Annotated in this window: 52 protein-coding genes and 2 pseudogenes; 23 read left to right on the top strand and 31 right to left on the bottom strand. The window is 73.0% G+C overall.

Annotated elements, in window-relative coordinates:
• Positions 1-97: 97 nt before the first annotated feature.
• Positions 98-655: pseudogene (locus ABZ490_RS45995) on the bottom strand (DUF3000 domain-containing protein); the annotation flags it as partial.
• 184 nt (positions 656-839) lie between these two features.
• Between ABZ490_RS45995 and hemE the strand changes: the two are divergent.
• Positions 840-1907: a uroporphyrinogen decarboxylase gene (hemE, locus tag ABZ490_RS45990; RefSeq protein WP_359004762.1), complete on the top strand. Its 1068-nt coding sequence runs from the start codon at positions 840-842 to the stop codon at positions 1905-1907.
• A 14-nt stretch (positions 1908-1921) separates the two neighbouring features.
• On the opposite strand, the gene ABZ490_RS45985 is transcribed toward hemE, so the two are convergent.
• On the bottom strand, positions 1922-2728 hold the full coding sequence (locus tag ABZ490_RS45985) for a rhomboid family intramembrane serine protease (RefSeq protein ID WP_359004759.1): 807 nt from the start codon (positions 2726-2728) through the stop codon (positions 1922-1924).
• A 125-nt stretch (positions 2729-2853) separates the two neighbouring features.
• On the opposite strand from ABZ490_RS45985, the gene ABZ490_RS45980 reads away from it, so the two are divergent.
• A complete protein-coding gene (locus ABZ490_RS45980) occupies positions 2854-3123 on the top strand; it encodes a hypothetical protein (protein WP_359004756.1) in 270 nt (89 codons plus the stop codon).
• An 81-nt stretch (positions 3124-3204) separates the two neighbouring features.
• Here the strand turns inward: ABZ490_RS45980 and ABZ490_RS45975 are convergent, their stop codons facing one another.
• Both ABZ490_RS45975 and ABZ490_RS45970 read right to left on the bottom strand, forming a co-directional pair.
• Entirely contained in the window at positions 3205-4590 is a 1386-nt protein-coding gene (locus tag ABZ490_RS45975) for an FAD-dependent oxidoreductase (protein WP_359004753.1), read from the bottom strand.
• A gap of 27 nt (positions 4591-4617) precedes the next feature.
• On the bottom strand, positions 4618-5511 hold the full coding sequence (locus ABZ490_RS45970; RefSeq protein ID WP_359004751.1) for a DUF4349 domain-containing protein: 894 nt from the start codon (positions 5509-5511) through the stop codon (positions 4618-4620).
• Positions 5512-5669: 158 nt separating this feature from the next.
• On the opposite strand from ABZ490_RS45970, the gene hemG reads away from it, so the two are divergent.
• Positions 5670-7124 (top strand): protoporphyrinogen oxidase, encoded by a 1455-nt coding sequence (gene hemG, locus ABZ490_RS45965; RefSeq protein ID WP_359004748.1) that lies wholly within the window; start codon positions 5670-5672, stop codon positions 7122-7124.
• A 5-nt stretch (positions 7125-7129) separates the two neighbouring features.
• The gene (hemQ, locus tag ABZ490_RS45960) at positions 7130-7861 is read left to right on the top strand and encodes a hydrogen peroxide-dependent heme synthase (RefSeq protein WP_359004745.1); all 732 of its coding nucleotides are present in this window, start codon (positions 7130-7132) and stop codon (positions 7859-7861) included.
• 58 nt (positions 7862-7919) lie between these two features.
• On the opposite strand, the gene ABZ490_RS45955 is transcribed toward hemQ, so the two are convergent.
• The 5 genes from ABZ490_RS45955 to ABZ490_RS45935 all read right to left on the bottom strand — a co-directional run bounded on the left by ABZ490_RS45955 (position 7920) and on the right by ABZ490_RS45935 (position 13657).
• Positions 7920-9530: an alpha/beta hydrolase gene (locus ABZ490_RS45955; RefSeq protein WP_359004742.1), complete on the bottom strand. Its 1611-nt coding sequence runs from the start codon at positions 9528-9530 to the stop codon at positions 7920-7922.
• Positions 9531-9661: 131 nt separating this feature from the next.
• Positions 9662-10456, bottom strand: coding sequence for a TIGR04222 domain-containing membrane protein (locus ABZ490_RS45950; protein WP_359004739.1), 795 nt, complete (start codon positions 10454-10456; stop codon positions 9662-9664).
• Positions 10457-10561: 105 nt separating this feature from the next.
• Positions 10562-11269 carry a DUF4142 domain-containing protein gene (locus ABZ490_RS45945; protein ID WP_359004736.1) on the bottom strand — a complete coding sequence of 236 codons (708 nt, stop codon included), beginning with the start codon at positions 11267-11269 and terminating at the stop codon, positions 10562-10564.
• 122 nt (positions 11270-11391) lie between these two features.
• Complete coding sequence (locus ABZ490_RS45940; protein WP_359004733.1) at positions 11392-12825, bottom strand: DUF692 domain-containing protein; 1434 nt, start codon at positions 12823-12825, stop codon at positions 11392-11394.
• Positions 12826-12913: 88 nt separating this feature from the next.
• Complete coding sequence (locus tag ABZ490_RS45935) at positions 12914-13657, bottom strand: aminoacyl-tRNA hydrolase (RefSeq protein ID WP_359004730.1); 744 nt, start codon at positions 13655-13657, stop codon at positions 12914-12916.
• 68 nt (positions 13658-13725) lie between these two features.
• Between ABZ490_RS45935 and ABZ490_RS45930 the strand changes: the two genes are divergently transcribed.
• Both ABZ490_RS45930 and ABZ490_RS45925 read left to right on the top strand, forming a co-directional pair.
• On the top strand, positions 13726-14604 hold the full coding sequence (locus ABZ490_RS45930; RefSeq protein WP_359004727.1) for an ATP-binding cassette domain-containing protein: 879 nt from the start codon (positions 13726-13728) through the stop codon (positions 14602-14604).
• Positions 14601-15272: an ABC transporter gene (locus tag ABZ490_RS45925; protein WP_359004724.1), complete on the top strand. Its 672-nt coding sequence runs from the start codon at positions 14601-14603 to the stop codon at positions 15270-15272. The genes ABZ490_RS45930 and ABZ490_RS45925 overlap by 4 nt, the downstream gene beginning before the upstream one ends.
• Before the next feature lie 31 nt (positions 15273-15303).
• Here ABZ490_RS45925 and ABZ490_RS45920 read toward each other — a convergent pair whose 3' ends face one another.
• From ABZ490_RS45920 to zapE, 6 genes are all read right to left on the bottom strand, one after another.
• Positions 15304-16197 carry a polysaccharide deacetylase family protein gene (locus tag ABZ490_RS45920; RefSeq protein WP_359004721.1) on the bottom strand — a complete coding sequence of 298 codons (894 nt, stop codon included), beginning with the start codon at positions 16195-16197 and terminating at the stop codon, positions 15304-15306.
• Between the two features lie 64 nt (positions 16198-16261).
• On the bottom strand, positions 16262-17110 hold the full coding sequence (locus ABZ490_RS45915; protein ID WP_359004718.1) for a slipin family protein: 849 nt from the start codon (positions 17108-17110) through the stop codon (positions 16262-16264).
• 134 nt (positions 17111-17244) lie between these two features.
• The gene (locus tag ABZ490_RS45910) at positions 17245-18741 is read right to left on the bottom strand and encodes a SulP family inorganic anion transporter (RefSeq protein ID WP_359004715.1); all 1497 of its coding nucleotides are present in this window, start codon (positions 18739-18741) and stop codon (positions 17245-17247) included.
• An 8-nt stretch (positions 18742-18749) separates the two neighbouring features.
• Positions 18750-19331 (bottom strand): carbonic anhydrase, encoded by a 582-nt coding sequence (locus ABZ490_RS45905; protein ID WP_359004712.1) that lies wholly within the window; start codon positions 19329-19331, stop codon positions 18750-18752.
• A 93-nt stretch (positions 19332-19424) separates the two neighbouring features.
• Positions 19425-19829 (bottom strand): hypothetical protein, encoded by a 405-nt coding sequence (locus ABZ490_RS45900; RefSeq protein ID WP_359004709.1) that lies wholly within the window; start codon positions 19827-19829, stop codon positions 19425-19427.
• A 174-nt stretch (positions 19830-20003) separates the two neighbouring features.
• Entirely contained in the window at positions 20004-21110 is a 1107-nt protein-coding gene (gene zapE / locus ABZ490_RS45895) for a cell division protein ZapE (protein WP_359004706.1), read from the bottom strand.
• A gap of 37 nt (positions 21111-21147) precedes the next feature.
• Between zapE and ABZ490_RS45890 the strand changes: the two genes are divergently transcribed.
• The 4 genes from ABZ490_RS45890 to msrB all read left to right on the top strand — a co-directional run bounded on the left by ABZ490_RS45890 (position 21148) and on the right by msrB (position 24514).
• Complete coding sequence (locus ABZ490_RS45890) at positions 21148-21942, top strand: pyrimidine reductase family protein (protein WP_359004703.1); 795 nt, start codon at positions 21148-21150, stop codon at positions 21940-21942.
• A gap of 135 nt (positions 21943-22077) precedes the next feature.
• Positions 22078-22551, top strand: a complete 474-nt coding sequence (locus ABZ490_RS45885) for an indole-3-glycerol phosphate synthase (RefSeq protein ID WP_359004700.1) — start codon at positions 22078-22080, stop codon at positions 22549-22551.
• Between the two features lie 156 nt (positions 22552-22707).
• The gene (gene murC, locus ABZ490_RS45880) at positions 22708-24093 is read left to right on the top strand and encodes a UDP-N-acetylmuramate--L-alanine ligase (RefSeq protein WP_359004697.1); all 1386 of its coding nucleotides are present in this window, start codon (positions 22708-22710) and stop codon (positions 24091-24093) included.
• Between the two features lie 13 nt (positions 24094-24106).
• Positions 24107-24514, top strand: a complete 408-nt coding sequence (gene msrB, locus ABZ490_RS45875) for a peptide-methionine (R)-S-oxide reductase MsrB (RefSeq protein WP_359004694.1) — start codon at positions 24107-24109, stop codon at positions 24512-24514.
• A 20-nt stretch (positions 24515-24534) separates the two neighbouring features.
• Here msrB and ABZ490_RS45870 read toward each other — a convergent pair whose 3' ends face one another.
• The 3 genes from ABZ490_RS45870 to ABZ490_RS45860 all read right to left on the bottom strand — a co-directional run bounded on the left by ABZ490_RS45870 (position 24535) and on the right by ABZ490_RS45860 (position 27975).
• Positions 24535-25629 (bottom strand): lysylphosphatidylglycerol synthase transmembrane domain-containing protein, encoded by a 1095-nt coding sequence (locus ABZ490_RS45870; protein ID WP_359004691.1) that lies wholly within the window; start codon positions 25627-25629, stop codon positions 24535-24537.
• Positions 25630-25831: 202 nt separating this feature from the next.
• Entirely contained in the window at positions 25832-27241 is a 1410-nt protein-coding gene (locus ABZ490_RS45865; RefSeq protein ID WP_359004771.1) for a HAMP domain-containing sensor histidine kinase, read from the bottom strand.
• 38 nt (positions 27242-27279) lie between these two features.
• Entirely contained in the window at positions 27280-27975 is a 696-nt protein-coding gene (locus tag ABZ490_RS45860) for a response regulator transcription factor (protein WP_359004688.1), read from the bottom strand.
• Positions 27976-28127: 152 nt separating this feature from the next.
• Between ABZ490_RS45860 and ABZ490_RS45855 the strand changes: the two genes are divergently transcribed.
• The 4 genes from ABZ490_RS45855 (at position 28128) to ABZ490_RS45840 (ending at position 31192) form a co-directional block, all read left to right on the top strand.
• A complete protein-coding gene (locus ABZ490_RS45855; RefSeq protein WP_359004684.1) occupies positions 28128-29465 on the top strand; it encodes a ferredoxin reductase family protein in 1338 nt (445 codons plus the stop codon).
• A gap of 10 nt (positions 29466-29475) precedes the next feature.
• Positions 29476-30135, top strand: a complete 660-nt coding sequence (locus ABZ490_RS45850) for an FMN-binding protein (protein WP_359004681.1) — start codon at positions 29476-29478, stop codon at positions 30133-30135.
• A gap of 1 nt (position 30136) precedes the next feature.
• Positions 30137-30874 (top strand): FAD:protein FMN transferase, encoded by a 738-nt coding sequence (locus ABZ490_RS45845; protein ID WP_359004678.1) that lies wholly within the window; start codon positions 30137-30139, stop codon positions 30872-30874.
• A gap of 114 nt (positions 30875-30988) precedes the next feature.
• Complete coding sequence (locus ABZ490_RS45840; protein WP_359004675.1) at positions 30989-31192, top strand: hypothetical protein; 204 nt, start codon at positions 30989-30991, stop codon at positions 31190-31192.
• Positions 31193-31259: 67 nt separating this feature from the next.
• On the opposite strand, the gene ABZ490_RS45835 is transcribed toward ABZ490_RS45840, so the two are convergent.
• Together ABZ490_RS45835 and ABZ490_RS45830 are read right to left on the bottom strand one after the other, a co-directional pair.
• Positions 31260-33344, bottom strand: a complete 2085-nt coding sequence (locus tag ABZ490_RS45835; RefSeq protein ID WP_359004672.1) for a glycosyltransferase family 39 protein — start codon at positions 33342-33344, stop codon at positions 31260-31262.
• Positions 33341-34201 (bottom strand): dolichyl-phosphate beta-glucosyltransferase, encoded by an 861-nt coding sequence (locus tag ABZ490_RS45830; RefSeq protein ID WP_359004669.1) that lies wholly within the window; start codon positions 34199-34201, stop codon positions 33341-33343. Before ABZ490_RS45830 ends, ABZ490_RS45835 begins: the two co-directional genes overlap by 4 nt.
• 224 nt (positions 34202-34425) lie before the next feature.
• Between ABZ490_RS45830 and ABZ490_RS45825 the strand changes: the two genes are divergently transcribed.
• Genes ABZ490_RS45825 through ABZ490_RS45815 form a run of 3 tightly spaced genes read left to right on the top strand, consistent with a single transcriptional unit; the run spans position 34426 to position 36889 of the window.
• Positions 34426-35547, top strand: a complete 1122-nt coding sequence (locus tag ABZ490_RS45825) for an ABC transporter ATP-binding protein (RefSeq protein ID WP_359004768.1) — start codon at positions 34426-34428, stop codon at positions 35545-35547.
• Positions 35544-36224 (top strand): ABC transporter permease subunit, encoded by a 681-nt coding sequence (locus ABZ490_RS45820; protein ID WP_359004666.1) that lies wholly within the window; start codon positions 35544-35546, stop codon positions 36222-36224. Before ABZ490_RS45825 ends, ABZ490_RS45820 begins: the two co-directional genes overlap by 4 nt.
• On the top strand, positions 36221-36889 hold the full coding sequence (locus tag ABZ490_RS45815; RefSeq protein ID WP_359004663.1) for an ABC transporter permease: 669 nt from the start codon (positions 36221-36223) through the stop codon (positions 36887-36889). Before ABZ490_RS45820 ends, ABZ490_RS45815 begins: the two co-directional genes overlap by 4 nt.
• A gap of 99 nt (positions 36890-36988) precedes the next feature.
• On the opposite strand, the gene ABZ490_RS45810 is transcribed toward ABZ490_RS45815, so the two are convergent.
• From ABZ490_RS45810 to ABZ490_RS45795, 4 genes are read right to left on the bottom strand one after another with little or no spacing between them, the layout of a single operon-like run.
• A complete protein-coding gene (locus tag ABZ490_RS45810; RefSeq protein ID WP_359004660.1) occupies positions 36989-37588 on the bottom strand; it encodes an ATP/GTP-binding protein in 600 nt (199 codons plus the stop codon).
• Positions 37575-38024: a DUF742 domain-containing protein gene (locus ABZ490_RS45805; protein ID WP_359004657.1), complete on the bottom strand. Its 450-nt coding sequence runs from the start codon at positions 38022-38024 to the stop codon at positions 37575-37577. The genes ABZ490_RS45810 and ABZ490_RS45805 overlap by 14 nt, the downstream gene beginning before the upstream one ends.
• A gap of 31 nt (positions 38025-38055) precedes the next feature.
• Entirely contained in the window at positions 38056-38532 is a 477-nt protein-coding gene (locus ABZ490_RS45800) for a roadblock/LC7 domain-containing protein (RefSeq protein WP_059202334.1), read from the bottom strand.
• Positions 38529-41306, bottom strand: a complete 2778-nt coding sequence (locus tag ABZ490_RS45795; protein WP_359004652.1) for a sensor histidine kinase — start codon at positions 41304-41306, stop codon at positions 38529-38531. The genes ABZ490_RS45800 and ABZ490_RS45795 overlap by 4 nt, the downstream gene beginning before the upstream one ends.
• A 346-nt stretch (positions 41307-41652) precedes the next feature.
• On the opposite strand from ABZ490_RS45795, the gene ABZ490_RS45790 reads away from it, so the two are divergent.
• Together ABZ490_RS45790 and ABZ490_RS45785 are read left to right on the top strand one after the other, a co-directional pair.
• Positions 41653-42612 (top strand): ABC transporter substrate-binding protein, encoded by a 960-nt coding sequence (locus ABZ490_RS45790; RefSeq protein ID WP_359004649.1) that lies wholly within the window; start codon positions 41653-41655, stop codon positions 42610-42612.
• Positions 42609-44369, top strand: a complete 1761-nt coding sequence (locus ABZ490_RS45785) for an aromatic amino acid lyase (RefSeq protein WP_359004765.1) — start codon at positions 42609-42611, stop codon at positions 44367-44369. The genes ABZ490_RS45790 and ABZ490_RS45785 overlap by 4 nt, the downstream gene beginning before the upstream one ends.
• 33 nt (positions 44370-44402) lie before the next feature.
• Here the strand turns inward: ABZ490_RS45785 and ABZ490_RS45780 are convergent, their stop codons facing one another.
• The gene (locus ABZ490_RS45780; RefSeq protein ID WP_359004646.1) at positions 44403-45773 is read right to left on the bottom strand and encodes a glycoside hydrolase family 43 protein; all 1371 of its coding nucleotides are present in this window, start codon (positions 45771-45773) and stop codon (positions 44403-44405) included.
• A gap of 185 nt (positions 45774-45958) precedes the next feature.
• On the opposite strand from ABZ490_RS45780, the pseudogene ABZ490_RS45775 reads away from it, so the two are divergent.
• Positions 45959-46372: pseudogene (locus ABZ490_RS45775) on the top strand (ankyrin repeat domain-containing protein); the annotation flags it as partial.
• Between the two features lie 199 nt (positions 46373-46571).
• Here ABZ490_RS45775 and ABZ490_RS45770 read toward each other — a convergent pair.
• The 6 genes from ABZ490_RS45770 to ABZ490_RS45745 form a co-directional block, all read right to left on the bottom strand.
• Entirely contained in the window at positions 46572-47171 is a 600-nt protein-coding gene (locus ABZ490_RS45770; RefSeq protein WP_359004643.1) for an ATP/GTP-binding protein, read from the bottom strand.
• Entirely contained in the window at positions 47158-47514 is a 357-nt protein-coding gene (locus ABZ490_RS45765) for a DUF742 domain-containing protein (RefSeq protein WP_055638740.1), read from the bottom strand. The genes ABZ490_RS45770 and ABZ490_RS45765 overlap by 14 nt, the downstream gene beginning before the upstream one ends.
• Position 47515: 1 nt before the next feature.
• Positions 47516-47950, bottom strand: coding sequence for a roadblock/LC7 domain-containing protein (locus ABZ490_RS45760; RefSeq protein WP_359004640.1), 435 nt, complete (start codon positions 47948-47950; stop codon positions 47516-47518).
• A gap of 11 nt (positions 47951-47961) precedes the next feature.
• Positions 47962-50583, bottom strand: coding sequence for a nitrate- and nitrite sensing domain-containing protein (locus ABZ490_RS45755; protein ID WP_359004637.1), 2622 nt, complete (start codon positions 50581-50583; stop codon positions 47962-47964).
• Between the two features lie 72 nt (positions 50584-50655).
• Positions 50656-51672, bottom strand: coding sequence for a substrate-binding domain-containing protein (locus ABZ490_RS45750; protein WP_359004634.1), 1017 nt, complete (start codon positions 51670-51672; stop codon positions 50656-50658).
• 262 nt (positions 51673-51934) lie between these two features.
• Entirely contained in the window at positions 51935-52735 is an 801-nt protein-coding gene (locus ABZ490_RS45745; RefSeq protein WP_359004631.1) for an SAM-dependent methyltransferase, read from the bottom strand.
• Between the two features lie 107 nt (positions 52736-52842).
• On the opposite strand from ABZ490_RS45745, the gene ABZ490_RS45740 reads away from it, so the two are divergent.
• From ABZ490_RS45740 to tatA, 3 genes are read left to right on the top strand one after another with little or no spacing between them, the layout of a single operon-like run.
• On the top strand, positions 52843-53202 hold the full coding sequence (locus ABZ490_RS45740) for a metalloregulator ArsR/SmtB family transcription factor (protein ID WP_359004628.1): 360 nt from the start codon (positions 52843-52845) through the stop codon (positions 53200-53202).
• A complete protein-coding gene (mgtA, locus tag ABZ490_RS45735; RefSeq protein ID WP_359004625.1) occupies positions 53192-55768 on the top strand; it encodes a magnesium-translocating P-type ATPase in 2577 nt (858 codons plus the stop codon). The genes ABZ490_RS45740 and mgtA overlap by 11 nt, the downstream gene beginning before the upstream one ends.
• A gap of 16 nt (positions 55769-55784) precedes the next feature.
• Complete coding sequence (gene tatA / locus ABZ490_RS45730) at positions 55785-56018, top strand: Sec-independent protein translocase subunit TatA (protein WP_359004622.1); 234 nt, start codon at positions 55785-55787, stop codon at positions 56016-56018.
• Positions 56019-56089 lie beyond the last annotated feature (71 nt).

Below are 56089 nucleotides of genomic sequence, written 5' to 3'. Positions count from 1 at the left end.
CGGGGCGGGGAGATCCGCGGCCTTCACCTCCGACCTGGCGCCCCACTGGGCCCCGCCGGGCTTCCTCGCGTGGGACTGCTATCCGGTGCTGTGGGTGGTGGGCCGCCGTGTCCGGGACCCCGCCCAGACCCTCGCGCGGGGTCCAGGAGGCGCGGATCTCGATCTGCGAGTTCGCCGGCCGCTCCGCGAGACCGCCGAAGTAGTGCGAGCTCGCCCGGGTGACCGTCCCGCTCGGCTCGCCGTACGCGAGACCGCGCGCCTGGAGCGCACCGGTCAGCCAGGACCAGCACACCTCCGGCAGCAGCGGGTCGGCCGCCATCTCCGGCTCCAGCTCGGCCCGCACCAGCGTCACCAGCCGGAACGTCCCGCGCCAGGCGTCGTGCCCGTCCGGGTCGTGCAGCAGCACCAGCCGCCCGTCGGCGAGATCCTGCTCGCCGTCCACGACGGTCGCCTCCAGGGCGTACGCGTACGGGGCGAGCCGCTTGGGCGCCGGGGTCGGGTCGACCTCGATCTGCGGCCGCAGCCGCGCCGCCCTCAGCGCGTCGACGGCGGCCCGGAACGGCAGCGGTGCCGACCTGCTCCCATCGCGCTCCCCCTCGTTCGCCTCGTCCATCCCGCCAGCGCCGTCCGACAGTCGTCCCTGAGCCGCAGCCATGCGGGGAAGATTAAGGGGAACGACGGCCTCGCGCAGGGCAAGACACCCGCGCGGGACGCGCGGGCGGCTGCGCGCTGGGCGAACACGCCCCCCGCCCGCAAGGGCCGAACGGGTGTCTCGGAGGCACGGCGGGCGGCGGTGGGGGCGGCGCCACCCGCTCCGGCGCCGTGCGAGACTTGCCGTCGTGAGCGCGAACGAGAGCCCCGCGGGCCGGCAGCCGACAGCGACGTACGACAGCCCCTTCCTGAAGGCGTGCAGGCGCGAGCCCGTGCCGCACACCCCCGTGTGGTTCATGCGCCAGGCGGGCCGCTCGCTGCCGGAGTACCGCAAGGTCCGCGAGGGCGTCCCGATGCTCGAGTCCTGCATGCGGCCCGACCTGGTCACCGAGATCACCCTCCAGCCGGTCCGCCGGCACGACGTGGACGCGGCGATCTACTTCAGCGACATCGTGATCCCGCTCAAGGCCATCGGCATCGACCTCGACATCAAGCCCGGTGTCGGCCCGGTCGTCGAGCGCCCGATCCGCACCCGCGCCGACCTCGCCCAGCTCCGTGACCTCACCCCCGACGACGTCTCCTACGTCACCGAGGCCATCGGGCTGCTCACCGCCGAACTCGGCGCCACCCCGCTGATCGGTTTCGCGGGCGCGCCGTTCACCCTCGCTAGCTACCTCGTCGAGGGCGGCCCGTCGCGCACGTACGAGAACGCCAAGGCGATGATGTACGGCGACCCGGAGCTCTGGGCCGACCTGCTCGACCGTCTCGCCGAGATCACGTCGGCGTTCCTGAAGGTCCAGATCGAGGCGGGCGCGAGCGCCGTCCAGCTCTTCGACTCCTGGGCCGGCGCCCTCGCCCCCGCCGACTACCGCCGCTCCGTGCTGCCCGCCTCCGCGAAGGTCTTCCGCGCCGTCGAGTCCTACGGCGTCCCGCGCATCCACTTCGGCGTCGGCACCGGTGAGCTGCTGAACCTCATGGGCGAGGCCGGCGCGGACGTCGTCGGCGTCGACTGGCGCGTCCCGCTGGACGAGGCCGTCCGCCGGGTCGGCCCCGGCAAGGCGCTCCAGGGCAACCTCGACCCGACCGTCCTGTTCGCCGGCACCGAGGCCGTCGAGACCAAGGCCCGCGAGGTCCTCGACTCGGCCGCCGGCCTGGAGGGCCATGTCTTCAACCTCGGCCACGGTGTGATGCCGTCCACCGACCCGGACGCGCTCACCCGGCTCGTGGAGTACGTCCACACCCAGACGGCCCGCTGAGCCGCGTACGCACCTCACCACCCGGGCCGCGCCCGCCGTCCGAACAGCAGTCCGCGCGGCTCCGGGGGCGGCGGGGTGCCCGGCTTGAGCGGCCAGGCCAGCAGCATGCCCGTCAGGAAGCCGACGACATGCGCCGCGTACGCCACCGTGCCCGCCTCGGAGACCCCCTCGCCTGAGGAGTACACCGCCTGGAGCCCGAACCAGAAGCCCAGCACCAGCCAGGCCGGCAGCCGCAGCGGCAGGAAGACCAGGAACGGCACCAGCACCCACACCCTGGCCCTCGGATACAGCACCAGATACGCGCCGAGCACCCCCGCGATCGCCCCGGACGCGCCGATCAGCGGATCGGTGGAGTCCGCGTTCAGCAGCGCGAAGCCGTACGACGCCGCATAGCCGCACGCGACGTAGAACAGCGCGAAGCGGACGTGGCCCATGCGGTCCTCGATGTTGTTCCCGAAGATCAGCAGGAACAGCATGTTGCCCAGCAGATGCAGCCAGCCGCCGTGCAGGAACATCGCCGTGAACACGCTCAGCACCGGCGACTTGACGTAGTCCGGCGGGCCCAGCGCGCAGCCGCCGCCGCGGACGCCGCCCGTCGGGACGAGCTGCGGGAGCTGATCGTGGATCAACTCGCGCGGCACGGCCGCGTAGTGCTCCAGGAAGGCGTGCAGATGGCAGGTCTGCGCCAGGGCGCTGTCGCCGGCCACGGAGCCCGACAGGCCCGGCATGAACCAGAAGACCAGCACGTTCGCCGCGATCAACGCGTACGTCACCACGGGCGTGCGGCGCACCGGATTCACGTCATGGACGGGGATGACCACAAGGAAGTACTGCCCCCGATCCGTTCGCCGAATCGGTGAACGCGGTCCGCGGTGGCCGCGTATGAACCGGCAACCGCCCGCGGCCCGGGGAAGGCGGACCGCGGGGACGACGTGAGGAACAGACGATGAACGACCGAGTTACCCCCGCGATGCACGCCACGCCCGACGGTGAGGCGGAGATCGCCCTGGTCATCCGGCTGCCCTGGGAGGACGTGGCCCGGCTCGGCCAGGAGGCCGGGCGGCTCGCCTCGCAGATGCAGCGGCCGGTGACGCTTGACGAGGCCGTGTCGCATCGGCTGCGGTCGCGGCCTGCGGCGGCTGCGCATGCGAAGCCGGCGGAGCAGGTGGCTGCGGCGGCGCCGGTTTCCGCGTTGCCGCGGCTCGGTACCGCGTAAGCGGGAGCGTTTTCGGGTGCGGGTGCGTGGGGGCTGGTCGCGCCCGCGGCGGAGCCGCAAATCGACAGGGCCCCCGCGCCCCTAGGGAGTTGTTCTCACCTTCGTCGCAGCCTTGCGGGCCGCCACCAGGACCGGGTCCCACACCGGTGAGAACGGTGGGGCGTAGCCCAGGTCCAGGGCCGTCATCTGTTCCACCGTCATCCCGGCCGTCAGAGCCACCGCCGCGATGTCGACCCGCTTGGCCGCGCCCTCCCTGCCGACGATCTGGACGCCGAGGAGGCGGCCGGTGCGGCGTTCCGCCAGCATCTTGACCGTCATGGGGGAGGCGCCGGGGTAGTAGCCGGCGCGGCTGGTGGACTCGATGGTGACCGTCTCGTACTGGAGGCCCACCCTGCGCGCGTCCTTCTCGCGCAGGCCCGTGCGGGCGATCTCCAGGTCGCAGACCTTGCTGACGGCGGTGCCGACGACACCGGGGAAGGTGGCGTAGCCGCCACCCGCGTTGGTGCCGATGATCTGGCCGTGCTTGTTGGCGTGGGTGCCGAGGGCGATGTGCCGCTCCTGCCCGGAGACCAGGTCGAGGACCTCCACGCAGTCACCGCCCGCCCAGATGCCGGCGTGGCCGCGCACCCGCATCGCCAGGTCGGTGAGCAGACCGCCGTGGACGCCCAGCGGCAGGCCGGCGGCTTCGGCGAGGGTGGTCTCGGGGCGGACGCCGATGCCGAGGACGACCACGTCCGCCGGGTACTCGGCGTCCTTCGTGACCACCGCCCGCACCCGGCCGTCCCCGCCGGTGGGCAGGTCGGTGACCTCGGCGTCGTTGACCATGGTGATGCCGAGGCCCTCCATGGCCCGGTGGACCAGCCGGCCCATGTCCGGGTCCAGGGTGGACATCGGCTCGCTGCCGCGGTTGACGACGGTCACCTCGTAGCCGCGGTTGATGAGCGCCTCGGCCATCTCGACGCCGATGTAGCCCGCGCCGACGACCACGGCCCGCCGCCCCCGCGCGCGGGCCAGCGTGTCCAGCAGCGCCTGGCCGTCGTCCAGCGTCTGCACACCGTGCACGCCCGGGGCGTCCACCCCCGGCAGGTCCGGCCGGACCGGGCGCGCCCCGGTCGCGATCACGAGCTTGTCGTACGACGTCCAGGACGCGTCCCCGGAATCGACGTCACGCGCGCGTACCCGCCGCCCGGGCACGTCGATCTCCGTGACCTCGGTGCGCAGCCGCAGGTCGATCCCGCGCGCGCGGTGCTCCTCGGGGGTGCGGGCGATCAGGTCGTCCCGGTCGGTGACATCACCGCCCACCCAGTACGGGATCCCGCACGCGGAGTACGAGGTGAAGTGGCCGCGCTCGAAGGCGACGATCTCCAGCTCCTCCGGCCCCTTGAGACGGCGGGCCTGGGACGCCGCGGACATGCCCGCCGCGTCCCCGCCGATCACGACCAGTCGTTCCCGCGCAGGCATGCTCATACGAACACGCTACGGGGGCGGCGGACTTCAGTCCCCCTCGGGCCCGCCCGGCCTCCGGCGGCGCGGCAGCCGCAGCCAGGCCAGGACGAGCAGCAGGGCCACCACGAGGAACGGCAGCACCGCGCCGAAGACCACGGTGATCCAGCGCAGCACGCTCACGAACGCGTCCCAGCCGCCCGCCAGCGCGTCCAGGAAGCCCGGGTCGTCGTCCTCGGCCGCCTTCGGGGCCGGCTTCTCCGACAGGCTCAGCGTGATCGTCGCCAGGCTGGTGCGGTCCTTCAGGGACGCCTGCTGGGCGAGCAGCGCCTCCAGGTCGGCCTCCCGGCTGCTCAGTTCACCCTCCAGGGTGACCACATCGCTCAGTTTGGTGGCCCGGTCCATGAGGGCGCGGACCCGGGCGACGCTGGCCCGCTGGGACGCGATGCGGCTGTCGACGTCGACGACCTGGTCGGTGACGTCCTGGGCCTTCGCCGTGCGCTCCAGCAGCTCGCCCCCGCCCTGGAGGTCGGCGAGGACCTCGTCGTACCGCTCGACGGGCACGCGCAGCACGACCCGGGTGCGCTCGGCGCCGTCCCCGTCCCGGTTCGTGGTCTCGTCGCCGACGTAACCGCCCGCGTTCTCGGTGGTCGTCCGGGCCGCGTCGAGGGCCTTCGGGACGTCCTTGACCCGCACGCTCAGCGAGGCGGTGCGGATGATCCGGTTCGCGGTGAGCTTCGGCGCGGAAGAGGCCTGGGAGCCGCTCGACCCGGCGCCCGGCTTGGCGTCGGACCGGCCGACCTCGCCGGCGGCCGCCTTGTCGGCGAGGCTCGCGCTGTCGCCCCCCGAGTCGCTCGCGCCGCTGCACCCGGTGAGCGCGAGCGCGGCGGCGAGCAGGACGCCGGCCAGGGCGTGGACGGGCCGTACGGATCGTCGTGCGTGCATGTGGACGTACCCCCGGGGTTTTGACGACTGACGCTCCTTCGACGCCGGGGCGGCCCGGGACGTTGGACGGAATCGGTTCCGAAGCGGTCACGGTCGGGACTCGGAGGGGCCACACGGCCCTGGCGGCGGTGTCGGTGGGGTCTGAGAGAGTGGGGGACATGAGCGCAACGGGTACGCGTGCGGGGCAGCACGTCGTCGTCATCGGAGCCGGCATCGCAGGCCTGGCCGCCGCCCACCGGCTGCTGGCGCGCGGGGCGAAGGTGACCGTGCTGGAGGCCTCCGGGCGGGTCGGCGGCAAGCTGCTGCCCGGCGAGATCGCCGGCGTCCGCGTGGACCTCGGCGCCGAGTCGCTGCTCGCCCGCCGCCCCGAGGCCGTCGCCCTCGCCCGCGAGGCGGGACTGACGGACCTGTTGCAGCCGCCCGCCACCGCCACCGCCTCGATCTGGACCCGCGGCGCGCTGCGCCCCATGCCCAAGGGCCATGTCATGGGCGTCCCCGGCACCGCGGCGGCCCTGTCCGGCGTGCTGTCCGACGAGGGACTCGCCCGCATCGAACGCGATGCGGACCTGCCGCGCACGGAGGTCGGCGAGGACGTCGCGGTCGGGGAGTACGTGGCGGCCCGGCTGGGCCGCGAGGTCGTCGACCGCCTGATCGAACCCCTCCTCGGCGGGGTGTACGCCGGGGACGCCTACCGCATCTCGATGCGCTCGGCCGTACCCCAGCTCTACCAGGCCGCGCTCACCCACACCTCGCTCACCGAGGCCGTCCGCGAGATCCAGGCCAGGGCCGCCGCGCAGCAGCAGACCGGCCCGGTGTTCACCGGCATCGAGGGCGGAGTGGGCCGGCTGCCCCTCGCGGTCGCGGAGTCGGTCCGGGCGCGGGGCGGCGAGATCCACACGCGCGTGCCCGTCACCGGCCTGCGCCGCGAGCCGGACGGCTGGCGGGTCACCACCGGCGAGCGCGCGCTGCACGCGGACGCCGTGGTCCTCGCCGTGCCCGCGCCCGCCGCCGCCGCGCTGCTGGCCGCCGAGTCCCCGGCCGCCGCCGCCGAACTGCGCACCGTCGAGTACGCCTCGATGGCCCTGGTCACCCTCGCCTACCGCCGCTCCGAGGCCGCCCTGCCCGAGGGCAGCGGCTTCCTCGTCCCGCCGGTCGACGGCCGCACCATCAAGGCGTCGACGTTCGCCTCGCAGAAGTGGGGCTGGATCGCCGACGAGGACCCGGACGTGCTGGTGCTGCGCACCTCCGTCGGGCGGTACGGCGAGACGGAGATCCTCGGCCGCGACGACGCCGGCCTGGTGGAGGTCTCCCGCCACGACCTGCGCGAGGCCACCGGCCTGACCGCCACGCCCCTTCGGACCCGGGTCACCCGCTGGACGGACGGCCTGCCCCAGTACCCCGTCGGCCACCACGCGCGCGTGGCCCGCATCCGCGAGCACGTGGCGAAGCTCCCGGGCCTCGCGGTGTGCGGCGCGCAGTACGACGGCGTCGGCGTCCCCGCGTGCATCGCGAGCGCCCACGCGGCCGTCGACCAGATCCACGGCGATCCGAGCGCCGTACAGGAGCTCACCGCCCACCCCGTGCAAAGTCTGCACGGCGGAGCAGGAGAATGAGAACCATGAGTGACGACGCCCCCACCACCGAGTCCTGCAGGATCCCGAACAAGGGCAAGCTGGCCAAGGACCTCAACGAGGTCATCCGCTACACGCTGTGGTCGGTCTTCAAGCTGAAGGACGTGCTGCCCGAGGACCGTACGGGATACGCCGACGAGGTCCAGGAGCTGTTCGACCAGCTCGCCGCGAAGGACGTGACGATCCGCGGCACGTACGACGTGTCCGGCCTGCGCGCCGACGCCGACGTCATGATCTGGTGGCACGCCGAGACCAGCGACCAGCTCCAGGAGGCGTACAACCTGTTCCGCCGCACCCGGCTGGGCCGCGCCCTGGAGCCGGTCTGGTCGAACATGGCGCTGCACCGCCCCGCCGAGTTCAACCGCTCCCACATCCCGGCGTTCCTCGCCGACGAGACGCCCCGTGACTATGTGAGCGTCTACCCCTTCGTCCGCAGCTACGACTGGTACCTGCTGCCCGACGAGGACCGCCGCCGGATGCTCGCCGACCACGGCAAGATGGCCCGCGGCTACCCGGACGTCCGCGCCAACACGGTCGCGTCCTTCTCCCTCGGCGACTACGAGTGGATCCTCGCCTTCGAGGCCGACGAGCTGTACCGCATCGTCGACCTCATGCGCCACCTGCGCGCCTCGGAGGCCCGGATGCACGTCCGCGAGGAGGTCCCGTTCTACACGGGCCGCCGCAAGTCGGTGGCGGACCTGGTGGCGGAACTGGCGTAACGCGAGGGGGCGGGGAACTGCGCGACCGGCCACGACCGGCCCGCAGTTCCCCACGACCTCACTTCTTCTCAGGAGTGACCGGAGCCGGCTCCACGTGCCCCGCACAGGCGGCCCGCCGCGAAGGCACCCGGTCCTGAAGCAGATACGCGTCGAGATGCCCGTTGACGCACTGGTTCGGCCCCCCGGCGATCCCGTGCGTCCCGGAGTCCCGCTCGGTCACCAGCACCGACCCCGACAGCCGCCGGTGCATCTCCAACGCCCCGTCGTACGGCGCCGCGGCATCCCGTTCGGCGGCGAGGATCAGCGTGGGCGGCAGCTCACCGGGCCCGGTCCGCACGTCCACCGGCTTCTGGCGGGCCGCCGGCCAGTACGCGCAGGGCAGGTTGGCCCACACGTTGTCCCAGGTCTCGAACGGCGCCACGCGCGCCAGCCGGGTGTTGTCGCGGTCCCACACCTTCCAGTCCGTCGGCCAGGGCCCGTCGTTGCACTCCACGGCCGTGTAGACGGCGGCGGAGTTCTCCGACTCGGCCGCGGCCTCGGTCACCGGCCCGGCCTGCGCGATCAGCTCCTTCGGGTCTCCCCTCAGATAGTCCGACAGGGCCTGCGCCCGGTGCGGCCAGTAGTCGTCGTAGTACCCGGCCTGGAGGAACGCGCTCTGGAGCTGCGCCGGTCCGACCTTCCCGCCGGCCGGCTCCGCGGCCAGCCGGGCCCGGGCCCGCTCATAGCCGGCCAGCACCTTCTCGGGCGTGTCGCCCAGCCGGTACACCTTGTCGTGCCTCGCGACCCACTCCCGGAAGTCGGTCCAGCGGCTCTCGAACGCCATCGACTGGTCGAGGTTGTTGCGGTACCAGATCCGCTCCGGGTCCGGGTTGACCGCCGCGTCGAACACCATCCGCCGTACGTGCGAGGGGAACAGGGTGGCGTACACCGCCCCGAAGTAGCTGCCGTACGACGCCCCCATGAAGTTCAGCTGCTTCTCGCCCAGCGCGGCCCGCAGCACGTCCAGGTCGCGGGCGTTGTTGATCGAGTTGTAGTGCCGCAGCCCGCTGCCGGACCGCTCGGCGCAGCCGCGCGCGTACGCCTTGGCCTCGGCGATCCGCTCCCGCTTGTACGACTCGGAGGGGTGGACGGGCGCCTGGGAGGGGCCCTTGAAGAACGTCTTGGGGTCCTGGCAGGACACCGGGGCGGAGCGGCCGACACCGCGCGGGTCGTAGCCGACGAGGTCGTACGCCGCGCCGATGCGCTTCCACTCCGGGAGCAGGCCGGCCAGCGGGAAGTACAGCCCGGAGCCGCCCGGGCCGCCGGGGTTGAAGACCAGCGCGCCCTTGCGGGGCACCCGGTGCTTGCTGTTGTGCGGGTCCCGCTGGGTGGCCCTGACCCGGCTGACGGTCAGTTCGATCTGCTTGCCGTTCGGCCGCGCGTAGTCGAGCGGGACGCCGACCGTGCCGCACTCCATGCTGCCGGGCAGATCCTGGGCGTCGGAGCACGTACCGAAGGCGATGCCCCGTGCGGCGGCCCGGGCGGCGGCGAGCGCGACACCGGCGGGAGCGGCGCCGGCCCGCGCGGAGCCGCGGGCGTCCGGGGTGGTGGGAAGGCCGCCTGCGGGGGCGGCGGAGAGGGTGGTCAGGAGCAGGGCTCCCATGGCCGAGTAGAGCGCGGCGGCTCTCATTCGCGTGTCCCTTCGGTGCGCGGCGGCAACAGAAGGGATGTTTCGTACGGCTGTGAGGCAAGGCAAGCACCGCCCCCGGGTGTCGGCGCCAATGCTCCAAGTGCGCCCCCGGGAAGGGGGACGCGCGCGGGTCAGGGCTCGCGGTGGGCGAACGCGGCGCGCAGATCGGGCTCGTCGACCGCGCGGATGCCGAGAACGGCCACGGACGTCAGATACGAACGGTCGTCGCCCCCGGTGCCGCCGGGGTCGCCGGCCCGCCGGGCCAGGGTGCCCAGCAGGCGCTGCCCGGCGGGCGAGGCCCAGCGCGCGTAGGGATGCACCTCCACCCGCGCTATCGCCAGACAGCTCAGGGTGAGGGCCAGGGGCAGCGCGAACCACAGGGCGATCAGGCCCCGCGGCATCCCCGTACCGTCGGAGGGCACCGGAATGAGCAGCGCGACCGCGCCCACGGCCGGCACGAACCCGGCCGCCAGCCGCACCTGACGCACCCCGGCCTCCACCGTCGTACGGGCCCCGTCGGGCACCGCGAGCCCCGCGCTGACCAGCCGGTCGGCGAGACCGCGCACCGCGTCGGCGGACGCCGCCCCGGCCCGCGCCGGCGCGATCCGGGACTGCCCCTCGGGCCCGATGGCGCCGATCACCGACCGCTCCATCTCGTCGCGCCCGCGCGGGTCCACGACGGTGGCCCAGCCGGTGCGGGCGAGCAGCAGCCGCCGCTGCCGGGCCATCGACACCATCGTCAGATCGGCGACCCGGCCGGGTCCGCCGGACAGGAAGGCCGCCTCGTAGAGCGTCAGATCGTGTCCCCGGCCCGCGCCCGCGTCCCCGGTGTCCACGGCCGCCGCACGGACGGCGGCCAGGCACAGCCGGGTGCACGCCGTGCCCGCGGCCGCCCAGGCCAGCAACAGGAGAAGGACCCAGAACATGTCACGTTTCTATGCCGTGTACACGGGAAAACGCCATGGCCTGTTCATCATCCGGACGGAGCGTTGTGGGTACGTGACGTTCCGCTTGGCTCAGGACGGCGACGGCTACGGCGACGGCGTGAGCGGCACCACGACCCCGGGGGTGGCCGTGGGCGAGGGCGTGCCGGTCGCCGTCAGGTCCCGGGCCAGGGCCTCGAAGTCGACGTACCCGGTGGCCTCCAGGATCTCGATGTGGTCCAGGACGGTCGTGTTGGCGTCGTCGGCGAGCGCCCGCACCAGCGAGTTCTGGGTACCGGCCCGCACCTGCGCGACGACGGTGAACACCCGGCCGTGCGCCAGCCGCAGGATGTTGGCGAACTTCCGGTCGAAGTCCACGCCCTGGGCCGCGTTCAGCTCCGCCAGCCAGGCCTTCTGCTGGTCGTTGGGCTCGTTCGGCAGACCCATCCCCAGCTTCGCGGCCACGTCCCGCACCCGCTCGTCCAGGAACGTGTGCCCTTCGACGAGATGCTGCCCGGCGGTCCGTACGGCCTCCGTCGTGCCCTTGCGCTGCGCCAGCTGCCCTGCGGGCAGCTCCCACAGCCCGGCCAGCCGGACCTTGGTGACGAACTCCCGGTCCAGCTCGGACAGCGGACCGTACTGCGTGAGCACGGTCTGCGCGTTCAGTACGTCCGCCCCGGCCGACCCGGTCGACGACTGGTTCGAGTACGACGCGACGGGGATGAACAACGCCACGCAGGTCGCGGCCAGGCCGGTCACGATGATCCCGGTCCCGCTGAAGATGCCTCTGCCCTTGACGGGGGGTCGCGGTCGCATGGGGGCCTCCTGCTCACGGCACCGCACGCCAGTGCGTTTCGGGTGCGAAAAGGCATATTACTGCCCCGGCAACTTGGGCTCCCCGCAGGGGTGAAGGAACGGTGAACGCCCCCGCCGGCGCGCTAGCGCCGGATCAGCGCCCGGCCCACCCGCGCCAGCCGCGATCCCGGCCGCGGGGCCGGCCCCGACCGGTCCAGCCACCAGGTACGCAGCTCCCGCCGGACCCGCCCCTGGGCCGGCGGCCCGTCGAGCAGCACCCGCTCGACGAAGTCCAGGGCGTCCTGCCGGTAGCCGCCGCGCATCGGATGGCTCTGGGCGTACGCGAGGAACGCCGCCCGGTACCCGTCGCCGAGGATGACCGGCAGCTCCGGCGCCACCTTGGCCACCACCCCGGCCCGCTTCGCCGCCAGCGCCCGCGCCTGCACCCCGATCCGCACCCGGTCGAAGCCCTCCGGCACCGGGGTCCCCGCGACGAGCGCGGACAACAGCGCGGCCAGGGCGAGCCCGAGGCGCTGCCGCGTCACGTCACTGACGCCGGTGCCGGGGACGGGTGGAGGTGCCTGTGCGGAAGTGGGGGCGGGGACTACCGCGACGGCGGACGCGAGGGGAGGAGCGAGCGCGGTTCCCGTCCCGCCGCGTTCCCCCGGCGCGCCCCGTGCGCCCCGTCCCGCCCCCGCCGCCGCCCGCGCGTCCCGGCCGAGCCGGACCAGTTCCCGCTTGACCGCGAGCCGTTCCCCGTCCCGCACCGCGTCCCGGATCGACTCCAGCTCCAGCTCCAGTACGGCGGGTTCGGGGAAGTTCTCGTCGCGCTCCAGCAGCACCCCGGGCGGCGAGACCCGGGACGCGAGGTCGGTCAGGATGTCGAGGACCGGACGCGGCACGGGATGGGCGTGGCTGTCGTGCCAGACGCCGTCCCGGACGAATCCGCCCGCGACATGGACGTAGGCGAGGGCCTCCAGGGGCAGTTCGTCGAGCGCCCGGGCGGGGTCCTCGCCGCGGTTGACATGATTGGTGTACAGGTTCGCCACGTCGACGAGCAGCCGTACGCCCGTCCGGTCGGCCAGCTCGTACAGGAACTGCCCCTCCGTCATCTCCTCGCCCGGCCAGGCGATCAGCGCGGCGATGTTCTCGACGGCCAGCGGCACCGGCAGCGCGTCCTGCGCGATACGGACGTTCTCGCACAGCACGTCGAGGGCGTCCCGGGTGCGCGGCACCGGCAGCAGATGACCGGCCTCCAGCCGCGGGGTCGCGGTCAGCGGGCCGCCCGCGCGGACGAACGCGATGTGCTCGGTGACCAGCGGCGACCCCAGGACCGAGGCACGCTCGGCGAGGGCCGAGAGCCGTCCCTCGTCGGGCCGTTCGGCGCCGCCGAGCCCCAGGCCGACGCCGTGCGGCACGACGGTGACCCCGCGCTCGCGCAGCCGCGTCAGCGACGCGGGGAGGTGTCCGGGGCAGGTGTTCTCCGCCACGACCTCGACCCAGTCGATGCCCGGCATCCGCTCCACCGCGTCCGCGATCTCCGGCCGCCAGCCTATGCCCGTTCCCAGTCGTGCCATGGTCACCGCCTCCTTGGTCCCCCCTCGGTGGTGACGGTGGTATGACCCCGCCGCCAGCCGCCGAACCACCCGGCGCCCACCTTCAGAGCTACATTTGAGGTTCGGCCGGGCGCTCCCGGCGCAGGGCCGGATGATCCGCCACGACGGTGCAGCTGCCCGGCGCGATCTCGGTGAAGCCCGCGTCCCGCACCAGCGGCAGCCCGCTCGTCGTCAGCTCCCGCCACCGTCCGGGGGCGGCGGTCCGCACGGCGAGCGCGAAACCGGACGCGCGCCAGGCGTCCCGCTCCTCCTCCGTCAGCTCCCACCAGGCGAGCTGGGCCCCGTGCCCGGTCTGCGCCATCGCCTTGCCGGCGGACATGTCGAGCTCCGGGTTCAGCCAGATGACCGGGACCCCGGGGTCGGCGTCGGCCGGGGGCTCCGGGTCGTCGAGATCGGTCCCGGAGACCTGGAGCCGGGCGAGGTCCTTCGGCCACCCGTCCAGCGGCACCGGCGGAAACACCCGCACCTCGGCGGTCTTCCCGGCGACGGTGACCCCGTCCAGCGCCTCCGCCCGCCGCCACTCGGCCCCACGGGCCCGCCGCACGACCTTGCGGATCCGGGCGTCCTGCCAGTCCCGCACGGCCTGCGCCCATTCCCCGTCGCCCAGCGACCTGTCGTCGCTGAGCAGGACGAGCACGGCCCGAGCGGCGGTCTCGAGCGCGTCGGTACGCCCGGGGGGCGCCGCCTTCTCCATCCGCACGACGAGGGGAAGCACGTACTGCGGCGCGGAATCACGAGAACTGACCGAGGTCTGGAAGGGGCTGTCGCCGGGGGACAGGGAATCGTCGCTCACACCAGCACCCTAAGGGGCGCGATCAGCGACAACGCACCCGCGGACGCCGTACGACAGCATGGACCCCCATGGAACGCGTTCTCCGTCTCACCGACGCCGGCCGCCGCTACGGCTTACGCGGCCCCTGGGTCCTCCGCAACATCGACCTGCACATCGCCCCCGCCACCCTCACCCGCGTAGAAGGCCCCAACGGCACCGGCAAATCCACCCTTCTCCGCCTCCTCGCCCGCATCGACGCCCCGACGGAGGGCCGGGTGAGCGGCCGCCCCCGCACGGCCTACGTCCCCGAACGCTTCCCGGCGGCCCTGCCCTTCACCGCCCTCGGCTACCTCACCCACCTCGGCGCCGTCCACGGCCTGTCCCGCCCGGCCGCCACCCGCGCCGCGGGCGACTGGCTGGAGCGCTTCGGCGCCTCCGCGCACGCCCGCACCCCGATGTCCCAGCTGTCCAAGGGCAGCAGCCAGAAGGTCGCCGTGGCCCAGGCCCTCCTCGCCGAACCGGAGTTGCTGATCCTGGACGAGGCATGGACCGGACTGGACACCGAGGCGCGCGCCGAACTGGAGCGGGCGGTCGCCGAACGCACGGCCGCCGGTGCCGCCGTCGTCTTCGTCGACCACGACCCCCGCCGCCTCTCCGGCACCACGGACGCCGTCCACACGGTCCGCGACGGCACCCTGCACCGCCGTACCGGAGAAGGGGAAGGCGCGGGCGACGGACCGGCCGCCGCCCCCGAGGGACCGCGCACCACGATCGAGGTGCGGGGCCCCGCGTCCCTCCCGCCGGAGGCGGTGGGCAGGGCCACCGTGGCCGAGGAGACGGCCGACCGCACCCACCGCCTCACCGTTCCCGCCTCCCACTCCGACGTCGTCCTGCGCGCCCTGCTGACCGCCCGCCCGCCGTACCACGTGGTGAGCGTGCGTCCGTCCGACCCCGAAGGCCCCCGATGACCGCCCTGCTGCGCTACCAGACCGCCCTGCTCCTGCGCTCCCAGCGCTGGCTGCCGCCGTTCCTGCTGTACGTCGTCTTCCTGGGCATCGGGGTGCAGGGCGGCCAGCCGCTGCTGGACTCGCTCGGCTGGACGGCCGCCGTGCTGCTGCCCACCGCCGCCTGGCTGGTGCGGATCTGCGTCCTGGGCGAGCCCCCGGCCGCCCGGACCGTCGTCGCGGCGGCGGCCGGACCCGCGCGGGCGCACCTCGCCGCCGTGCTGACCGCGCTGGGCGCGGCCGTGCTCCTCGGCACGGTCGCCACGGCGGCGGTCGTGTACATCAGCGACCCGGTCGGCGCGGACCACCAGCACCGCATCCCCGTCCCCGAGGCCGGCGCGGCCGGCCTCCTCGCCGCCCTGACCTGCGCCCTGCTAGGCACGGCCGTCGGCGCGCTCACCGCCCCGCCCGTCCTGCGCTCCACGGGCCGGGCCGTCCCGGCGCTGCTGCTGGCGGCCCTGCTGGCGCTGGTGGTGAGCGGCTCCCCGGCCCACGCGGCGGTCACCGGCCTGGTCACCGGCTCCCGCTCGGCGACGGTCAGCCTTCCGCTGCTCCCGCTCGCCGCCGCCGTACTCGTCACGGCCGCGGCGATCGCGGCGGCCTGCGCGCTCACCTCCCGCAGATCACCCTGACCAGGCGGTCCGCTCCTCCGACGTACGAGGCTCACGACTCCTTCCGTACGGCCCCGATCAGCTCGGACACCTTCACGAACCGGTACCCCCGCCTCCGCAGCTCGGGCACGATCGCCCGCACCGCCCGCTCGGTCACCGGCGCGGCGCTGCGGGTGCAGTGCATGACGACCACGGACCCCGGCCGCACCCCGTCCAGCACCTCCCGGGCCACCGCGTCGGCGTCCGTCGCGAAGGCGTCCCCGCTGACCACGTCCCACTGCACCGCGGTCACCCCGAGCCCGCTGACCGCGCGCAGCGCCCGCTGGTCGTAACAGCCGCCGGGGAACCGGAAGTACGGCATCGCGTCCGGCACCCCCGCCTTGCGGAAGGCGGTGTACGCCCGCTCCACGTCCGCCCGCATCCGGTCCTCGGAGACGGTCGGCAGGCCGTAGCAGTCGCCGGTGAACGCGTAGTGGCTGTAGGAGTGGTTGGCGACCTCGAACAGCGGGTCCCGCCCGATGGAGCGGGCCTCGGCCGGGTACTCCTCGGCCCACCGCCCGGTCATGAACACGGTGGCCGGCACCTTCAGTCCGCGCAGCGCCGAGATCAGCCCCGGGTTGTCGAAGCGCTCCCCGTCCGCCGCCCGCGGTCCCTGATCGGCGGTCATGTCGGCGTCGAAGGTGAGGGCGACGGTCTTGCCGAGCGTGCGCGGACCGTTCTTGAAGACAGGCGTGAGCCCGGCCGGCCCGGGCGCCAGCGTCGGCGCCCGGGAGGGCTCGGCGGAGGCGGAGGCGGAGGCGGAGGGCGAGCCCGGGGCGGACGGGGAGGCGGAAACCGTCGGGCGGTCGGCGGCCCGGGGGGCCTGGGGGGCCGGGGAGGTGCCGCAGGCGGTGAGCGCGGCGCCGAGGGCACAGACGGCGGCCAGACGACGTACAGGAATGATCACCGTACGAACATACGAGAGACCAAGCCTTAGTTATGACCATAGGACTTCGACACTTCCGTCGGCGTCACTCGTCCGCCGCCGGAGGAAGGGGCGGGGGAGAAGGCGGCGGCGGGGGAGAAGGCTGCGGCGGGGGTTCCGTCGGGGGGCCCGGCGGCTGCGGGGCCCGCTCCAGGAAGCGCAGCAGCTCGACCGGGATGGGCAGCACCAGCGTGGAGTTCTTCTCCGCCGCCACCGCCATCACCGTCTGGAGCAGCCGCAGCTGGAGCGCGGACGGGGTGTCGGCCATCTGCTGGGCCGCCTCGGCGAGCTTCCTCGACGCCTGGAGCTCCGCGTCCGCGTTGATGATCCGGGCCCGGCGCTCCCGGTCGGCCTCGGCCTGGCGGGCCATGGAGCGCTTCATGGCGTCCGGCAGGGACACGTCCTTGATCTCGACCCGGTCGATCTGCACACCCCAGCCGATGGCCGGACTGTCGATCATCAGCTCCAGGCCCTCGTTGAGCTTCTCCCGGTTCGAGAGCAGATCGTCCAGCTCGCTCTTGCCGATGATCGAACGCAGCGAGGTCTGCGCCATCTGGGAGACGGCGAACCGGTAGTCCTCGACGTTGATGACCGCCGCCGCCGCGTCCACGACCCGGAAGTAGACCACCGCGTCGACCCGCACCGTCACGTTGTCGCGGGTGATGCCCTCCTGCGCCGGAATGGGCATGGTCACGATCTGCATATTGACCTTGTGCAGCCGGTCCACGGCGGGGATCACCAGGGTGAACCCCGGCGGGCGGGTCTCCCCGCGCAGCCGGCCCAGCCGGAGCACGACCCCGCGCTCGTACTGCTTGACGACCCGCGCGGCCGCCCCGAAATAGACGAGGCTCGCCGCACCGGCCGCCAGGACCGCGCCGAGTACTTCCTCGAGCATGACGACCTCCTCGACAGAGGGCCGTTCTGTCTGCATATGCAACGATATGCCCGCCGCCCGGTCCGGGGCCACGCCCCGGGCCACGGACCGGACGACGGCCCCGCACAGCCCTCGGGCGGTGCGGGGCGGGCCCCTCAGACCGCCGAGGCCCGGACCGGCTCCATCACCCTGACGGGCTCCGTGCCGGCCGCGCTGTGCTGCCGGGCCCAGGACTCCAGGGCCGTGCGGCAGGCGTGGTCGAGGTGGTGCAGACCGGTGAGGTTCAGCTCGACGGGGCGGTCCTGCGGGAGGGCCTCCAGGCTGTCGAGGATCTTTGGCAGCCGTAGGAAGGTCGCGTTGCCCGACAGATGCGCCTGGACCGGCCCGGCGCCCTTGTCGACCACCTCCAGCCGCAGGTGCGAGGCCTCCCAGGCCGTCTTCGCCACGGCGAGCGCCAGACCGATGAGGACCCCCTCGAACATGCTGACCGCGACGATCGACACGGCCGTGACGACCAGGATCAGTGCCTCCCCGCGGTGCTCGCGCCACAGGGACGCGATCGCGCGGAGCGGGACCAGCTTGGCGCCGGCGTGGACGAGGATGCCGGCCAGTGCCGGGATCGGGATGTAGGCCAGCGCCCCCGGCAGCAGGGCCGCGAACAGCAGCAGCCACACGCCGTGCAGCACCCGGGACGCCTTGGTGCGGGCGCCCGCCTGGACGTTGGCCGCGCTGCGCACGATCACCGCGGTCATCGGCAGCGCGCCGAGCAGCCCGCAGAGCACGTTGCCCGCGCCCTGCGCGACCAGTTCCCGGTCGTACTCGGTGCGCGGCCCGTCGTGCAGCCGGTCCACGGCCGCCGCGCTGAACAGCGACTCGGCGGACGCGATCAGGGTGAACGCGACGATCGTGCCGAGCAGTCCGACGCCCGCGAGGTCGCCGAAGGCGGAGAGCGGCGGCGGCTGGATCGAGCCGAGCAGGCCGTGCACCTCCACGGTGGCCACCGGCAGGTCGAGCAGCAGGGCGGCCAGGGTCGCCAGGCCCACCGCGGCGAGCGGTCCCGGCACGGTGCGCACCGTCGCCGGCAGCCGCTTCCACAGCACGAGGACGGCGACGGTCCCCGCGCCGAGCGCGAGCGAGGCCGAGGCGCCGGGGCTGCCGAGCGCGGCCACGAGCGCCGCGGGCAGCCCGGCGATCTTCTCCGGGCCGGAGTCCGGGGCCTTGGCGCCGACCAGCGCGTACAGCTGGCCGGCGATCAGCACCAGACCGATTCCGGCGAGCATGCCCTCGACGACGGAGACCGAGATGGCCCGGAAGTACCGGCCCAGCCCGAGGGCGCCCATGGCGATCTGGAGGGCGCCCGTGGCGAGGACGATCACTCCGAGGGCGGGCAGGCCGAACTCCCGCATCGCCTCGAAGACCAGCACGGTCAGCCCGGCCGCCGGTCCCGAGACCTGGAGGGAGCTGCCGCGCATCAGACCGGTGACGATGCCGCCGACGATGCCGGTGACGAGCCCGAGCTCGGCCGGCACGCCGGAGGCCACGGCCACGCCCACGCAGAGCGGGAGCGCGACCAGGAAGACGACGAGCGAGGCGGCGAAGTCCTGCCGCAGATGGGGGAACCTGGCTATTCGGGTGTTCTTCGGCGGGGTCATCGCGGCGCTCACAGGGCTTCGAAGCCGTCGGTGTCCACGTGGTGTTCGAGCACCGCGCCGGTGTGCACCTCGTAGTACCAGCCGCGCACCCGCAGCCGGCCGTCGGCGAGCCGCTTCTCCACACAGGGGTAGGAGCGCAGCCGCAGCAGCTGGGCGAGGACGTGGTTCTGGACGGCGAGGGCGACCGTCGGGTCGCCGGGGTCGGCGGCCGAGGGCTCGTCGGCGGCGTGCGCGAGCCAGTCGCGGACGGCGGGGACGGCGTCGAGGTCGTCCCCGCGCACCAGCGCGCCGACCGCGCCGCAGTGGGAGTGGCCGCAGACGACGACGTCCTGGACGCCGAGGACCTCCACCGCGTACTCGATGGTGGCGGCCTCGCCGGTGGGGCGCTCGGAGCCGTACGGCGGGACGATGTTGCCCGCGGTGCGCAGCTCGAAGAGCTCGCCGGGACGGGCGCCCGTGATCAGAGCGGGGACGACCCGCGAATCGGAGCAGGTGATGAACAGGACCTGCGGGGACTGGCCTTCGGCGAGCTTGGCGAACTCCTCAGGGCGCTGTCCGAACGTACGGGCGTTGTCGATGAGGGGCTGCATGACGTGGTGACTCCTCCTGGCGCGCTGTGGGGGCGCGTCGGATGTGCAGAACAGGACAGGTGGGGGAACCGCGGTGCTGTGCGGGAGTCGTCGTCAGCAGCGGAAGACCTGGAGCGCCGCCGGGGAGTGGCCCGCCGAGGATCTCGACGAGCGGTGATGGGGGTCGGCCGGGCGGGCCGGCGGATGTTCGGCCGCCGGGTCCAGCGCCAGCAGGGTGCGCTCGGGCTCCTGGGGGGCCGGGGCGGCGCCGACGGTGGCGCGGTGCCGGTCGCGGGGGCGCAGGGGGTCCGCGGGGCCGCCGTGACCGCAGCCGCGGACCACGACGAGTGCGTCGCGCAGCGGCTTGCCGGCGGGTGTGATTCCGGTCTTGGTCTTGGCCTCGGCCTGACGCACCGTGTGCGCGTGTGCGAAGGATGACGCGGGTGCGAAGAACGGGAGGGCGAGCAGGACGGCGGCGAGGAGCGCGAGTGCGGTCCGGGCCGTCGCACCTCGGAACATGTACCCCCCTCCCCGTCGCGCGCACGTCTAGTACAGACCAATGACTGGTCAATGGTTGGTCAAGAAACACGTTAACCCTGCAAAGTTGTTTGCAGGGTTAACTCCGCGTTTCGAGAAGAAGTGCGCCTCAAAAGCGAGGGTGATGTGGCGTGATTTCCCTCTGGACGGACTCCCCTAGACGGCCTCGGCGAGCCGCTTCCCGTCCCGGGCCAGTGCGGTGAGCCGGGAGATCGCCCGGAAGTACTTCTTGCGGTAGCCGCCGTTCAGCATCTCCTCGCTGAACAGCCGGTCGAAGGGGAGCCCGGAGGCCAGTACCGGGACCTCGCGGTCGTAGAGCCGGTCGGCCAGGACGACCAGCCGCAGCGCCGTCGACTGGTCGGGCACGGGCTGGACGTCCGTGAGGCACACCACCTTCAGGCCATCGGTGAGCGCTCCGTAACGGCTGGGGTGGACCCGGGAGAGATGGTCGAGGAGGTGCGGGAAGTCGTCGAGCGAGGAGCCCGGGGTGGCGTACGCCGTCTTCGCCACCTGTTCGTCGGAGTACGGCGCCGGAGCCTCGGGCAGACCGCGGTGGCGGTAGTCCTCGCCGTCGATGCGCAGGGTGCGGAAGTGCGCCGACAGGCCCTGGATCTCGCGCAGGAAGTCGACGGCCGCGAACCGCCCCTCGCCGAGCTTGCCGGGCAGGGTGTTGGAGGTCGCGGCCAGCGCCACCCCCGCCTCGACCAGCTTGCCGAGCAGGGACGACACGAGCACAGTGTCGCCCGGGTCGTCCAGCTCGAACTCGTCGATGCACAGCAGCCGGTGCCCGGAGAGCGTGCGGACCGTCTGCTGGAAGCCGAGGGCGCCGACCAGGTTGGTCAGCTCCACGAAGGTGCCGAACGCCTTCAGCGCGGGCTCGGCCGGGGTGGCGTGCCACAGGGAGGCGAGCAGGTGGGTCTTGCCGACGCCGTAGCCGCCGTCGAGGTAGACCCCGCGCGGACCGGCGGGCGCCTTGGGCGCCTTCGCCCTGCCGAAGCCGAGGAACCCGCGCCGGGCGCCGCCCACGGCGTGCGCCCCGCCGAGCCCGCCCGCGAAGCCCTCCAGGACCGACACGGCCTCGGTCTGGCTGGGCTGGTTCGGGTCCGGGAGGTAGGTGCTGAAGCGCACCGAGTCGAAGCGGGGCGGCGGCACCATCTCGGCGACCAGCCGGTCCGCCGGGACGTACGGTTCGAGGGCGCACAGGGACAGCGGGGCCGCGTCGGCTATCTCGTCGACAGGGGCGGAAGGGGTGGAGGACGACACGGTTCCCCATGCTAATCCGCGTGCCAGACTGCGAGGCATGCGACGGCTGTTCCCTGTGACCGACCAGACACCCGCCCCGACACCCGGCCCCGTGTCCGAGGACCGGGAGTGGAGTCTCGACGAGCTCGCCGAGGCCTACGCCTATCCCGAGCCCGTGCCGGGGGAGCCGCGGCCCTGGCTGCGGGCCAACATGGTCTCCACGCTCGACGGCGCCGCCCAGCACGACGGGCGCTCCCAGCCCATCTCCACCGCGGCCGACATGCGGATCTTCGGCACGCTGAGGGGGCTCGCGGACGTGGTGGTCGTGGGTGCGGAAACGGTACGGCAGGAGGGGTACCGGCCGGCCCGCGCGCGGGCGGAGTTCGCCGGGCGGCGGGAGGCGGCCGGACAGGCGTCCGCCGCCGCGATCGCCGTGGTCACCGCCAGTCTGGACCTGGACCTCTCGCTGCCGCTGTTCACCTCGCCGCTGGTGCCGACCCTGCTGCTGACCGGTGCCGCGGCCGCCCCCGACAAGGTGGCCGCGGCCGAGAAGGCCGGGGCACGGGTGCTGATCGCCGGTGACGGAATGGGCGTGGACCCCGCGCGGGCCGTCGCGGCCCTCGCCGAGCTGGGGCACACCCGGCTGCTGACCGAGGGCGGGCCCCGGATGCTGGGCCAGTTCATCGCCGCCGGGGTGCTGGACGAACTGTGCCTGACCGTCTCCCCGATGCTCACCGCGGGAGGCGCGCAGCGCATCGCGGGCGGGCCCTCGATCCCGGTGCCGCAGCGATTCGCACTGGTGTCCCTCCTGGAGGAGGGAGGTTTCCTGTTCGGCCGCTATCGGCGGTCCTGAAATCGTTCAGTAGTACCGGTGGTCCCGAAAATGGCGGAATAGATCGTTCCGGTTAGCTTCGGGTGGGCACACTAAAACTCGCAGTCCCCGTGAGATCACGGGGCAGGATGGTTTCCGCAGAAGGGGCGGCGTCCGGTGTTCACAAGCGTTCTGATGATCGAGAAAGCACTGACCTCAGCCGACGTGGAGTTCGTCACCACCCTGCACGGGGACGAGGACGTCGCCTTCCACGTCCTGCTCCAGCCGCGCGGCGACCAGGCGGACCGCCTGCTGCGGGCCATCGACGACGTCGCCCTCGGCGAGCTGGACGAGGCGGCGCGGGAGCGGGAGACGCCGGAGGGGGAGGAGGCGAAGGGGTTCGGGGAGCGGGCGCTGGAGGTGTCCCTCCAGGCGCTGCATGCCTCCGGCAGTCCGGCGGAGGGGCGGTTGGTCGAGGACCACCCGCTGGACGCGCTGAAGTCGCTGGTGGAGGAGGTGGAGGCGGACGAGGTGATCGTGCTGACCGATCCTCACTATGTGGAGGAGTTCTTCCACCGGGACTGGGCTTCGCGGGCCCGGCACAAGGTGGGGGTGCCGGTGCTGAAGTTGTTCTCGCACAGCAAGGCGTAAAGGTGTGGTTGTCCGGGTGCAAGTGCGTGGGGGCTTGTCGCGCCCACGCGGCGGAGCCGCAGATCGATACGGTCCCGCGCCCCCAGGGGGGTGCACGGGGCGTGACCCAATAGGCTGGAGCGGATTCACCGTCGTACGCACCCCTGGAGATCACGCATGGCAGCCGCCCTTCCCCCCGCCATGGACCGACCGCACTTCATCGGCATCGGCGGGGCCGGGATGTCGGGGATCGCGAAGATCCTCGCCCAGCGCGGGGCGAAGGTGGCCGGCAGTGACGCCAAGGAGTCCGGGACCGCGGCGGCGCTGCGGGCGCTCGGGGCCACCGTGCACATCGGGCACGCGGCGGAGCACCTCGCGGACGACGCGAGCTGTGTCGTCGTGTCCTCGGCCATCCGCAAGGACAACCCGGAGCTGGCCCGCGCGGCCGAGCTGGGCATCCCGGTCGTGCACCGTTCCGACGCGCTCGCCGCGCTGATGGACGGGCTGCGCCCGATCGCGGTCGCCGGCACCCACGGCAAGACCACCACGACGTCCATGCTGGCGGTCTCGCTCTCCGAGCTGGGACTGAAGCCGTCGTACGCGATCGGCGGCGACCTGGACGCCCCCGGCTCCAACGCCCTGCACGGCGACGGCGAGATCTTCGTCGCCGAGGCGGATGAATCGGACCGCAGCTTCCACAAGTACGCCCCCGAGGTCGCGATCGTCCTCAACGTGGAGCTGGACCACCACGCCAACTACGCCTCGATGGACGAGATCTACGAGTCCTTCGAGACCTTCGCCGGGAAGATCGTGCCCGGCGGCACGCTGGTGGTCTCCGCCGACCAGGCGGGCGCCCGTGAGCTGACCCGGCGGGTCGAGGGCGTGCGGGTGGTGACGTACGGCGAGGCCGAGGACGCCGACGTCCGGGTGCTGTCGGTCGTACCGCAGGGGCTGAAGAGCCTGGTGACGGTGGTGCTGGACGGGCGGGAGCTCACCTTCACGGTGTCCGTGCCCGGCCGGCACTACGCGCTCAACGCCGTCGCCGCGCTGACCGCGGGGGCCGCCCTCGGTGTCCCCGCCGCCGAGCTGGCGCCCGCGATCGCCGCGTACACGGGCGTCAAGCGGCGCCTCCAGCTCAAGGGCGAGGCGGCCGGCGTCCAGGTGATCGACTCCTACGCCCACCACCCCACCGAGATGACCGCCGACCTCGAGGCGATGCGCTCCGCGGCCGGTGACGCCCGCATCCTGGTCGTGTTCCAGCCGCACCTGTTCTCCCGCACGCAGGAGCTCGGCACCGAGATGGGACAGTCGCTGGCCCTGGCCGACGCCTCCGTCGTCCTCGACATCTACCCGGCCCGTGAGGACCCGGTCCCGGGGGTGACGAGCGCCCTGATCATCGACGCGGCCCGGGCGGCCGGCGCGGACGTGACGGCCGTGCACGACAAGGACGAGGTGCCCTCCGTGATCGCGGGAATGGCGAAGCCCGGTGATCTCGTTCTCACCATGGGCGCGGGCGACGTGACCGACCTGGGCCCGCGCATTCTGGACCGTCTTTCGAACTGAGGGGCTGAGAATCGTGTCGTACGACGTCGAGAAGCCGGACGAGCAGTGGCGGGCGGAGCTGACGCCGGGCGAGTACGCCGTGCTGCGCCAGGCCGCGACGGAGCCCGCCTTCACCGGTGAGTACACCGACACCAAGACCGAGGGCGTCTACTCCTGTCGCGCCTGCGGCGCCGAACTGTTCACCTCCGGCACCAAGTTCGACTCGCACTGCGGCTGGCCGTCCTTCTTCGACCCGAAGGACACCGACGCGGTCGAGCTGATCGAGGACCGCTCGCACGGGATGCTCCGCACCGAGGTGCGCTGCGCCCGCTGCGGCTCCCACCTCGGGCATGTGTTCGAGGGTGAGGGGTATGCGACCCCGACGGACCAGCGCTACTGCATCAACAGCATCTCGCTGCGGCTGGCGCCGGACGCGGGCTGAGGCCGCGGCCCCGACGCCGGTCACAGCAGCTTGCGCTGCACCATCGCCGACAGCACCAGCATTCCCGGCAGCAGCGGCAGCCAGACGGTGAGGGTGCGGTAGCCGATCACGGTGGCGGTGGCCAGGGCGAGCGGGGTGCCGTAGCCGGCCAGGGTGAGGATCAGGGCCGCGTCCACCGGGCCGATGCCACCCGGGGCGGGGACGGCCCCCGCGGCGGTGCTGGCGGCGAGGAACGCGAACAGCAACTGGGGCCAGGACAGGGGCAGGTCGAGCGCCTTGCCCACCGAGGCCACCACGCTCGCCTGGATCAGCGGGGCGGCGGCGGCCCCGCCCCACAGGGGCAGGAAACGGCCCGGACGCGTGTGCAGGTGGCGCGCGTCCGTGAGCGCCGTGCGGACGAACTCCATGACCGGGCCGCGCACCGCCCGCACCAGGGCCAGCACCACCGCGGCCCCGGCGGGCACCAGGAGCAGTCCGGCCACCGCGCCCAGCAGGGTCCGGCCGTCCGGGACGAGTGCGGCGGGGCGTACCGCAGTGGGGGCGAGCAGCAGGAAGGCGAGCACCACCGGGGTCTTCGCCACCGCTCTGACCAGTGAGTACAGCGCGATGGAGGCGGTCGCCCGGGGGAGCGGCACGCCCTGGCGCTGGAGGAAGCGGACGGTCACCGCGTGGGCGCCGATGCTCGCGGGCAGGACATGGTTCGCGGCGCCCGCGGCGATCTGGGAGGCCACCAGCGGACCCGGCGGCAACCGGTCCGGGACTGCTCCCTGGCGGACGCAGGCGGCGGCGACCGAGCCGAGGTAGGTGAAGACCAGACCGGCCAGCAGCCACCACGGGTCGGCCCCGGCCAGCCGGGCGGTGCCGTCGCGCACGGCGTGCCAGTCGACGGCCGCCCACACCCCCAGATACAGCACGGGCAGCAGACTCACGGCGTGCCGGGCGGCCGGGCGGAGGCGGCGGGGGACCGCGCTCGCCGGCGGGGGCGGGGTGGCGGGGCACTCGGAGGAGGCGGTGCCGCAGAGCGCGGGGAGCCGGGGCGTGCCTTCGGGGTGGTCCGGCGCGGCGGGGAGCGGGGGTGTGGTGGCGGGGCTGGTGGGGAGCGGCAGCAGGGTCACGGCGCACGTCGTCCTTCCGCGGCGCCACGGCGGCGCCGTACAGGCCCTGGGTGGGGAGGGGACGGGGGAGAAGTTTCCCCTCCGGTGTGACGGCGTGGTGTCCGGGAGCCGACGAGGTGCGGGCGGAGGGGCGACCGGGGTGCGGTGCGGTTGGGGGAGTTCTGCCCTGGCCGGGTACGGGTCATCCCGTCGGCGCCGGGGTTCAGGCGCGTCCCAGGGGCAGGGTCAGCAGGAACGCGGTGGGCTCCGGGGGCTCGGCGAGTTCCAGCGTGCCGCCGTGGGCGCGGACCAGGGAACGGGCCACGGACAGACCGAGTCCGCTGCCGCCGCGGTCGCGGCTGCGGGCCTTGTCGACCCGGTAGAAGCGGTCGAAGACCCGGTCCCGGTCGCCGGGCGGTATGCCGGGGCCCCGGTCGGAGACCCGGACGCGGGCCGTGCCGGGGGAGGCCGAGACCTCGATGCGCACCGGGGTGCCGGGCGGGGTGTGCACGGCCGCGTTGGTGAGGAGGTTGTCCAGGACCTGGCGGATGCGGTGCGGGTCCATGCGCAGAGGGAGGTCGGCGGGGCCCGGGGCGAGCGTCAGGGGGTGGCCGGGGTGGCTCGCGCGGAACGCGTCGGCCGCCTGGGCGACCAGGTCCACCAGGTCGGCGTCCTCCATCCTGAGCGGGGTCTCCACCTCCGCCGCGTCGAGGCGGGCGAGCAGCAGCAGGTCGTCGAGGAGGAAGCCCATCCGGGCCGCCTCGGCGCGCAGCCGGGCCAGGTGCCGGTCGCGCTCCTCGGGGGCGTTGGCGGCCGCGTACTGGAAGAGGTCCGCGTAGCCGCGCACCGACATCAGCGGGGTGCGCAGTTCGTGGGAGGCGTCCGCGACGAACCGGCGCAGCCGCTGCTCGGCCTGCGCCCGCACGGCGAGCGAGTCGTCGATGTGCTCCAGCATGGTGTTGAAGGCGGTGCGCAGCTCCTCCACCTCCGGGCCGCCGCCCGGGCGGTCGGCACGCAGCGGCAGCCGGGACGCCGACTCGGTCAGGTCGTGGGAGGCGATGCCGTGTGCGGTGTGCGCCATGTCGCTGAGCGGCTGGAGCCCGCGCCGCAGCATGGCCCGCCCGCACACCACCAGGGCCGCGAGCGCGAGCACGAACGTGACGACCTGGATGGTGATCAGGTGCTGGACGGTGTTGTCGATGTCCTCCATCGGCGCCCCGCTGACCAGGATCACCCCCGGCTCCACCTCGCAGGCGCGCAGCCGGTACACGCCGTCGCCCCGCAGGTGCGCGGTGCTCACCACCTCGTGGTCGGTGACGGCCTGCTCCCGGGCCAGCGTGGTGAGGTCGGCGGCGTCCTCGGGCACGTCGCCCGGGTCCTCCGGCTCGCGCAGCACGGGTGTGCCGTCGCGCACGTCGTACACGGCGTAGTACCAGCCCCAGTACTTCTTCCCGGTCAGGCTTCCGGAGTCGACGATGCTCTTGGTCTGGGCGGCCTGGGCGATCGCGAGCTGCTCGTTGAGCTGGGCCGACAGGTAGTCCCGCATATAGGTGGTCAGGGCCGTGCCGACGACGGCGAACACCACCAGGGCCAGCGCGCCGAGGCTCAGCGCCAGCCGGGTGCCGAGCCGCATCCCGCGGTACGTCCGCCGCAGTCGGCCGAGCGCTCGGCTCACTCGGCCGCCGCCTGCCGGATGACGTACCCGAAGCCCCGTACCGTCTGGATCAGCGGATCGTCGCCGGTCGCGTCCAGCTTGCGGCGCAGCCGGCTCACCACCAGCTCCACCACGTTGGACCGGCCGCCGAAGCCGTACTCCCACACATGGTCGAGGATCTGCGCCTTGGTCAGCACGGTCGGCGACTTGCGCATGAGGTAGCGCAGCACCTCGTACTCGGTGGGGGTGAGCGTCAGCAGCTTCCCGGTGCGGCGGACCTCGCGGGTGTCCTCGTCCATGGTCAGGTCGGCGACCCGCAGCACCGAGCGCTGGAAGCCGGGCCCGGAGCTGCGCCGCAGCACGGTCCGCAGCCGGGCCATCAGCTCCTCCACGGCGAACGGTTTCACCAGGTAGTCGTCCCCGCCCCGGGTCAGCCCGGCGACCCGGTCGGCGACCCCGTCCCGGGCCGTGAGGAACACCACCGGCACCATGGTCCCGGACCGCCGCAGCCGGTCCAGGACGCCGAAGCCGTCGATGTCGGGCAGCATCAGGTCGAGCACCACGATGTCGGGATGGAACTCGGCGGCGCGGCGCAGCGCTTCCTCACCGGTGTTCGCGGTGACGGCGTTCCAGCCCTCGTAACGGGCGACCGTCGCCACGAGATCGGCGATCGGCGGGTCGTCGTCCACGACGAGGAGTCGTACTTTTTCCACCCGCTCATAGTGCGTCACGCCCGCCACGGCGCCAGACCCGCGTCGGTCCCGCGGGCGGATCGATAAACTCTTGAAAGTTGTACGACAGCAAATCGACAGCACAGCACGGACAAGCTCTGTGTTCTGAGGACCCGATCAAGGAGTTTCCGTCCGTGACGACCGTCCAGTCGCCTCCCGTTCCCCCCACGGCGATACGTCCCAAAGTAGTGGCCCGCACCGGCCTGTATGCCGTGCTGGCCGCGAACGCGGCCGTCGTGACCCTCTTCGCCGTGCAGGCGGGCTTCGCCGCCAACGCGCTCGTCGTGATCGGCCGGTTCGCCGGTCTGTACGGCGCGCTGCTGATGGCGTTCCAGCTGCTGCTCGTGGCCCGGCTGCCCTGGCTCGACCGCCGGATCGGCATGGACCGGCTGACCAACTGGCACCGCTGGACCGGCTTCGGTCTGCTGTGGACGCTGGTCGGGCATGTGGTGTTCATCACCCTCGGCTACGCCCAGTCCTCCTCCATGGACCCGGTCAGCCAGCTCGTCGACCTCGCCGAGACCGTCGAGGGCGTGCTGCGCGCCACGGTCGCCCTGGTGCTGATCCTGGTCGTCGGCGGCGTCTCCGCCCGCTGGGCCCGCCGCCGGCTCGCCTACGAGACCTGGCACTTCATCCACCTGTACACGTACGTCGCCGTGGTGCTGGCCTTCACCCACCAGGTCGCGGTCGGTACGACGTTCACCGCGTCGTCCGCCGCCACCGCGTACTGGTACGGCGTCTGGGGCGTCGCCCTCGGCTCGGTGGCGCTCGGCCGGGCGGTCCTGCCGCTGTGGCGCAACTGGCGTCACCAGCTGCGCGTCGAGAAGGTCGTGCCCGAGTCGGACAACGTCGTGTCCGTCTACATCACCGGCCGTGACCTGGACAAACTGCCCGCGCGCGCCGGCCAGTTCTTCCTGTGGCGCTTCCTGACGAAGGACCGCTGGTGGCAGGCGAACCCCTTCTCCCTCTCGGCCGCCCCCGACGGCAGCCGGCTGCGGCTGACCGCCAAGGCCGCCGGTGACGGCTCCGCGGGCCTGCGCCACATCAAGCCCGGCACCCGTGTCTTCGCCGAGGGCCCCTACGGCGCCTTCACCGCGATGCACCGCACCCGCCCCGAGTCCCTGCTGATCGCCGGCGGCGTCGGTGTCACGCCCATCCGGGCGCTGCTGGAGGAGATCGAGGGCCACGCGGTCGTCGTCTACCGCGTCGGCGCCGAGCGCGACGCCGTCCTCCACGACGAGCTGCGCGACCTCGCCGTCGCCAAGGGCGCCGAGCTGCACCTGGTCACCGGTCCGCCGGTGCCGGACCGGCTGGCGCCGCGCGAGCTGGCCGCGCTGGTGCCGGACATCGCCGAGCGGGACGTCTTCCTGTGCGGACCCCCGCCGATGATGAACGCGGTGCTGGGATCCCTGCGCGAGCTGGACGTGCCCAGGCAGCAGATCCACTTCGAGCGTTTCAGCCTGGCGGGATGAGAGAGACGACGTGAAGCGAGCAATCCCCGTTCTTGTCCTGTCCGTGGCGGGTCTGATCCCCGTCTGGCGCTACGAGCCGTCCACCCCGGCCTCGTCGTCCTCCGCCGCGGCGGAGTCGACCACCCCCTCCACCTCGGCCTCGGGCACCACCTTCACCGGGACGACCGTGACCACCGAGAAGGGCGACGTCCAGGTCCAGGTGACCTACGACGGCGACACGATCACGGCCGTGAAGATGCTGAAGCAGCCGAACCATCCGCAGACGACCGCGGCGGTGCCGAAGCTGATCTCGGAGACGCTCCAGGCGCAGAGCGCGGACATCGACACCGTCTCGGGCGCGACGATCACCAGCGACGCCTACAAGGAGTCCCTCCAGGCCGCGATCGACCAGGAGGCGTCCGCCGCGTCGTCGCAGGTGGTCGCGGGATCCACCGTGGCCACCGAGAAGGGCGACGTCCAGGTCCAGGTGACCTTCGAGGGCGACGAGATCACCGCGGTGAAGATGCTGAAGCAGCCGAACCATCCGCAGACGACCGCGGCGGTGCCGAAGCTGATCTCGGAGACGCTCCAGGCGCAGAGCGCGGACATCGACACCGTGTCCGGCGCGACGATCACCAGTGACGGCTACAAGGAGTCCCTCCAGGCCGCGATCGACGCGAAGGGCGCCTGACATGCACCGGGTCGAGCACGTCATGGGCTTCCCCGTGTCCCTGCGCATCGACGACGACCGGGCGCCGGAGGGCGTCGCGGACGCCGTCTTCGCCTGGCTGCGGGAGGTCGACGAGCGGTTCAGCCCCTTCAAGGAGGGCAGCGAGGTGTCCCGGCTGGACCGGGGCGAGCTGTCCCCCGAGGAGGTGAGCGCCGATCTCGCCGAGGTGCTCGGCCTGTGCGAGGAGTACCGGGTCGCCACCGGCGGCGCCTTCGACGTACGGCTGCCCGGACGGGGCCTCGACCCCTGCGCGGTGGTCAAGGGCTGGTCGGTGCAGCGGGCGGCGGAACTGCTGACCGGCGCCGGGCTCGGCCGCTTCTGCCTCAACGCCGGGGGTGACGTCGTCGTCTCCGGCGGGCCCTGGCGGGTCGGCGTACGGCATCCGCAGGCCGCCGACCAGGTCTGCGCGGTGCTGGAGCTGACCGACGCGGCGGTCGCCACCTCCGCCCGCTACGAGCGCGGCGACCACATCCTCGACGGCCGTACCGGTCTGCCCGCCACCGGCCTCGACAGCCTCACCGTCGTCGCCCCGACCCTCACCCTCGCGGACACCGTCGCCACGGCCGCGTTCGCGCAGGGCGCGCAGGGTGTGGAGTGGGCGGCCGGGCGGGCCGGCTGCGAGGTGTTCGCGGTGCTCGAAGGCGGCCGTGTGCTGCGCACCCCGGGGTTCCCGACGGCGGGGGAGCGGGCCGCCGCCTAATCGGTCCACGGCACGAAGCTCTCGACTTCCTCAAGTCGTGCTTGGCGTACGGCTGGTGCGGGGCATCCCCCTGCCACACAGATCCGTGGCGAGAGGCAACGGGGGGCAGGGGAGATGGAGTTCCTGGTGATCGTGGGGATCGGGATCGTCGTGATGTTCGTCGTCGGGGCCCTGCGCGGGACCGGGTCGTCGCGCCGCCGGCGCAAGGGCGGCTGGGGCGACGGCGGCGGGGGCGGCTGCGGGGACGGCTCGTCCTGCGGGGGCGGTTCGTCCTGCGGAGGTGGCGGTGGTTGCGGGGGCGGCGGGGGTGGCGACTGATCCCTGAACGCGAGGGGGCGGGCCGCCGGAAGGGGATCCGGCGGCCCGCCCGTGCTTCCCGGCGGGTTCAGCTCACGTCGGAGGCGTCCAGGCGGTACAGACCGCTGTAGGCGGAGACCGCCGTGCCGTTCTTCTTGACCCAGGTCGAGATCTCCGTGTTGGAGGAGCCCTGGCCGCTGTCGCTGACGACGATGTAGTGCAGCTTGCCGGACTTCACCAGCGACTTGAGCTTGGCGAGGGTCATCGCGTCGTCGGAGCCGGACCAGCCGCCCATCGAGATGACCGGCTGACCGGACTCCAGGATGATCGAGGAGGCGGTCTGGTCGGTGGCGACCGCGACCAGCCAGGTGGCGCCGTCCTGGTTCTTCTTCAGGTAGCTGATCATCGCGGAGCTGACCTGGGTACCGCCGCCCGTCCCGCCGCCGGTCCGGGTCTCGGTGCCTCCGGACTCGGCTGTGCCGGACCCGGCCGTACCGGACTCGCCGGTGGAGGAGGAGCCGTTGCCCGACGGGGGCTGACCCATCGACTGCGTACCGGAGTTGCTCGAGCCGGAGCTCTGGGTGCCGCCCCCCGGACCGCCGGTACCGCTGGGCCGCTGGCCGCCGCCCATGCCGCCCCCGGTGCTGGGACCGGCCGTCGGATTGGTGCCGTTGGTGCCGGAGGTCGCCGCCGAGACCGAGTAGGCCGCCGGACCGGCGAGCAGGGCCACGACCGCCGCGAGGGCCGCGACGCCCATCAGCCGGTGCCGTCGGGTGAAGCGGCCGGCCAGCAGACCGAGGACCGACAGGGTGCCCAGGGCGGCCACCGCGATCTCCGCGACCGTGTACAGCGTGCCGGAGCCGGAGACCCGCTGGAGCAGGACGACCGCCCAGACGGTGCTGGCCGCGACGCCCGCCGGGAGCACCCACGCCCACTTGGCCGCCGAGCCCTCACGGAAGGCCTGGTACAGCATGACCCCGCCCGCACCGGCCAGCGCCGCGACGCCGGGCGCCATGGCGGTGACGTAGTAGGGGTGGAAGGTGCCCTCGGCGAGGGCGAAGGTCAGGTAGTGGAAGAGGAACCAGCCGCCCCAGAGAAGGAGAGCCGCGCGCCTGGCGTCGGTGCGCGGGGCCCGGCCGCGCAGGACCAGACCGGCCACCAGGGCGATCGCCGCGAAGGGGATCAGCCAGGAGATCTGGCCGCCCATGATCTCGTTGAACAGCCGGTACAGGCCGGCCTCGCCGCCGAAGCTGGCGCCGTTGCCCTGCGAGCCCACCGACGCGCTCGCCCCGAAGATCCGGCCGAAGCCGTTGTAGCCGATGACCAGGTCCCAGACCGTGTTGTCGGTGGAGCCGCCGATGTAGGGGCGGGAGGAGGCGGGGATCAGGTCGACGACCACCATCCACCAGGCGCTGGAGACGACGAGCGCGACCGTGCCGACGGCGAGGTTGCGGATCCGGCGGCCGAGGCCGCCCTGGGCGGCCCACAGGTAGACCAGGAAGAACGCGGGCAGGACGACGTACGCCTGCATCATCTTGGTGTTGAACGCGAAGCCGATCGCGACGCCCGACCACACCAGCGGCATCAGCCGGCCGGTGCGCACGGCCTTCAGCAGGGCCGCCGCGCCCAGCAGCATCAGGAAGACGAGGACCGGGTCGGGGTTGGTGTCCCGGGTGATGGCGACCGTGATCGGGGTGAGGGTCAGGGCGAGGGCGGCGATCGTCGCCGCGACCGGGCCGAAGTCCCGCTTGACCAGGCGGTGCAGGAGGGCGACCGAGCCGACCCCGACCGCGACCATCGGCAGCATCAGCTGCCAGGTGCCGTAACCGAACACCCGGGCCGACAGGCCCATCACCCACAGGGCGAAGGGGGGTTTGTCGACGGTGATGAAGCTGCCGGCGTCCAGGGCGCCGAAGAAGAACGCCTTCCAGCTCTTGGTGCCGGAGTAGACGGCCGCGTTGTAGAAGGTGTTGCCGGAGATGGAGGACAGGTTCCAGGCGTACAGGGCCGTCGCGAGGACGAGGATCGCCCAGAGGGCCGGGCGGGCCCAGCGCGGGTCGTCGGGGGCGCCGGTGAACAGGCGCCGCACGAGGCCGCTTCCGGCGGGCGGTGCGGCCCGGTGACGGGAGCCGTCCTCCCGGACCGGGGCGGGCGGCGGGGCGAGGGTCGTCATGACGCGTACTCCAGGTGGCTGTTCGCCCCGGTGGGCAGAGCGGAGGGGGAGGAAGGGATGCGCGCGGCGGGTACCTGCGGGGTGCTCGTGCGGCGCGGGACGCCGGGGACACGGGTGCGGCCGGTGAGGGTGGAGCGGAGCATCCGGCCCATGCCCTTGAGGTCGTCGACGGCCGTGCGGACGATGTCGACGCGGCTGTCGGGGTCGTCGGTCCAGTCGACCGGCACCTCGTGGATGCGCAGCCGGTTGCGCTGGGCCAGGACCAGCAGTTCGGTGTCGAAGAACCAGGCGGTGTCCTCGATGTGCGGGGCGAGGGCCCGGAAGACCTCGGTGCGGACGGCCTTGAAGCCGCACTGCGCGTCCGAGAACCGGGCGCCGAGACCGGCCTTGAGCAGGGTGTTGTAGGAGCGGGAGACGAACTCCCGCTTGGCGCCCCGGACCACGGCCGACTGCCGGTGCAGCCGGCTGCCGATCGCGAGGTCGCTGTGGCCGGACAGGAGCGGCGCGACCAGGGGGAGGAAGGCCTCCAGGCCGGTCGACAGATCCACGTCCATGTAGGCGACGACATCCGCCGCGGACCGCGACCACACATGCTTCAGGGCGCGGCCCCGGCCCTTCTCCTCCAGCCGCTGGGCGTGGACGTGGGGCAGACGCAGGGTCAGCTCGGTCGCCACGCTCCAGGTGGCGTCCGTGCTGGCGTTGTCCGCGATCGTGATGCGGAACGGGAACGGGAAGGACTCTTCGAGGTGTGCGTGGAGACGGCCGATGCTGTCGGCGAGGACGTGTGCCTCGTTGTACACCGGCACCACGATCTCGACCGACCGGCGCCGGACGCCTCCCGCGTTCGTTGCGTTCATGGCCTTGACGATGGGGGCCGTCTCTGGGCAATCCCTGAGCCGCTTCTGAGGGGAGGGTGAGAATCAGCGGACTCACAGCTCGGGCACAGAAGGAGGGGCCTGAAGTACGCCATACACCCGTCGTCCGTCTGAAACGCGACCGGTCTAGAATCTCCCCGCAACAGTCCGAACTCGTGAGGTCGAGAGCGGGCGGGAACCGTCAGACCCGAAGGGTGTTCGGCGTTTTGATACGGATAGATTCAGTCACCAAGCGGTACCCGGACGGCACGGTGGCGGTCGACCGGCTCTCCCTGGAGATACCGGACCGGGCGATCACCGTCCTCGTCGGTCCCTCCGGATGCGGCAAGACGACGACCCTGCGGATGATCAACCGGATGGTCGAGCCCAGTGAGGGCACCATCTGGATCGACGGCCAGGACAGCCGGCGGCAGCCGGTCAACACCCTGCGCCGGTCCATGGGTTACGTCATCCAGAACGCCGGGCTCTTCCAGCACCGCACGATCGTCGACAACATCGCCACCGTGCCCCGGCTGCTCGGCTGGAGCAAGGACCGGGCCCGCTCCCGGGCCCGCGAGCTGATGGAGCGCGTCGGACTCGACGCCTCCCTCGCCAAGCGCTACCCCTACCAGCTCTCCGGCGGCCAGCAGCAGCGCGTCGGCGTGGCCCGGGCGCTCGCCGCCGATCCGCCGGTGCTGCTGATGGATGAGCCGTTCTCCGCCGTCGACCCCGTCGTCCGCAAGGGACTCCAGGACGAACTCCTCCGGATCCAGGACGAGTTGGGCAAGACCATCGTCTTCGTCACCCATGACATCGACGAGGCCGTCAAGCTCGGCACCATGGTCGCCGTACTGCGCACCGGCGGCCGGCTCGCCCAGTACGCGCCGCCCGCCGACCTGCTGTCGGACCCGGCCGACGCGTTCGTCGAGGACTTCCTCGGCGCCGACCGCGGCATCCGCCGGCTGTCCTTCTTCTCCGCCGCCGGACTCGACCTGCTCACCGCGCCGATCGTCGCCGTCGACGCCACCGCCGAGCAGCTCGCCCGCGCCGCCCAGGACGCCCCGTACCTCCTCGTCACCGGCATCGACGGCAAGCCGCTCGGCTGGGGCGAGCCGGACGCCCTGACCGCGGGGAGCATCGACACCGACCGGCTCCTCTCCCACGGACGGCCGTTCGTCGCCGGCGAGGACTCGCTGCGCTCCGCCCTCGACTGCGCCGTGCTCTCGCCCGCCGGCTGGGCGGTCGCCGTGGACGGCGAGGGCCGGGCCACCGGTGTGGTCTCCCAGGCCGCGATCGCCGAGGCGATCCGCGGCGCGCACGAGGCCGCCCCGCCGAAGGCCCTGCGATGAACCGCTTCTTCGACATCCCCAGCGACCTCCAGCACGACTGGATCGGTCTCGTCGGACTGCATCTGCGCGAGGCCCTGCTGCCGGTCCTCGGCGGCCTGCTGCTGGCGCTGCCCATCGCCCAGCTGTGCGTGCGGCTGCGCTGGCTGTACCCGCCCGTGCTGTGGGTGACGACCGTGCTCTACGCCATCCCGTCGCTCGCCTTCTTCGTCGTCCTCATCGACTACACCGGCCAGACCGAACTGACGGTGATGATCCCGCTCACCGTCTACACCCTGGTGGTGCTGGTCCCGGCGATCGTCGACGGCGTCCGCTCGGTGCCGCAGGAGACCCTCGCCGCCGCGACCGCGATGGGCTTCGGACCCGTACGCCGGTACCTCCAGGTCCAGTTGCCGATCGCCACGCCCGCGATCGTCGCCGGGCTGCGGGTGGCGACGGTGTCCAGCATCAGCCTGGTCAGCGTCGGCATGCTGATCGGCAACCAGGGCGCGCTCGGCAACCTGCTGCACGACGCGCAGATCTACAACCGGCCCGAACTCGCCTGGAACTCCGTGCTCACCACGGCGGCCCTCGCCGTCCTGGTGGACGCCCTGCTGGTCGGCGTACGGGTCCTGCTCACCCCCTGGATGCCGAGCGGATCGGGCGCGACCCGCACCCGGAAGGAGGCCACGGCCCGGTGAACGTCCTGCACTTCATCACCTCCTTCTTCACCGACGGCGCCCACTGGTCGGGCTACGACGGCATCCCCACCCGGCTGTTGGAGCACCTCCAGTACTCGTTGGAGGCGCTCGGTCTCTCCGCCCTGATCGGACTGCCCGTCGGCCTGGTCACCGGGCACTACGGCAAGGGCGGCAACACGCTCACCCTGATCGCCACCGCCGCGCGGGCCCTGCCCACCTTCGGCCTGCTGGTCCTCATCGTCATCATCGCCGGCTTCGGCATGCTGCCCGTGATGATCCCGCTGGTCGTCCTCGCCGTCCCGCCGGTCCTCGTCACCACCTACGAGGCGGTGCGCTCCGTCGACCGCTCCCCGGTGGACGCCGCGCGCGGCATCGGCCTGTCGGAGACCCGGATCCTGCTCCAGGTGGAACTCCCGGTCGCGCTCCCGCTGATCCTCGGCGGGCTGCGCTCGGCGGCCATCCAGATCGTGTCCACGGCGACCATCGCCGCGTACGTCGGTCTCGGCGGCCTCGGCCGCTACATCGTCGACGGGCTCTACCAGCACGACTACGAGAAGGTCGTCGGAGGCGCCTCCCTGGTCGCGGCCATGGCCCTCGCCACCCTGGGCATCTTCTGGGCGCTGGCCCGCGCGACGGTGTCGCCGGGAGTGCGACGAGCAGCCTGACCTGTCGAAGGGGTGCCGGGACAGGCGCCCTGAAGGAGGGCGGGGAACCGCGCGACCGGCCACAACCGGTCCGCAGTTCCCCGCAACCGCAGCTGTTGCCTACCCGCCGCTCCGGGCGAGCGCCTGCTCCAGCACCACCAGCAGAGCGTCCCGCACCGAACCCCGCTCACGCGCGTCGAAGACGAGCACCGGCACGCCCTCGGAGACGTCGAGGGCCCAGCGGACCTCGTCGAGCGTGTGGTCGACCCTGCCGTCGAAGGCGTTCACGGCCACCGCGAACGGGATCTGCCGGTGCTCGAAGTAGTCCACGGCGGCGTAGCAGTCGTCGAGCCGGCGGGTGTCGACGATGACCAGACCGCCGACCGCGCCCTCCACGATGTCGTCCCACATGAAGCCGAAGCGTTCCTGGCCGGGCGTGCCGAACAGATACAGCTTCAGCGTCGGGTCGATGGTGAGGCAGCCGAAGTCCATCGCCACGGTGGTCGTGGTCTTGCGCGGGGTGTGGCTGAGGTCGTCCACCCCCGCCGCGACCTCGGTGATGGCCGCCTCGGTGGTGAGCGGCTCGATCTCGGAGATGGAGCCGACGGCGGTGGTCTTGCCCACGCCGAAGCCGCCCGCGATCACCAGCTTCACCGGCAGCGGCGGCCGTACGGCGGCCTGGCCGGCGGCCGGACGGGCGAGCGGTTCAGTCGGAGTCACGGAGTACCCCCCGGGAGTCTGGGATGGCCCGCAGGCCATCGATAACCCTGCGCAGGACGGATGCGTCATGGGTGACGCCGGAGTCGGGCACGTGCACCGACAGCTGCCCCACCGAGCGCAGGTCCTCGGCGAGGACCCGCACCACGTTCAGGTGCAGCCGCAGCCGGGCCGCGATCTCCGCGATGGACTGCGGCACCCGGCAGGCGGCGACGATGTCGTGCTGTTCGAAGGAGAGCCGGTCGAGCGCGTCGATCCCCTCGGTGGTCGCCACCAGCTGGGTCTCCACGGGCATCGCCCGCCCGGACGCGGCCTCGCCCGCGCCCGCGACCCGGCCGGCGGTGACCAGGAAGGGCCGTACCGCGCTCGCGGGGCCGACCGGGCCGGCCGGGGCGAGGGGTTCCTCGCCGGGGCCGTGCGGGCTCTGGCCGTCCGCCATCGGTGTTCGCTTCCTCTGCCGGTGGCCGCGGTCAGCGGGTCCGGGTGGCGCCGACGCTGTTCTTCAGCTCCAGGACGAGCTGCGGACTCAGCGCGGCACCGGCGCGGTTGGCGAACACGGTCATCTCGTAGGCGATGTTGCCCAGCTTGGCCTCCTTGTCGGTGACCACGCCGAGGACGGCGCCGCTGCCGATCGCGGAGACCAGGACGTGGCCGCCCTCCAGATCGATGATGACCTTGTTCAGGCCGCCCAGGCCGTAGTTGCCGGAGGCGCCCGCGGCGAGGCTGGTGATGCCGGAGACGATCGCCGCGAGGCGCTCGGAGTCGGCGTGCTCGCGCAGCTCCGACACCGCGATCAGCAGGCCGTCGGAGGACACCGCGATGGCGTCCACGACCCCCGCGGTCTCGGTGGCGAAACGGTTGAGCAGCCAGGTGAAGTCGGCTGCGGCAGCCCGCAGATCGGTCGGCGTGGTGTCTCCGGTGGGAGTTCCACCTGTCGACGTGCTCACTGCTCGGCTCCTTCCGGAAGGTGGTTCTGGTGGTGCGGGGGGTTCCGGCGCTCGTCCGGGACCCGTCGGTCGTGCGAGCTGTCGGTGTCGCGGTGGGCGCGTTCCACGGCCGCCTCGAACTCCTCCAGCGCGCTGCGCACGGCGTCCGCGTCGGCGGGCCGCGCCGCCTGCCGCGCCATTGCGGCGGAGGCGTCCACAGTGGTCCGCAGGGTGGCACCCCGCACCCGCCGCCGCAGCGGCCGGGCCCCCTCGGCGGCGGCCGGACGCTCCTCGCCGAGGACGGGAGCGGGTACGGCCGGCCCCACGGGGTCGGGGGTACGGGCGTGGGCTTCGGAGGGCGCCGGGGCGCCGCCCGAGGCGGCTGCCGGGGCCGTCGTACGGCCGTCGTGCGCCGACACGGACTCCCGGGGAGCCGTACGTCCCTCCGCGGACGCGGACGCGGAGGCCCAGGCCGTCGTCCGTTCGGCGGACGCCGGGGTGCCGTTCGGCGCGGTCGTGTCCGCGGCCGGTGCCGGGGCGGGCGTCCTGGCCGTGCGGCGGGGGAGGGCCGGGGCGTCCATGCCGGGCTCCTCGGCGGTACGGCGGTGAGCCGCCGTCTCCGGGGCCGAGGCGTCGGCCGCCGTCGCCGGCTCGGGGTCCCGCTCGGCCCAGGAGGGCTGTTCGCGGCGCGGCACCCGACGGGGAAGCGAGGCGTCGTCGCCCGTGCGGGAGGCCGCGGCGGCGGGGGAGGGACCGGCGGCGGGGGCCGACGGGGCCGGGAGGGACGAGGCCGCGGCGGTGGGCACGCCGACCTCGCTGAGCGTCAGCAGCAGCGTGGCCGGGATGCGGACCTCGGCCGTCACACCGCCGCCCGGGGTACGGGAGAGGGTGACGTCGACGTCCCAGCGGCGGGCCAGCGCACCGACCACGAACAGACCGAGCACCTTCGTCGGCACCAGGTCGAGCCGCTTACGGCGCACCAGCCGGGCGTTCTCCTCGGCGATCCGCTCGGCGCTCATGCCGAGGCCGTGGTCGGAGACGGTGATGGAGGCGCCGCCCTGGTCGGAGCCGACCCGCACCTCGACGGGGCTGCCCTCGGGGGAGAACGACACGGCGTTCTCCAGGAGTTCGGCGATCATCAGGGTGAGGTCGCCGACGATGTCGGGCTCCACGACGGCCTCGCCGCGGGCGTAGAGCTGCACCCGCTGATAGCCCTCGATCTGGCCGAGCGCGGCACGCACCACGTTGGTCAGCTCGGTCGGGCCGGAGTCGAGGACGGTCTCGCGGATGCCGGCCAGCAGCATCAGGCTGTCGGCGTTGCGGCGCAGACGGACCGCGATGTGGTCGATGGAGTAGAGCCGCTCGAGCAGCGCCGGGTCGGTCTCCCCGCGCTCCACCCAGTCGATCAGGGCGAGCTGGCGGGTCGTGAGGTTGGAGACGCGGCGGCCGACGTTGCCGAACATCTCGGCGACGTTGCGCCGGCTGAGCACCTGGCGCTCCAGCAGCGCCGCCGCGGTCGTCTGCACGTTGTTGAAGGCCTCGGCCAGCTCACCGATCTCGTCGTCGGCCGTGACCGGCAGCTCGCGCAGCCGCGGCGAGCCGGTCTCCTCGGCGTCGTCGTCGGCGACCCGGGCGAGCTCGCGCCCGGCGATGTCGGCGACCTCCTGCGCGGCACCGGTCAGCGCCAGCACCGGGCGCACCACGGAACGCCGTACGAGGATGGAGAACGCGATCCACAGGGCGAAGCAGACCAGCGCGAGGTTGAGCAGCAGACCGGCCCGCCACTGGGCGCTGACGGAGGCGTCGTCGGCGCGGTCGGCGATCTGGTCGATCAGCGAGGTGGTGATCTTCAGCCGGGTCCCGGCCTGCGCGCTGTAGTCCGGGTACGAGGCGAGGGCCGCCCGGAACGCCCGGCGGATGTCCGCCTGGGACTCGGCCTGCAACGCGCTCGGGTCGACGGCCAGTTCGGCGAAGTGCTGGCTGATGGAGGCCTGCGCGGAGTTGTGCTCGATGCCGCCGAGCTGGTCGGCCTGCGCCGCGGTGGCGAACCGGCCGAAGCGGTCGGCCTGGTAGGTGTACAGCTCGAAGGAGCCGACCGCGCCGGTGTACTCGATCAGCGCGTTGCTGTCGCCGGTGCGCGAGGAGAACACGCCGGTCTCGTAGGCGCCGTGGGCGGCGTCGGCGCGCAGCAGCGAGTCGAGCAGGTTGCCGGTGAAGGTGCTGGCCAGGTTGGAGTCGCGGTCCAGGCCCAGCCCGTCGATGACGGCGTCCGAGGCACCGGAGTACGCCGGGTCGATGTTGTCGGCGGGCAGATAGCCCTGCTCGACCGTGCTCCGCAGACCCGCCAGGCCCTCGATCCCGCGCAGCGCCTGTGCCTCGCTGTCGGGCAGCCGGTCGCCGAACGCGTCGACCACCTTGCGCACCTGGGTGTCCACGGTGAGCTGGGCCTTGCGGTAGGGGTCCGTGGAGGGCGTGCCGCCGTCGAAGGACGCCTGGTGCCGCACCGAGAGCAGGATCGCCTGCTGGTGCTCGTTCTGCAGGTCCGAGACGAGCCGGGCCACCTGGGTGCTGGTGCGCACCAGCTGGGCGGCGTCCTCGGCCTGGTTGGACTCCTGCACCAGCTCGGTGAAGAGGTACGCCAGCATCAGGGCGATGACGCCGAGCGGGATGCCGACGAGCAGGTTCAGCTTGCGCTGGAAGGGCCACCGGTCGGCGAAGCTCCGCAGCCCCCGGCGCACGGACGACGGTGCCGAAGTCGCTGACCGGGCGGGCGCGTCCACCTCTTTCGTGGACACCGGGCCTCCTTCGAAGGGGTGTTGCGGGCGTGCCGGGCCACGCGTGTGGCCGAATGTGAGCGAAACGGCATTCGAGTGGCCCCTGCACACCGCCGTGGCCGCTGCCGACTCCGGCGACGATATCGCTTCTCTGATCGATCGAGCACGTCGCCCTACGTCAAGAATCCATTACGAAGAGCCCCCTAAACCTCCAGGAAGGGCTTTCAAACACTACGCAACTGACCACGAAACGAAGCGAATCGGTAACAGGTTCGCGCTTGACTGATGAAGAACGGGGTGGATTGGATCAGGCCAGGCTTCTTGCCTAGTCAGTTCCTCATCGCCCCCCAGAGCTCGGAACGGAACCGTGACTTCCAACGCCCACAGCAGCAGGTCCAGGTCCCTCAGGAACACCGGCGTGACGGCCGTCGCGCTCGCCGCGGCGACGGCACTGCTCGCAGGATGCGGCTCCTCCGACGACAAGTCCGACCCGCTCGCGGGGGACAAGGCGGACAACGGGACCGTCGTCGTCGGCTCCAACAACTTCGCCGAGAGCATCCTGATCGCCGACATCTACGGCGAGGCCCTCAAGGCCAAGGGCATCAAGGTGTCCTACAAGCCCAACATCGGCAGCCGTGAGACCACGTACGGTCTGCTCAAGAACGGCTCCATCACCGTCCTGCCGGAGTACAACGGCTCGCTGCTGGCCTACCTCGACGCGAAGGCCGAGCAGAAGTCGCTCGCGACCGTGAACGCCGCCGTCAAGGCCAAGCTCGACTCCAAGCTGACGCTGCTGGAGTCCTCCCCGGCCGAGGACAAGGACTCCGTCACGGTCAACAAGGCGACCGCGGACCAGTACAAGCTCACCTCCGAGTCCACCCTCGCCGACCTCAAGGACGTCGCGCCCGACCTGATCCTCGGCGGCTCGCCCGAGTTCCAGACCCGTCAGCAGGGCATGGTGGGCCTGGAGTCGGTGTACGGCCTGAAGTTCAAGTCCTTCAAGGCGCTGGACGCTGGCGGCCCGCTCACCCAGGCCGCGCTGAAGAAGAACACCGTGCAGGCCGCGGACATCTTCACCACCGACCCGACCATCACCAAGGAAGGGTTCGTCGTCCTCCAGGACCCGGAGAACCTGTTCGGCTTCGCGAACGTGACGCCCCTGGTCTACAAGAGCGGGCTCTCGGACGAGGGCGTGGACGCGCTCAACGCCGTCTCCGCCAAGCTGGACACCAAGACCCTGCTGGACCTGGACTCGCAGGTGCAGCTGGAGAGCAAGGACCCGCTCGACGTCGCCAAGGCCTGGCTGAAGTCCGCGGGCCTCGCCTGACGTTCCCTCCTTGGCGACCCCTGTCGACCCCCCCGCCGGTCGTCCTGACCGGCACCGGCCTCACCGTCGGCGAGCTCATCGCGCTCGCCGACGGCGAGGCCGTGCCCGCGGTCGCCCCCGAGGCCCGCGAACGGGCCGTACGCTCCTGGCGGGCCGCCCAGCGCCTCGCCGCCGGGGGACGGCTCTACGGCCGCGGCACCGGCGTCGGCGCGCACCGCTCGGTGGGCGTCGACGAGGGCGACGAGAGCGCCCACGGCCTCAGACTGCTGCGCAGCCACGCGGGCGGCGGCGGGGCGCCGCTGCCCGCCCGTCAGGTCCGGGCGATGCTCGTCGTCCGCGCCAACCAGCTCCTGGCCGGCGGCGCCGGCATCCAGCCCGCCTTCGTCGACGCCCTCACCGAGGCCCTGCGCCTGGGCGTCCACCCGGAGGTCAACGAGTACGGCGGCATCGGCACCGGCGACCTGACGGCCCTCGCCCAGACAGGCCTGACCCTGATCGGCGAACGCCCCTGGTCGACCGCCGCCCGCCCCGCGCGACCGGCCGCCGCCCCGGGTGCCGGGGCGGACGGACCCCCGGACGGCGATCTGTTCGACTCGGCGGACGCCGCCCGGCGTGGTCCCGGCCCGGCCGCCGGTCCCCACACCTCCTGGCGGGACCTCGGACCGGACCCGCGGACCGGTCCGCCCGGGGCCGACGCACCCACGGCCACCGCCGTGCCGCCCCCGCCGACGACACGCACCGCACCCGGCGGGCCCGGTGACCCGGCCCTGCCGCTCGCCGCCGCGCCGGAGGCGGACCCTGCGCCCGGTACGCTCCCCGCCCCCGTCACCCTGCTCCCCGGTGACGCGCTCGCCCTGCTGAGCAGCAACGCGCTCGCGCTGGGACAGGCCGCGCTGGCGCAGCACGGGCTCGATGTGCTGCTGCGGGCCACCCATGCCGTGGCCGCGCTCTCGCTGGCGGCGGTGGGCGGTTCGGCGGAGGCCTACGCGGCCGCCGTGCACGCGCTCAGACCGTATGAGGGCGCGGCGCGGGCCGCCGGGGAGGTACGGCGGCTGCTCGGGATCGGGGACGACGCGCAGGGGCCGTCCGGCCGGCGGATCCAGGACCCCTTCGGGTTCCGGGCCTTCCCGCAGGCGCACGGCTGCGCCCTGGACGCCTGCGCGCGGCTGGGCGCGATCGTGGAGGTGGAGGTCAACTGTCCCTCCGAGAACCCGCTCGTGGCCGCCGACGGCACCACCGCCCACCACCACGGCGGCTTCTTCGCCGCGCCGCTGGGCCTCGCCCTGGACGCGGCCGACCTCGCCCTGCTCCAGACGGCCCAGCTCTCCGTGGCCCGGCTGTCCGCGCTCGGCGACCCGGACCTCACCGGGCTGCCCGCCTTCCTCGCCGCCGGGCCCGCGAGCAGCTCGGGCACGATGATCCTGGAGTACACCGCCAACTCGGCGCTCGCGGAACTGCGCGCGTGCGCGGCGCCCGCCTCGGCCGGGCACGCCGTCCTCTCCCGCGGGCTGGAGGAGGCCGCCAGCTTCGCCGGCCAGGCCGCCCGCCAGACCCTCCGGGCGACCGAGGCCTACGGCACCGTCCTCGCCTGCGAACTCGTCACCGCCGTACGCGCGTTGTGGCTGTGGCCGGTGCCGCCGACGGTCCCCGCGTTCACCCTGGCGACGGCCGCCCTGCCCCTCGGCACGGACGACCGCCCCCTGACCGGAGACCTGGCAGCGGCAGCCGAACTGCTGCCGCGGCTCGCGGAGTTGTGACGCGGCAGATCGGCAGATCGACGGCCCGGTGGCTCAGTAGCCCACGGAGAAGGTCGCGTCCTGCTGCTCGGTCGACGTCGAGATCGGGTCGATGCGCAGGACGTAGTTCGAGTGCCGGATGTAGCGGGTGGGGTTGTTGTACGAGCGGAACGACGACCAGGTCGAGTCCGCGAGGCCCGCCGTGCGGTAGAAGGTCGCGTCCCCGGCGAACGTCGACGTACCGTCGTTGACGTCGAGCTGGAGCGCGTAGTTGTAGTGCCGCAGGTAGCGGGTCGGGTAGTTGACCGACCGGAAGGAGACGCCGGAGCTGTCCGCGAGGCCCGGGACGATCGTCCACAGCGAGTCCTTGTACGGCTCGACCGGGTACTCGTCGATGCGGCCGACGTAGTTGGAGTGCCGGACGTAACGCGCCGGGTAGTTGTAGGACTTGAGGCGGTTCCAGGCGGGTGCGCCCCAGTAGGAGAGCAGCGCGTTGTACTGGGCCGTGGTGATCGTCGAGATGCCGCAGTGCTTGGAGTTGACCGGCTGGGTGTAGGTCTTCTGGTCCAGCGCGGTCCAGGTGCCCGCCGACAGGTCGCTGGACTGCCAGGCGTAGAAGACGCCGTTGGGGGTGTAGGTGTCGCCCCAGAGCCACCAGGTGCCGGAGGACAGGGACTTGACCAGGGTCGGCGCCTCGGTGCCGCCGTGCGCGGCGCCGGTGGAGAACTCCGTGAAGCTGCCCGGGTCCAGCGTGGTCGACCGCGCGCCGACGAGCGTCTGGTTCTTCTTGAAGTAGAGGTAGTTGTAGCCGTTCACCCCCACCGCCATGTCACCGTCGATCACGTCGTAGCCCGGGTCGAAGAAGACCTGCGGGGCCGAGGCGGTGACGAAGTCGCTGGTGTAGTTCACCATGATCACGTTGTGGCCGCTGTCGTTGACCGCGGAGTAGATCAGCCCGTACTGCCCCCGGCTCGCGTCCCAGAACGCCTCGGGCGCCCAGCTGTGGGTGTTCATGTCGTGCAGCTTCAGCCGGTGGTAGCCGGTGAAGGTGCGCAGGTCCGTGGAGTTCCACACGTGCACGTACTGGCTGACGTAACTCCAGTCGGTGCCCTTGAGGTCGGTGGCGAGCACCACGAAGGTGCCGTCCTGCTTCTTCAGGATGAACGGGTCGCGCAGCCCGAGCGCGCCCTCGGTCGGTGTGACCACGGGGTTGTTCTGGTTCAGCGGCGTCCAGCGCAGTCCGTCCGTGCTGACGGCCAGGTGCAGGCCGTAGTCGGTGCCGTCGCCGAGGTTGGTCGACTCGGTGAAGTAGCACATCACGTACGCCGAGTCGGCCGCGTGGGCCGCCGGGGTGCCGAGCGTGAGGGCGAGGGGCACGGAGGCCGCCGCGCCGAGGAAGAGGCGGCGGGAGGGGTTGGGGGTCATGTGCTCTCCACGGATATTTTGGCCGATATATCGAACGAGGTTCGGTGAGCCGGTCAGAACGTAGGGGCGGGAGAGGAACAGGTCAATCATTGAGACAGGCTTGGCGGTTTTCCGCCGTCCTGCTGTGCGCCGCCCATGAGAAACCGTGTGATCGCGCGGCCCGTGTCGGGCTACCCTCGGCGGCCGTGAACAGAAGACGGCGCAAGAAACTCACCCAGTCCCTCGCCGGGGCGGTCCTGTGCGACCAGGGCGCGCGCGTCGACCGGCTGCTGAAGGCCGGCGCCGACCCGGCGGCCCCCGATGTCGACGGCACGACTCCCTTGTACGCGGCCTGTGTTCAGGGCGCGGCCGGGATCGCCCGCAGCCTGCTGGCGGCAGGTGCGCCGCCCGACGCGGAGAGCGCCGGTCCCGGCGCCGAGGGAACTCCCCTGTGCGCGGCGGCCTGTTGGGGCCACACCGAGACGGTCCGCGTCCTGCTGGCCCATGGCGCCGACCCCATGTTCCGCGAGGACCACGGCACCGGCTGGACGCCCCTGCGCTGGGCGCTGCGGGGCCCGCACCCGGAGACGGCCGACCTGCTGCGGGCCGCGATCGCCCGCCGGGAGGCCGAAGAACCGGCCGAAGAACCGGCTGAAGAACCGGCTGAAGAACCGGCTGAAGAACCGGCTGAAGAACCGGCTGAAGGACCGGCAGACGGATCGGCTGAAGGATCGGCTGAAGGACCGGCTGAAGGACCGGCTGAAGGACCGGCTGAAGGACCGGCACACAGATCGGCAGACGGACCGGCAGAGGGACCGGTCAGCGTGCCGGGCCCGACCCCAGGGTGACATCCGCGATCACCCGGTCGATCAGGGCGATCAGCACGTCCCGGCACGACTCCCGCTCCCGCGCGTCGCACAGCAGCACCGGGACCCCCTCCGGCAGCGCCAGGGACGCCCTGATCTCCTCCGCAGGATAGGGATGCTCCCCGTGGAAGCCGTTCACCGCGACCACGAAGGGGATGTGTCTGCGCTCGAAGAAGTCGATCGCCGCGAAACTCGACTCCGGCCGGCGCACATCGACCAGCACCACCGCCCCCAGCGCCCCGACGGCCAGGTCGTTCCACATGAACCAGAACCGCTGCTGACCCGGGGTGCCGAACAGATACAGCACCAGGTCGTCGCCGATGGTGATCCGTCCGAAGTCGAGGGCCACGGTGGTGGACCGTTTCTCCTCGATGCCCTTCAGATCGTCGATCTCCAGACCGGCGACGGTCAGCGGCTCCTCCGTACGCAGCGGAGCGATCTCGCTGACCGACCCGACCATGGTGGTCTTGCCGACGCCGAAGCCACCGGCGATGAGGATCTTCACCGTGTCGGGCGCCGCGACCGCGCCTGCGGTGGGCTCAGATCCGGCCAAGGCCGTCCCTCACTTTCTGCAGCAGGTCCAGATCCGCGGCGCCGGAGACGGAACGGGGCGGCCGGGCCGTGATCAGGCCCGCCTCCAGCAGATCGCAGAGCATGATGACGACCACGCTCACCGGCAGGTCGAGATGGGCCGCGAGTTCCGCCACGGCCACCGGACGGGCGCTCAGCCGCAGGATCCGGGCGTGTTCCGGCTGCGGCCGCGCGGCCCGCTCGGGCGGCGGGTCCACCGCCGTCACCGTCGTGATGAGCGTGAAGTCGGCGCGGCTGGGCCGGGTCCGCCCACCGGTGAGGGTGAACGGCCTGACGAGCCGGCCCGCTTCGTCGCCTTGGCTCACCTCACCCGCCGTTGCCGCGGACGGCGGGACCGATACCGGCCCGCGGTGCCGCGCTCAGGTGCTCGCCGATCTTCTTCACCAGCATGTTCATCTGGTACGCGACGACGCCGACGTCGGCGTGCGAGCCGGCCAGCACCACCAGATGGGCGCCGGGACCGGCCGAGGTGAGGATCAGATAGCTGTTGGCCATCTCGATGAGCGCCTGGCGCACCGGGCCGCCGCGGAAGTCCATGCTGACGCCCTTGCTCAGGCTCATCAGGCCCGAGGCGGTCGCCGCCAGCCGCTCGGCGTCCTCCCGCAGGAACCCGGTGGACTTGCTGACCACCAGCCCGTCCTCGGAGAGCACGACGGCCTGGTTCACATCGGCCACCCGGTCCACGAGGCCGGTCAGCAACTGGTCGAGCTGGGTGTTCGTGGCGGGGATGGAGTGTGTCATCGCGGTGTCCTTCATGAGCGGTCGGCGGGCGGGGTCGGGGTCTGGGTGGCGCCTGCGGCGGTGACCGCCGGACCGGGCGGGAGCACGGCGTCGTCGGCATCGGCATCGGCGTCGTCGGCATCGGCGTCCTCGTGGTCGCGGGCCTGGAGCGTGCCGCGCTGGAAACCGGCGAGCGAGGAGGCCGCGCGCTCGGCCGTGAAGTCGTCGGGGAAGCCGTCCTCCTCGCAGGGCGGCGCCTCCTCCCGCAACTCGGCGGCGAGGCTGGTCTGCGGAACCCGCTGAGGCAACGGCCTGAGCCCGCCCGCCCGACCTCCGGCACCGGCGGTCGCGAGCCCGGGGGAGCGGGGTGCCTCCTCGGGCTCGGGCTCGGGCTCGGGTGCGGGCTCGGGTGCGGCCGGGGACGGCGGTGTGCGGGGTGTGCTCCTCGGGCCGCCCGCCGGTGCGGACGCCTCCTGGATGGCGGCGGCCTTGTCGCGTCGCGGCAGCGGAGGGGTGCGCCCGTCGTGGGGTCGGCCGTGCTCGGGATCGGGCCTGGGCGTGGGCTCCTCGTTCCCGGTCGGCTCCCCGGTCGTACCGGACCCGTCGGACGTCCCGTCGGCCGGTGCCGGCTCCTCCTCGTCCGAGAGTCCCCGCAGGGCCTCGGACAGTCTGCGGATCGTGTCGACCGGCTCGGGCGCGGCCGGGGGCGGCGGGGCGGTGGTCTCGCGGACCACGATGTCGTGCGGGACCAGGACGATCGCCGTGACACCGCCGTACGGCGAGGGGCGCAGGGTCACCGCGATGCCGTGCCGGGTGGCCAGCCGGGCGATCACGAACATGCCGAGCCGCAGGTCGTCGGCGAGCGCCACCACGTCGAACTGCGGGGGCACCGCCAACTGCGCGTTGAAGGACTCGTAGTCCTCCTCGGACAGACCGAGACCGCGGTCCTCGACCTCGATCGCCAGCCCCTTGGCCACCGTCGAGGCCCGCACCCCCACCGGACTCGGCGCCGCCGAGTACGAGGTCGCGTTGTCGATCAGCTCGGCCAGCAGATGGATCACGTCGGCCACCGCGGGCGGCGCGATGTAGAGGTCCTCCTCGGTGTGCACCTCCACCCGCTGGTACTGGGCCACCTCGCCGACCGCGCTGCGCAGGATGTCGATCAGCGCCACCGGCTCCGACCAGCTGCGCCCCGGCCGGCCCCCGCTGATGATGACGAGGTTCTCCTCGTACCGGCGCAACTGGCTTGCCGTGGAGTCGAGTTCGTACAGTCCCTTGAGGACCTCCGGGTCCTGGTGGGCGCGCTCCAGCGCGTCGAGCTTGCTGAGCTGGAGGTTGACCAGGTTCTGGCTCTGCCGGGCGATGCCGAGGATGACCTTCTGGAAACCCCGCCGGGTGTCGGCGAGTTCGACCGCGGTGTGCACGGCGGTGCGCTGCGCCGCGTTGAACGCCGTGGCCACCTGGCCGAGTTCGTCACCGCCGTAGTCCAGCGGCGGGGTCGCCGATTCCACATCGACAGTCTCTCCCCGGTCCAGCCGCGCCACCACGTCCGGGAGCCGTTCCTGCGCCAGACTGAGCGTCGCCATCCGCAGACCGCGCAGCCGCCGGGACAGCGACCGGGTGATCCGCCAGGACATCCCGACGCACAGCAGCAGGGCGACGAGACCGCCGGCGCTCAGCGAGGCGGCCTTGATGAGCAGGGCGCGCGCGTTGTCCGCGCTGTGCTGGAGCAGCGAGGCGGTCTGCCGCTGGATGAGCGTCGCGTACTGGTCGGAGACCTCGATGAGCGCGGCCCGCCACTGCTTCTGCACGTCCGGCAGGACGACCAGGCCCTTCTTGTCCCGCTCGGCCCCGGCCGCGAGCACCTTGTCCTCGATGGACTGGAGGATCTGCCACTGGTAGCTGGTGAGGATCTTCTCGGTCTCGGTCTTGGCGGCCCCGGTGAGCGAGGGGACGATCTGGTCCTCCACCAGCCAGCGCCGGGTGTTCACCAACTGGGTGAACTGCGACCAGGTCTTCTGGTCCATCCGCCCCGAGGGCCCGGCCAGGGTCAGCCGCAGATCCTCCTCCGAGACCAGTTCCGCCGCGTGCTCCAGGGCGACGAGCGGGCCGGCCTGCGAGGTGAGGTCGCCGTCGTCGACCTGCGACAGCTCCTGGAAGGCGTGGATCTGGACGTCGATGATCGAGGTGTACTGGTCCAGGGCCTGCGCGGCGGTGATGCCGGTGGGCCGGTCCACCTGGCCCCGGTAGTACTCCAGGCTGCTCACCGAGGCGACGACCGAGTACAACTGGTCCCTGACCCGCTCGGGCGCCTGCTGGATGGCGTCGGCCCGGGAGACCAGCTTGGCGACCGCCGTGTCCGTCCTCTTGCGCTGGGCGTCCAGCGCGGCGCGGGCGGTGCCGCCCCCCGAGGCCAGCCACACGGCCGACAGGCTGCGTTCCTGCTGGAGCGCGAGGGTGGCCTCGGTGCCCATCGCGCCCGTGGAGCGGCTCAGTTCGGTCTGCGTGCGCAGCCGCAGCCCCTCCGAGAACATCTGGATCGTCGTCACACCCCACATGGCGGCGAGGGTGACGCTGGGCACCAGCGCCAGGAGTATCAGGGAGAGACGTATGGAGCCGAGACGCCGGCGCCGGGCACCTGTCCGTGGAGACATGGTCGTCCTAGGGTGATCAGCGGGGAGCGGATGCGGGGAGGGGGGGCGGGGGGACCGGCGTGCACCGCCGGGTCAGCGCGTACCGTCGGCGGCGAACCGCGCCACGTCGGAGACATTGGACTTCGTGACGAAGGCCGGCCCCGTCAGCACGGGGGACACACCGCCTCCGCTGATGTTGCCGTTCGTCCGGTACAGCCAGAGCGCGTCCACGGCCAGATAGCCCTGGAGATACGGCTGTTGATCCACCGCGAACTGCACCCCGCCGTCGCGGACCGCCCCGACCAGGTCCTTGTTGAGGTCGAAGGTGGCGACCTTCGCCTTGCTGCCCGCCTTCTTCGCCGCGTCGACCGAGGCGAGCGCGAACTGCGCCCCGTTGGCGATCACTTCGTCGATACCGGGATCCTGCTGGAGGCGTGCCGTCACGGCGGCGGACACCGCGTCCATGTCGGTCCCGTCGACGTAGAGCATCTCGGTCTCCCCGGTGAACGTCTTCTTCACACCGGCGCAGCGGGCCTCCAGGGAGATGTTGCCGCGCTCGTGGATGACGCACAGGGTGTGCTTCGCGCCGAGGCCGTCGAGCTTGTCGCCGACCGCGCGGCCCGCGACGCTCTCGTCCTGGCCGAAGTACTCCAGCAGTCCGGTCGACTGCCAGGCGTCTATACCGGAGTTGAGACCGACCACGGGTATCCCGGCCGCCTTCGCCGCGGCCACCGGGCTCTTCATCGCCTGCGGCTTGGCCAGCGTCACCGCGATGCCGTCCACCTTGTCGCGGACCGCGTCCCGCACCAGCTCGGCCTGACCGGCCCCGTCGGCGTCGCTCGTGTAGCTCAGCTCGACGTCGTCCTTGGCGGCCGCGGCCTCCGCGCCCTTGCGCACCAGCTCCCAGAAGGCGTCGCCCTGGGCGCCGTGGGTGACCAGGGCGACCTTCATTCGGCCGCCGGAGCCGCTCGCTCCGTCCGGGCCGGAGGAGCCGTCGCCGGAACAGCCGGCGAGGAACAGGGCGCAGGTGACCGCGAGGACGGTGATGCGCACCGATCCGGCGGGGCCGGCGGGTCTTGGCGGCGGTGAGGCGGGGAGGGGACTGTTCATGGGGGGCTGCACCTCGCTGTGCGGCAGAGCATGAGGACGGGGCGTGCGCCGCCGGAGCGACGGGGTGGGCGCCGGCGAGACGCTATCGCTGGCTCGGAGCCAACCGTGTGTGACCGCTGGTAGTCAAGTAAACAACCACTTGGGGTGAGGTGCTGCTGCCGCATCGTGATGTGGGACGGGACCGGAGGGGGCGAAAGGGAGCATAGCCGCAGGTGGATTGAATGATCGTCAAAATTGCGGAACGCCTCCGTGTCACCGCGGGTCAGGGCTTGCGTGCCACCGCCCCGTACATCGCGATGTCCTCGTCGCGCAGCACCTCGGTGCCGCTGCCGTCGGGGCGCCAGCGGTGCACCTGGACGATGCCGGGGTCGACGAGGTCGAGCCCCGTGAAGAAGGCGGCGGCCTCCGCGCGGGTGCGCAGCCGCATCGGCATGCCCCGGGCCGCGTACTCCCGGGCCACCCGGCCCACCTCGTCGGGCGCGAAGTCCGCGGTGCCGACGGACATCGCCAGGTAGCTGCCCGGGGGCAGCGGGTCGAGCAGCCGGCGCACGATGCCCACGGCGTCGTCCTCGTCCAGCAGGAAGTGCACGATCGCGATCACGGTGAGGGCGACCGGCCGCCCCAGGTCCAGCGTCCCGCGGAACGCGGGCGAAGCCAGGATCCCCGCCGGGTCGCGCAGGTCGGCCTCCACATAGACGGTGCGCCCCTCGTCCGAGCCGCCCAGCAGATCCCGGGAGAGGGTGAGGACGAGCGGGTCGTGGTCGACGTACACCACCCGGGCGTCGGGGGCCTCGGCCTGGACGATCTCGTGGAGGTTGGGGGAGGTGGGGATGCCGCTCCCGATGTCGAGGAACTGGCGGATGCCCGCCTCCCGGGCCAGATGGCCGACCGCGCGGTGCATGAAGTCGCGGTTGGCCCGCATGTGCACCGGGAGCGCGGGCCACTCCCGGACCATCGCGTCACCGGCCTCGCGGTCCGCCGGGAAGTGGTCCTCGCCGCCGATGATGTAGTCGTAGATCCGGGCGGAGTGGGGCGTCCCGGAGTCGATCTCTTCAGGGCTCATACGTCCAACCTCCCACTCCCGTACGCCCGTTGAACAGGCGCACGGGCCCGGAAACGGCCGCCCCCTACACTGAACCGGTTCACGCCCAGCCGAGGAGGTCGACCACCGTGGCGTTCGAGGATCCCGCAGCCGAGGTGCTCGCGCACGCGGCCGAGACCTTCGGGCTGCTCGCCTCCCCGGCCCGGCTGCACCTGGTGTGGGCGCTGTCCCACGGCGAGAGCGATGTGACCGGGCTCGCCGACCGGGTCGGCGGCGCGCTGCCGGCCGTCAGCCAGCACCTGACCAAGCTGAAGCTGGCCGGCCTCGTCCGCTCCCGGCGCGAGGGCCGCCGCCAGGTCTACTTCGTCGACGACCCGGACGTCGTGGACGTCGTCCGCCTGGCCATGGACCGCCTCGCCGGCCGGACCGGCCCGGCCGACCGCGTCGCCGGGGCCGCGCACCCGGCCGCCCGTCTCCGTGGCCTCTGAGGCACCCGCCGCCGGCGCCGACGGCACCGCCCTGCAGGTGCTGCGCCGCCTGGAGAGCGGGCCGCGCGGGCTGACCGAGGCCGAGGCCGCCGCCCGGCTCGCCGCCACCGGCGACAACACACCGCCCGCGGCCCGCCCCGTCTCCTGGCCCCGGCTGCTGCTGCGCGGCACCCGGGACCCCTTCACCGCCGTCCTCCTCGTCCTCGGCCTGGTCTCCGCGCTCGTCGCGTCCTGGGGCACCGCCGCCGTGATCCTCGCGCTCGTCGCGGTCAGCGTCGTGCTCCGCGCGAGCGGCGAGCACCGCGCAGACCGGTCCCTGGCCGGGCTGCGCGCCCTGGTCGCCGGCACGGCCACCGTGCTGCGCCGGCCGGCCGACGGGGAGCCGCCCCGCGCCCGCGAACTGCCGGTCGCCGACCTCGTGCCGGGCGATGTGATCCGGCTCGGCCCCGGCGACCTCGTCCCGGCGGACGTACGCCTGCTGCGCGCCCGCGGCCTCACCGTGCACCAGTCCGCGCTGACGGGCGAGTCGGCGCCGGTCGCGAAGACGGCGGCGCAGACCCCGGACCCCGCCGCCGAGTCCCACCTCTGCTTCCAGGGCTCCGACATCGCCTCCGGCAGCGCCACCGCCGTGGTCCTCGCCACCGGGGCGCGCACCCGGATCGCCGCCGCGCTCGACGGGACCGGGCGGCGGGAGCCCAGCGCCTTCGACCGGTCCGTGCACGGCATCTCCTGGGTGCTGATCCGCTTCATGCTGCTCACCCCGCCGCTCGTGCTGATGGCGAACGCCGCCCTGCGCGGCCGGGGCCTGGAGACCGTGCCCTTCGCTGTCGCGGTGGCCGTCGGCCTCACGCCCGAGATGCTCCCGGTGATCGTCACCACCTGTCTGGCCCGGGGCGCGGCCCTGCTCGCCCGTACCCACGGCGTGATCGTCAAACGGCTGCCCGCCCTGCACGACCTCGGCGCGATCGACGTGCTCTGCGTCGACAAGACGGGCACCCTCACCCAGGACCGCCCCGTCGTCGACCGCTCCCTCGGCCCGGACGGGCACGACGACCCCGGCGCCCTGCACTGGGCCGCCGTCAACGCCTGGTGGACCCTCCAGCTCGCCGAACTCCCCGAGCCGGACACCCTCGACGAGGCGCTCCTGGAGGCGGCCCCGCGGTCCGGGGCGGACGGCCCCGAGGCGTACGACGGAGTGGACGCCGTCCCGCACGACCCCGTCCGGCGTCTGGCCACCGCGGTGCTGCGCGGCCCGAGCCCCGGCACCCACACGCTGGTCGTCAAGGGCGCGGTGGAGGACGTCCTGGACCGGTGCGCGCTGGCGGAGGGGGAGCGGGACCGCCTGACCGCGCTCGCCCGGCGCGAGGCGGACGCCGGTCTGCGCCTGCTCGCCGTCGCCACCGCGCGGCGCCCCGCGCGCACCCGCCCCTACACCCCCGCCGACGAACGCGGCCTCACCTTCCGCGGCCTGGTCACCTTCCGCGACACCCTCGCCCCGGAGGCCGCCGAGACCCTGCGCGGCCTGCTCGACCTGGGCGTCACGGTCCGCGTCCTGACCGGGGACCACCCGGGCACGGCGGCCCGGGTCTGCCGTGAGCTGGGGTGGGAGCCGGATCGGGTGGTCATCGGGGCGGACGCCGGCCCCGCCCCGGAACCGGCCGCCGCGGACCGCGTCGTGCACGCCCGGTGCACCCCCGCCGACAAGGCGCGCGTGGTCGAGGAGCTGCGGGCGGCCGGGCACACCGTGGGGTTCCTCGGCGACGGGGTCAACGACGCCCCCGCCCTGCGCGCCGCCGACGTCGGCATCGCGCCGCGCTCGGCCTGTGCCGTCGCCCGGGAGTGCGCCGACGTCGTCCTCGGCGAGAGGGACCTCGCGGCCGTCGGCCACGCCGTCACCGCGGGCCGGTACAGCAGCGGGAACATCGTCTCGTATCTGCGCGTCACCCTCTCCTCCAACCTGGGCAACGTCCTCGCGATGCTCACGGCGGGTCTGCTGCTGCCGTTCCTGCCGATGCTCCCGGCCCAGGTGCTCGTGCAGAACCTGTGCTTCGACGCCGCCCAGCTCGCCTTCGCGTACGACCGTCCCGGCGCCGCCGCGCTGCGCCGCCCCGCCGGGCTGCGGCCCCGCTCCTTCCTGCGGTTCCTCACCGGGTTCGGCGCGCTCAACGCCGTCGCCGACCTCGCCACCATCGGGGTGCTCGCCCTAGCCCTGCACGGCCCCGACGCGGTCGACGACGAGGCCGTCTTCCACTCCGCCTGGTTCACCGAGAACCTGCTCACCCAGGCCCTGGTGATGGTGCTGCTGCGCACCGGACGCCGCGGCGCCGCCACCGGCCCCGTCGGCCGGGCCGCCGCCCTGCTCGGCGCCGTCGGAGTGCTGCTGCCGCCGAGCCCGCTGGGCGCCCGGCTCGGCATGACCGCGCTGCCGCTGCCGTACTACCTGCTGCTCACCGTCGTCCTCGGCCTGTACGCGCCGGCCCTGCGCCGGCTGACCCGGGGTCCCCGGGGGGCTCGGTCGGAGGAGCCTCCGGGTTGTACAGTTGCGCAACATAGCAACCATTGCTGACGGAGAGGTCTCGAGCATGCTGCGCAATGGACTGGAGCCCTGGCACCTGCTGGTCGTGGCGGTCGTCGTCGTCCTGGTGTTCGGCTCGAAGAAGCTGCCGGACACGGCGCGCGCGCTCGGCAGGTCGATGCGCATCCTCAAGAGCGAGGCCAGGGCGATGAAGGACGACGGCACCGCGGGCGGCACCGTCTCCGAGCCGCAGACCACGGTCACGACCGCTCCGGCCGACCCGCCCGTCACCACGCACTGAGAGAACCGGGAGAACCGGGAGAACCGGCGGGGCCGGGACCCTCCTGCCGTGTGCAGGTGGTCCCGGCCCCG

Source organism: Streptomyces sp. NPDC005811, from assembly GCF_040630405.1.
Lineage (GTDB): Bacteria > Actinomycetota > Actinomycetes > Streptomycetales > Streptomycetaceae > Streptomyces.
This window is presented reverse-complemented; position numbering and strand designations above follow the sequence as displayed.

Bases quoted from the DNA above. Each gene is read 5' to 3' on its own strand.
- ABZ490_RS45760 (WP_359004640.1), bottom strand. From the start codon at position 47,950: ATGACACACTCCATCCCCGCCACGAACACCCAGCTCGACCAGTTGCTG.
- ABZ490_RS45830 (WP_359004669.1), bottom strand. From the start codon at position 34,201: ATGAACGCAACGAACGCGGGAGGCGTCCGGCGCCGGTCGGTCGAGATC.
- ABZ490_RS45900 (WP_359004709.1), bottom strand. From the start codon at position 19,829: ATGTTCCGAGGTGCGACGGCCCGGACCGCACTCGCGCTCCTCGCCGCC.
- ABZ490_RS45925 (WP_359004724.1), top strand. From the start codon at position 14,601: ATGACCGCCCTGCTGCGCTACCAGACCGCCCTGCTCCTGCGCTCCCAG.
- ABZ490_RS45975 (WP_359004753.1), bottom strand. From the start codon at position 4,590: ATGAGCATGCCTGCGCGGGAACGACTGGTCGTGATCGGCGGGGACGCG.
- ABZ490_RS45780 (WP_359004646.1), bottom strand. From the start codon at position 45,773: ATGACCCCCAACCCCTCCCGCCGCCTCTTCCTCGGCGCGGCGGCCTCC.
- ABZ490_RS45805 (WP_359004657.1), bottom strand. From the start codon at position 38,024: ATGGCGGACGGCCAGAGCCCGCACGGCCCCGGCGAGGAACCCCTCGCC.
- hemQ (WP_359004745.1), top strand. From the start codon at position 7,130: ATGAGTGACGACGCCCCCACCACCGAGTCCTGCAGGATCCCGAACAAG.
- ABZ490_RS45905 (WP_359004712.1), bottom strand. From the start codon at position 19,331: ATGCAGCCCCTCATCGACAACGCCCGTACGTTCGGACAGCGCCCTGAG.
- tatA (WP_359004622.1), top strand. From the start codon at position 55,785: ATGCTGCGCAATGGACTGGAGCCCTGGCACCTGCTGGTCGTGGCGGTC.
- ABZ490_RS45890 (WP_359004703.1), top strand. From the start codon at position 21,148: ATGCGACGGCTGTTCCCTGTGACCGACCAGACACCCGCCCCGACACCC.
- ABZ490_RS45865 (WP_359004771.1), bottom strand. From the start codon at position 27,241: ATGCGGCTCGGCACCCGGCTGGCGCTGAGCCTCGGCGCGCTGGCCCTG.
- ABZ490_RS45840 (WP_359004675.1), top strand. From the start codon at position 30,989: ATGGAGTTCCTGGTGATCGTGGGGATCGGGATCGTCGTGATGTTCGTC.
- ABZ490_RS45930 (WP_359004727.1), top strand. From the start codon at position 13,726: ATGGAACGCGTTCTCCGTCTCACCGACGCCGGCCGCCGCTACGGCTTA.
- ABZ490_RS45955 (WP_359004742.1), bottom strand. From the start codon at position 9,530: ATGAGAGCCGCCGCGCTCTACTCGGCCATGGGAGCCCTGCTCCTGACC.
- ABZ490_RS45745 (WP_359004631.1), bottom strand. From the start codon at position 52,735: ATGAGCCCTGAAGAGATCGACTCCGGGACGCCCCACTCCGCCCGGATC.
- ABZ490_RS45820 (WP_359004666.1), top strand. From the start codon at position 35,544: ATGAACCGCTTCTTCGACATCCCCAGCGACCTCCAGCACGACTGGATC.
- ABZ490_RS45980 (WP_359004756.1), top strand. From the start codon at position 2,854: ATGAACGACCGAGTTACCCCCGCGATGCACGCCACGCCCGACGGTGAG.
- ABZ490_RS45945 (WP_359004736.1), bottom strand. From the start codon at position 11,269: ATGCGACCGCGACCCCCCGTCAAGGGCAGAGGCATCTTCAGCGGGACC.
- ABZ490_RS45970 (WP_359004751.1), bottom strand. From the start codon at position 5,511: ATGCACGCACGACGATCCGTACGGCCCGTCCACGCCCTGGCCGGCGTC.
- murC (WP_359004697.1), top strand. From the start codon at position 22,708: ATGGCAGCCGCCCTTCCCCCCGCCATGGACCGACCGCACTTCATCGGC.
- ABZ490_RS45915 (WP_359004718.1), bottom strand. From the start codon at position 17,110: ATGCTCGAGGAAGTACTCGGCGCGGTCCTGGCGGCCGGTGCGGCGAGC.
- ABZ490_RS45755 (WP_359004637.1), bottom strand. From the start codon at position 50,583: ATGTCTCCACGGACAGGTGCCCGGCGCCGGCGTCTCGGCTCCATACGT.
- ABZ490_RS45910 (WP_359004715.1), bottom strand. From the start codon at position 18,741: ATGACCCCGCCGAAGAACACCCGAATAGCCAGGTTCCCCCATCTGCGG.
- ABZ490_RS45835 (WP_359004672.1), bottom strand. From the start codon at position 33,344: ATGACGACCCTCGCCCCGCCGCCCGCCCCGGTCCGGGAGGACGGCTCC.
- hemG (WP_359004748.1), top strand. From the start codon at position 5,670: ATGAGCGCAACGGGTACGCGTGCGGGGCAGCACGTCGTCGTCATCGGA.
- ABZ490_RS45950 (WP_359004739.1), bottom strand. From the start codon at position 10,456: ATGTTCTGGGTCCTTCTCCTGTTGCTGGCCTGGGCGGCCGCGGGCACG.
- ABZ490_RS45940 (WP_359004733.1), bottom strand. From the start codon at position 12,825: ATGGCACGACTGGGAACGGGCATAGGCTGGCGGCCGGAGATCGCGGAC.
- ABZ490_RS45845 (WP_359004678.1), top strand. From the start codon at position 30,137: ATGCACCGGGTCGAGCACGTCATGGGCTTCCCCGTGTCCCTGCGCATC.
- ABZ490_RS45750 (WP_359004634.1), bottom strand. From the start codon at position 51,672: ATGAACAGTCCCCTCCCCGCCTCACCGCCGCCAAGACCCGCCGGCCCC.